39 protein-coding genes and 1 tRNA gene (1 of these 40 running past the window's edge) are annotated in these 57,671 nt (G+C 63.2%); 21 read left to right on the top strand and 19 right to left on the bottom strand.

All coding sequences use genetic code 11. The features are described 5' to 3' along the window. From LKD37_RS06635 to LKD37_RS06615, 5 genes are all read left to right on the top strand, one after another. Nucleotides 1-2,208 carry the 3' portion of a PD-(D/E)XK nuclease family protein gene (locus LKD37_RS06635; RefSeq protein ID WP_302928489.1) on the top strand. 1,113 nt of this gene lie to the left of the window's left edge, so the window shows 2,208 of its 3,321 coding nt (coding positions 1,114-3,321); its start codon lies off the left edge, out of view; its stop codon occupies nt 2,206-2,208. Then, entirely contained in the window at nt 2,199-5,732 is a 3,534-nt protein-coding gene (gene addA, locus LKD37_RS06630; protein WP_302928488.1) for a helicase-exonuclease AddAB subunit AddA, read from the top strand. Before LKD37_RS06635 ends, addA begins: the two co-directional genes overlap by 10 nt. Before the next feature lie 301 nt (nt 5,733-6,033). Further along, nucleotides 6,034-7,389: a uracil-xanthine permease family protein gene (locus LKD37_RS06625; RefSeq protein WP_302928487.1), complete on the top strand. Its 1,356-nt coding sequence runs from the start codon at nt 6,034-6,036 to the stop codon at nt 7,387-7,389. 162 nt (nt 7,390-7,551) lie between these two features. Further along, nucleotides 7,552-8,562, top strand: a complete 1,011-nt coding sequence (gene spoIVB / locus LKD37_RS06620) for a SpoIVB peptidase (RefSeq protein ID WP_302928486.1) — start codon at nt 7,552-7,554, stop codon at nt 8,560-8,562. A gap of 422 nt (nt 8,563-8,984) precedes the next feature. Then, nucleotides 8,985-12,350: a M14 family metallopeptidase gene (locus LKD37_RS06615; RefSeq protein ID WP_302928485.1), complete on the top strand. Its 3,366-nt coding sequence runs from the start codon at nt 8,985-8,987 to the stop codon at nt 12,348-12,350. A gap of 138 nt (nt 12,351-12,488) precedes the next feature. Here LKD37_RS06615 and LKD37_RS06610 read toward each other — a convergent pair whose 3' ends face one another. The 3 genes from LKD37_RS06610 to LKD37_RS06600 form a co-directional block, all read right to left on the bottom strand. Then, nucleotides 12,489-13,262, bottom strand: coding sequence for a type III pantothenate kinase (locus LKD37_RS06610; RefSeq protein WP_302928484.1), 774 nt, complete (start codon nt 13,260-13,262; stop codon nt 12,489-12,491). Between the two features lie 81 nt (nt 13,263-13,343). Then, nucleotides 13,344-13,958 carry a thiamine diphosphokinase gene (locus LKD37_RS06605; RefSeq protein WP_302928483.1) on the bottom strand — a complete coding sequence of 205 codons (615 nt, stop codon included), beginning with the start codon at nt 13,956-13,958 and terminating at the stop codon, nt 13,344-13,346. Between the two features lie 9 nt (nt 13,959-13,967). Beyond that, nucleotides 13,968-14,459 carry a pyridoxamine 5'-phosphate oxidase family protein gene (locus tag LKD37_RS06600; RefSeq protein WP_302928482.1) on the bottom strand — a complete coding sequence of 164 codons (492 nt, stop codon included), beginning with the start codon at nt 14,457-14,459 and terminating at the stop codon, nt 13,968-13,970. A 76-nt stretch (nt 14,460-14,535) separates the two neighbouring features. On the opposite strand from LKD37_RS06600, the gene LKD37_RS06595 reads away from it, so the two are divergent. Continuing rightward, entirely contained in the window at nt 14,536-15,198 is a 663-nt protein-coding gene (locus LKD37_RS06595) for a superoxide dismutase (RefSeq protein WP_302928481.1), read from the top strand. 289 nt (nt 15,199-15,487) lie between these two features. On the opposite strand, the gene LKD37_RS06590 is transcribed toward LKD37_RS06595, so the two are convergent. The 3 genes from LKD37_RS06590 to LKD37_RS06580 all read right to left on the bottom strand — a co-directional run bounded on the left by LKD37_RS06590 (nt 15,488) and on the right by LKD37_RS06580 (nt 18,500). Beyond that, a complete protein-coding gene (locus LKD37_RS06590) occupies nt 15,488-16,384 on the bottom strand; it encodes a DegV family protein (RefSeq protein WP_302928480.1) in 897 nt (298 codons plus the stop codon). A gap of 146 nt (nt 16,385-16,530) precedes the next feature. Continuing rightward, nucleotides 16,531-17,928, bottom strand: coding sequence for a PepSY domain-containing protein (locus LKD37_RS06585; RefSeq protein WP_302928479.1), 1,398 nt, complete (start codon nt 17,926-17,928; stop codon nt 16,531-16,533). Continuing rightward, nucleotides 17,925-18,500: an RNA polymerase sigma factor gene (locus tag LKD37_RS06580; RefSeq protein WP_302928478.1), complete on the bottom strand. Its 576-nt coding sequence runs from the start codon at nt 18,498-18,500 to the stop codon at nt 17,925-17,927. Before LKD37_RS06580 ends, LKD37_RS06585 begins: the two co-directional genes overlap by 4 nt. Before the next feature lie 228 nt (nt 18,501-18,728). Here LKD37_RS06580 and polA point away from each other — a divergent pair, with 228 nt between their 5' ends. The 3 genes from polA to LKD37_RS06565 are packed head-to-tail and all read left to right on the top strand — an operon-like array spanning nt 18,729 to nt 23,554. After that, nucleotides 18,729-21,371 carry a DNA polymerase I gene (polA, locus tag LKD37_RS06575; RefSeq protein ID WP_302928477.1) on the top strand — a complete coding sequence of 881 codons (2,643 nt, stop codon included), beginning with the start codon at nt 18,729-18,731 and terminating at the stop codon, nt 21,369-21,371. Between the two features lie 34 nt (nt 21,372-21,405). After that, on the top strand, nt 21,406-21,810 hold the full coding sequence (locus LKD37_RS06570; RefSeq protein ID WP_302928476.1) for a Mini-ribonuclease 3: 405 nt from the start codon (nt 21,406-21,408) through the stop codon (nt 21,808-21,810). Between the two features lies 1 nt (nt 21,811). Next, nucleotides 21,812-23,554: an Rqc2 family fibronectin-binding protein gene (locus tag LKD37_RS06565; protein WP_302928475.1), complete on the top strand. Its 1,743-nt coding sequence runs from the start codon at nt 21,812-21,814 to the stop codon at nt 23,552-23,554. 81 nt (nt 23,555-23,635) lie between these two features. Here LKD37_RS06565 and LKD37_RS06560 read toward each other — a convergent pair whose 3' ends face one another. From LKD37_RS06560 to LKD37_RS06550, 3 genes are all read right to left on the bottom strand, one after another. After that, the gene (locus LKD37_RS06560; RefSeq protein WP_302928474.1) at nt 23,636-30,706 is read right to left on the bottom strand and encodes a GBS Bsp-like repeat-containing protein; all 7,071 of its coding nucleotides are present in this window, start codon (nt 30,704-30,706) and stop codon (nt 23,636-23,638) included. 71 nt (nt 30,707-30,777) lie between these two features. Next, nucleotides 30,778-34,008 (bottom strand): GBS Bsp-like repeat-containing protein, encoded by a 3,231-nt coding sequence (locus tag LKD37_RS06555; RefSeq protein WP_302928473.1) that lies wholly within the window; start codon nt 34,006-34,008, stop codon nt 30,778-30,780. A 226-nt stretch (nt 34,009-34,234) separates the two neighbouring features. Next, entirely contained in the window at nt 34,235-34,657 is a 423-nt protein-coding gene (locus LKD37_RS06550) for a hypothetical protein (RefSeq protein WP_302928472.1), read from the bottom strand. A 212-nt stretch (nt 34,658-34,869) separates the two neighbouring features. Here LKD37_RS06550 and LKD37_RS06545 point away from each other — a divergent pair, with 212 nt between their 5' ends. Both LKD37_RS06545 and trkA read left to right on the top strand, forming a co-directional pair. After that, nucleotides 34,870-35,742 carry a YihY/virulence factor BrkB family protein gene (locus LKD37_RS06545; RefSeq protein ID WP_302928471.1) on the top strand — a complete coding sequence of 291 codons (873 nt, stop codon included), beginning with the start codon at nt 34,870-34,872 and terminating at the stop codon, nt 35,740-35,742. Then, nucleotides 35,739-37,097, top strand: coding sequence for a Trk system potassium transporter TrkA (trkA, locus tag LKD37_RS06540; RefSeq protein ID WP_302928470.1), 1,359 nt, complete (start codon nt 35,739-35,741; stop codon nt 37,095-37,097). The genes LKD37_RS06545 and trkA overlap by 4 nt, the downstream gene beginning before the upstream one ends. 72 nt (nt 37,098-37,169) lie before the next feature. On the opposite strand, the gene LKD37_RS06535 is transcribed toward trkA, so the two are convergent. Continuing rightward, nucleotides 37,170-37,346, bottom strand: coding sequence for a hypothetical protein (locus LKD37_RS06535; protein WP_302928469.1), 177 nt, complete (start codon nt 37,344-37,346; stop codon nt 37,170-37,172). A gap of 141 nt (nt 37,347-37,487) precedes the next feature. Here LKD37_RS06535 and LKD37_RS06530 point away from each other — a divergent pair, with 141 nt between their 5' ends. Together LKD37_RS06530 and LKD37_RS06525 are read left to right on the top strand one after the other, a co-directional pair. After that, nucleotides 37,488-39,251: an FtsW/RodA/SpoVE family cell cycle protein gene (locus tag LKD37_RS06530; RefSeq protein ID WP_302928468.1), complete on the top strand. Its 1,764-nt coding sequence runs from the start codon at nt 37,488-37,490 to the stop codon at nt 39,249-39,251. Next, nucleotides 39,248-40,594 (top strand): penicillin-binding transpeptidase domain-containing protein, encoded by a 1,347-nt coding sequence (locus LKD37_RS06525; protein ID WP_302928467.1) that lies wholly within the window; start codon nt 39,248-39,250, stop codon nt 40,592-40,594. The genes LKD37_RS06530 and LKD37_RS06525 overlap by 4 nt, the downstream gene beginning before the upstream one ends. A gap of 36 nt (nt 40,595-40,630) precedes the next feature. On the opposite strand, the gene LKD37_RS06520 is transcribed toward LKD37_RS06525, so the two are convergent. Continuing rightward, entirely contained in the window at nt 40,631-41,161 is a 531-nt protein-coding gene (locus tag LKD37_RS06520; RefSeq protein ID WP_302928466.1) for a DUF4364 family protein, read from the bottom strand. 151 nt (nt 41,162-41,312) lie between these two features. Here LKD37_RS06520 and LKD37_RS06515 point away from each other — a divergent pair, with 151 nt between their 5' ends. Further along, nucleotides 41,313-42,149: a hypothetical protein gene (locus LKD37_RS06515; protein ID WP_302928465.1), complete on the top strand. Its 837-nt coding sequence runs from the start codon at nt 41,313-41,315 to the stop codon at nt 42,147-42,149. A 42-nt stretch (nt 42,150-42,191) separates the two neighbouring features. Here the strand turns inward: LKD37_RS06515 and LKD37_RS06510 are convergent, their stop codons facing one another. Genes LKD37_RS06510 through hprK form a run of 8 tightly spaced genes read right to left on the bottom strand, consistent with a single transcriptional unit; the run spans nt 42,192 to nt 51,785 of the window. Then, nucleotides 42,192-45,668: a DNA polymerase III subunit alpha gene (locus LKD37_RS06510; protein ID WP_302928464.1), complete on the bottom strand. Its 3,477-nt coding sequence runs from the start codon at nt 45,666-45,668 to the stop codon at nt 42,192-42,194. Nucleotide 45,669: 1 nt separating this feature from the next. After that, nucleotides 45,670-46,101, bottom strand: coding sequence for a C-GCAxxG-C-C family protein (locus LKD37_RS06505; RefSeq protein ID WP_302928463.1), 432 nt, complete (start codon nt 46,099-46,101; stop codon nt 45,670-45,672). Further along, nucleotides 46,088-46,987 carry a DNA-binding protein WhiA gene (whiA, locus tag LKD37_RS06500; protein ID WP_302928462.1) on the bottom strand — a complete coding sequence of 300 codons (900 nt, stop codon included), beginning with the start codon at nt 46,985-46,987 and terminating at the stop codon, nt 46,088-46,090. Before whiA ends, LKD37_RS06505 begins: the two co-directional genes overlap by 14 nt. A 14-nt stretch (nt 46,988-47,001) precedes the next feature. Continuing rightward, the gene (locus tag LKD37_RS06495; protein WP_302928461.1) at nt 47,002-48,048 is read right to left on the bottom strand and encodes a gluconeogenesis factor YvcK family protein; all 1,047 of its coding nucleotides are present in this window, start codon (nt 48,046-48,048) and stop codon (nt 47,002-47,004) included. Between the two features lie 12 nt (nt 48,049-48,060). Beyond that, nucleotides 48,061-48,918 carry an RNase adapter RapZ gene (gene rapZ, locus LKD37_RS06490; RefSeq protein WP_302928460.1) on the bottom strand — a complete coding sequence of 286 codons (858 nt, stop codon included), beginning with the start codon at nt 48,916-48,918 and terminating at the stop codon, nt 48,061-48,063. 22 nt (nt 48,919-48,940) lie between these two features. Next, complete coding sequence (gene murB, locus LKD37_RS06485) at nt 48,941-49,855, bottom strand: UDP-N-acetylmuramate dehydrogenase (protein WP_302928459.1); 915 nt, start codon at nt 49,853-49,855, stop codon at nt 48,941-48,943. Between the two features lie 11 nt (nt 49,856-49,866). Further along, the gene (locus LKD37_RS06480; RefSeq protein ID WP_302928458.1) at nt 49,867-50,829 is read right to left on the bottom strand and encodes an ROK family protein; all 963 of its coding nucleotides are present in this window, start codon (nt 50,827-50,829) and stop codon (nt 49,867-49,869) included. Continuing rightward, complete coding sequence (gene hprK / locus LKD37_RS06475; protein ID WP_302928456.1) at nt 50,826-51,785, bottom strand: HPr(Ser) kinase/phosphatase; 960 nt, start codon at nt 51,783-51,785, stop codon at nt 50,826-50,828. The genes LKD37_RS06480 and hprK overlap by 4 nt, the downstream gene beginning before the upstream one ends. A gap of 241 nt (nt 51,786-52,026) precedes the next feature. Between hprK and LKD37_RS06470 the strand changes: the two genes are divergently transcribed. The 7 genes from LKD37_RS06470 to LKD37_RS06440 all read left to right on the top strand — a co-directional run bounded on the left by LKD37_RS06470 (nt 52,027) and on the right by LKD37_RS06440 (nt 57,615). After that, nucleotides 52,027-52,102, top strand: a tRNA-Pro gene (locus LKD37_RS06470). 270 nt (nt 52,103-52,372) lie between these two features. Beyond that, a complete protein-coding gene (locus LKD37_RS06465) occupies nt 52,373-53,035 on the top strand; it encodes a hypothetical protein (protein WP_302928454.1) in 663 nt (220 codons plus the stop codon). 117 nt (nt 53,036-53,152) lie between these two features. Then, nucleotides 53,153-53,800: a hypothetical protein gene (locus LKD37_RS06460; protein ID WP_302928453.1), complete on the top strand. Its 648-nt coding sequence runs from the start codon at nt 53,153-53,155 to the stop codon at nt 53,798-53,800. Then, nucleotides 53,797-54,993 (top strand): antirestriction protein ArdA, encoded by a 1,197-nt coding sequence (locus tag LKD37_RS06455; RefSeq protein ID WP_302928452.1) that lies wholly within the window; start codon nt 53,797-53,799, stop codon nt 54,991-54,993. Before LKD37_RS06460 ends, LKD37_RS06455 begins: the two co-directional genes overlap by 4 nt. A 182-nt stretch (nt 54,994-55,175) precedes the next feature. Further along, nucleotides 55,176-55,688: a hypothetical protein gene (locus tag LKD37_RS06450; protein ID WP_069432203.1), complete on the top strand. Its 513-nt coding sequence runs from the start codon at nt 55,176-55,178 to the stop codon at nt 55,686-55,688. Then, the gene (locus tag LKD37_RS06445; RefSeq protein ID WP_302928451.1) at nt 55,685-56,698 is read left to right on the top strand and encodes an LPD28 domain-containing protein; all 1,014 of its coding nucleotides are present in this window, start codon (nt 55,685-55,687) and stop codon (nt 56,696-56,698) included. Before LKD37_RS06450 ends, LKD37_RS06445 begins: the two co-directional genes overlap by 4 nt. Beyond that, on the top strand, nt 56,698-57,615 hold the full coding sequence (locus LKD37_RS06440) for a DUF4314 domain-containing protein (protein WP_302928450.1): 918 nt from the start codon (nt 56,698-56,700) through the stop codon (nt 57,613-57,615). Before LKD37_RS06445 ends, LKD37_RS06440 begins: the two co-directional genes overlap by 1 nt. Nucleotides 57,616-57,671: the final 56 nt, after the last annotated feature.

Genomic DNA, 57,671 nt, shown 5'->3' with positions numbered 1-57,671 from the left:
GGCTTCGACCGGGAGGACGTGTTCCGCTGCCTGAAAACCGGCCTGGGCGGCATCACCCCGGACGAGTGCGACATTCTGGAAAACTACGTCATCCTGTGGGACATCCGGGGCAGCGCCATGTGGCTGCGGGAGGGGGACTGGACCGCCAGCCCCGACGGATACGGCCGGGAGCCGACGGAGCGCAGCGCCGCCCGGCTGGAGCGGGTGAACGGCATCCGGCGGCGGGTGCGTCTGCTGCTGGAGCCTCTGTATCGGGGGATGCGCACCGCCGGGGCGGCCCGGCAGAAGGCGGAGTGCCTGTATGTTTTTTTGCAGGAGGCCGGGGTGCCGCAGACCCTGGAGGACACGGCGAAAAAGCTCCTGGAGGAGGACCGGCCCCAGCTGGCGGAGGAATATGTCCAGCTGTGGGCGATCTTCTGCGGGGTGCTGGACCAGTTTGCGGAAATCCTGGGGGATACGGAGCTGTCCGGCGAGGAGTTCGCCCGGCTCCTGCGGCTGGTGCTGACCCAGTACAGCGTGGGTACCATCCCGGCCACCCTGGACCAGGTGAAGGTCAGCGAGATCACCCGCAACGACCGGCACCGGGTGAAGTGCCTGTTCCTGCTGGGAGCCAACGACCATGTGCTGCCCATGCCCCCCAGCGGCCACGGCCTGCTGGATCCGGAGGACCGGGCCGCCCTGCAGCAGCGGGAAATTTTGCTGTCGGACGCCAGCTTCGACCCGCTGGACAACGAATTGCAGAATATTTACGCCTGCCTGGCCCAGCCCACGGACCGGCTCACCGTCAGCTGGCCGGTGGGGGACGTCAACGGCAGCCAGCTGCGCCCCTCCTTTGTGGTGCAGCGGATGGAAAAGCTGTTTCCCCGGCTGCGGGTGACCCGGGAGGACGGCAGCTACCGGCGCAGGCTCCCCGCCACGGCCCTGGAGCTGGCGGGAGAGGACCCCGCCCTGCGGCAGTATTTCCGCGGGCGGGGAGGCTATGACCGGGTGCTGGACGCCATGGACCGGGGCCGGTCCCTGGGCCGGGGACGGCTGTCCGGCCCGGCGGTGGAGGCCCTGTATGGCCGCTCCCTGCATATGTCCGCCTCCCGGATGGACCAGGTAAAGCGGTGCCATTTCGGGTATTTCATGCAGTACGGCCTGCGGGCAAAGGACCGCCGCCCGGCGGGGTTCGAGGCCCCGGAGATCGGCACGTTTATCCACTATCTGCTGGAAAACGTGGCCCGGGAGGTCAAGATCCGGGGCGGCTGGGCCGCGGTGCAGCAGCCGGAGCTGCGGCAGCTGGTCCGGGAATATACGGACCGCTACGCCCGGGAGGAGATCGACGGGTATCAGGAGAAAAGCGCCCGGTTCCGGTATCTCTTTTCCCGGCTGCGGACGGCGGCCTATGCCATTGTGGAGGACATGGCCGGGGAGCTGGCCCAGTCGGACTTTTCCCCGGTGGCCTTTGAGCTGGGCTTCGGCGGAAAGGACGGGCAGCTCCCTGCCGTGACCATCACCGAGGGGGATCAGCGCCTGTCCGTCAGCGGCAAGGTGGATCGGGTAGACGGCTGGCTCCACGACGGCAGGCTGTATCTGCGGGTGGTGGACTACAAAACCGGGAAAAAGTCCTTCGACCTGTCGGACCTGCGGTACGGTCTGGGGATCCAGATGCTGCTGTACCTGTTCACCCTGGAGCAGGAGGGCCGCAGCTATTTCGGCTATCCCATCGTCCCGGCGGGGGTGCTGTACCACCCGGCCCGGGAGGTGATCCTGAAAGCGGACCGGGGCATCCAGCCGGAGAAGCTGCAGCTGGCCCTGCAGAGCGCCCTGCGCCGCAGCGGCATGGTGCTCTCCGACCCCCAGGTGCTGCGGGCCATGGAGCACAGCGCTCTGGAATCGCCCCACTACCTGCCTATCAAGGTGAAAAAGGACGGCACCATCGCCGACGGCGTCGCCTCGGCGGAGCAGCTGGGCAAGCTGGGCCGCTATGTGGACCGCCTGCTGCACCAGATCGCCCGGGAGATCGGCTCCGGCAGCATCGACGCCGACCCGGTGGCCCACGGCCCCCAGGACCGGGCCTGCCAGCACTGCGACTTTGCCGCCGCCTGCGGGTTCCAGGAGGGCCGGGGCGGCGATCGGGTGCGGTACATCAGAAGCGTAGACCCGGGAGAATTCTGGAAATTTGTGGAGGAAGAAAGCCGAGAGGAGGGATCGCCATGCCGCTGACGCCGCAGCAGGAAACGGCCGTATATAACCGGGGCGGAAGCCTGCTGGTGTCCGCCGCCGCAGGCTCCGGCAAAACCAAGGTCCTGGTGGAGCGCCTGTTTTCCTATATGGAGCAGGAGGGCTGCCAGGTGGACGACTTCCTGATCATCACCTATACCAAGGCCGCCGCGGCGGAACTGCGGGGCAAGATCGCCCAGGAGCTGACCCGCCGGGTGGCGGAGCGCCCCGGGGACGGCCACCTGCGGCGGCAGATGCTGCGGGTGTATCAGGCGGACATCAAAACGGTGGACGCCTTCTGCGCCGGGCTTCTGCGGGAGAACGTCCACCTGCTGCCGCCGGTGGAGGAGCACAGCCTGACCCCGGATTTCCGGGTGCTGGACGAGCAGGAGGCCGCCCTGCTGCGCCAGCGGGTGCTGGGCCGGGTGCTGGAGGATTTTTACGCCGGCATCGAGGAGGACGAAAACGCCCGCCTGCTGGCGGAGACCCTGGGAGCTGGACGGGACGACCGGGCCCTGGAGGCCCTGGTGCTGGACCTGCACCAGAAGACCCAGAGCCACCCCCACCCCCTGCGGTGGCTGGAGGAGCTGAAGCGGGACTGGGCCAGAACGCCGGAGCACCTGCCGGACACCGGCTGCGGCCGGTATCTCATGGAGGACGCCCTGCGGAAGGCGGACTTCTGGTCCCGGCGGCTGACCCAGGCCGTGGAGGACATGGAGGACTACCCCGCCGTGTACAAAGCCTACGGCGACCGGTTCCTGGAGGCAGCCCAGGCCCTGGAACACCTGCGGGACAAGGCGGAACAGAGCTGGGACAGCCTGGGACAGGCGGTCCCCGTATTCCGCCGGATGGGAGCCGTCCGGGGCGATGAAAACGCCGCCTGCCGGGACCGGTCCAAGGCGGTGCTGGAGCAGTGCAAAAAGGCATTGAAGGACATCCAGGCCACCTTTTCTGTGCCGGAGGAGGAGCTGCTGGAGGACCTGCGCCAGATGGCCCCGGCCATGCTGGCCCTGCTGAGCCTGACGGCCCGGTTCACCCTGCGCTATCAGGCGGAGAAGGTCCGGCGGAACGTGATGGACTTTTCCGACCAGGAGCACTACGCCATCGACCTGCTGACCGACGGCCAGGGCCAGCCAACGGACCTGGCCCGGCAGGTGGCCTCCCGCTACCGGGAGGTGATGGTGGACGAATATCAGGACAGCAACCAGGTGCAGAACTGCATTTTCCGGGCGCTGTCCGACCGGGAGCGGCGGTTGTTCGCCGTGGGCGACGTGAAGCAGAGCATCTATCGCTTCCGGCTGGCGGACCCCACCATCTTTCTGGAAAAATACCTGTCCTATGTCCCGGCATCGGAAGCGGAGGAGGGCCAGCCCCGGAAGGTGCTGCTGAGCCGGAATTTCCGCTCCCGCCGGGAGGTGCTGGACGGCACCAACTTCGTGTTCCGGTCTGTTATGTCCCGGGAAATGGGGGAGATGGACTACGGCGACGACGAGCAGCTGTACTTCGGCGCGGAGGCGGCGTACCCGCCCCGGCCGGGCATGGAGCCGGAGCTGCACTTCATCAGCGTGGAAAACACCCAGGAGGAGAGCTTCGACCGGACGGAGATGGAGGCCCGGTTCACGGCCCGCCGCATCCGGCAGCTGCTGGACGAGAAATTCCAGGTGCAGGGGGAGGACGGCCGGCCCCGGCCGGTGGAGCCGGAGGACATCGTCATTCTCATGCGCTCCCCCCGGGCCAGGCTGGCGGCCTATACGGCGGCCCTGCGCCGGGAGAATATCCCCTGCACCAGCGGGGAAAGCGAGGCCTTCTTCAGCACCCCGGAGGCGGCGGTGATGGTGTCGTTTTTGCAGATCATCGACAATCCCCGGCAGGATGTGCCGCTGATCGCCGTGCTGCGGTCGCCGCTGTTCGGCTTTTCGGCGGATCGCCTGGCCCTGATCCGGGCGCTGCAGCCGGAGGGGGATTATTACGACGCCCTGTGCCTGGACGACGGCGCGGACACGGCGGACTTCCGGCGGCTGCTGGAGGAGCTGCGGCTGGCGGCCCGGGACATGACGGCGGACCGCCTGCTGTGGAAGCTCTATACGGAGTGCCACGCCCTGGCGGTGTTCGGGGCCATGGAGGGCGGAGCCGCCCGGAAGGAGAACCTCATTGCCCTGTATACCTACGCCGGTCAGCAGGCGGCGGCGGGCCGGGGCGGCCTGTTCGACTTCGTGACCCAGCTCCACGACCTGCTGGAGGAGGGGCGGCAGCCCCCCATCACCACCCGGACCGCCGGCAGCGGGGTGCAGATCATGAGCGTGCACCGGTCCAAGGGACTGGAGTTCCCGGTGGTGATCCTGACGGACCTGCACAAGACCTTCAACGCCGACGACTTCCGCCGTCCGGTGCTGGTGCACCCCCGGCTGGGCCTGGGCACCGAGCGGGTGGACCGGGAAAAGCGCATCCGGTACGACACCGTCACCAAAACAGCCGTGGCGGCGGCCCTGACCCGGGAGAGTAAGTCCGAGGAAATGCGGATCCTGTATGTGGCCCTGACCCGGGCCAAGGAGAAGCTCATCTGTGTGCAGTGCATGGCCCACGGCCGCAAGCGGCTGGCGGACCTTTCGGTGCTGGCGGATATGCCCACGCCGCCGGAGGCGGTGGCCGGGGCCAAATGCCCCGGAGACTGGCTGCTGCTGCCGCTGCTGTGCGCCCCGGAGGGGGAGCCTCTGCGCCGATGGGCAGAGGCGGAGCCCCAGACCCGGGTGGGCCTGGGCGGCGGCTGGCAGGTGCAGGTGTGGGAAAATCCCACGGCCGCGGCGGCCCGGGAGCGGGAGGACACGCCGCAGGAGGCCCCGCCGGAGAGCGCCGTGGAGGTCCAGGAGCTGGACTATCCCCATCAGGCGGCCTGCCGCATCCCCACCAAGGTCACGGCCACCCAGCTGAAGGGCCGGGAGCTGGACGAGGAGATCGCCCAGGGCACGGTCCGGCGGGTGCGGCAGGTGCAGGTGGACACCCCCCGGTTCCTGCTGGGGGAGCGGCCCCTGTCCGCCGCCCAGCGGGGCACAGCCATGCACCTGCTGATGCAGTACCTGGACCTGAACGGCCCGGACCCGGAGGAGCAGGCGGCGTCCCTGACGGCGCGGCATCTGCTGACCCCGGAGCAGGCGGCGTCCCTGGACCTGGAGCAGGTGCGGCGGTTCCTGGCCTCGCCTCTGGCCCAGCGCATCCGCCGGGCGGAGCAGGTGTACCGGGAGTACCGCTTTTCCCTGCTGCTGCCGGCGGCGCTGTATGACCCGGCGGCGGAGCCGGAGGACGAGCTGATGCTCCAGGGCGTGGTGGACTGCGCTTTCCGGACGGAGGAGGGCCTGGTCATCGTGGACTTCAAAACCGACCGCATCCGGCCGGAGGAGGCCCCCGCCCGGGCGGAGCTGTACCGCCCCCAGCTGACGGCGTACAGCCAGGCCCTGAGCCGGGTGCTGGAAACGCCGGTGGCGGAAATGGTGCTGTACTTCTTCGCCCCCGGCTGCGAGGTCAGACTGTAAAATATACGGCCCTGGCCATCCCGATGGATGGCCAGGGCCTTTATACCGCATCATCGGTAACGATACCGGTAACGTTTCAAAGTGCAATTTCCGCCGAAGCGACGCTTTGGCGGAAAGGCTTCGGCAAATAATTGTAAATTTTTTAGCATTTTTACTTGTAAAGAATCCGTAAATATGGTATTTTATACACAAGCGCCAAACGTAAGGCCGCTATAGATAGCTTTTCGGACCCTTTTCATATCTATAGGCGGCCGCCGCACCTGCGGTTTTGGCAAATTTACAAAAGGGAGAAAGAAAGGCCATGGAAAAAGATCGTCAGGAACCCCGCATTGAGAATGTCTATCAACTGGAAGGGCGCGTGCCGGTGGCAAAGGCAATCCCCTTCGGCCTCCAGCACGTGCTGGCCATGTTTGTGGCCAACATCGCGCCGCTGATCATCATCGCCTCGGTGGCGGTGTACAACGGCCAGCCCTTCAGCGTTATCGAAACCGCCCGGCTGCTGCAGAACTGCATGCTCATCGCCGGTATCGGCACCATGCTCCAGCTTTATCCCGTGTGGAAGATCGGCTCCGGCCTGCCCGTTGTCATGGGCCTGAGCTTTACGTTCCTGGCCGCCTGCATGACCGCCGCCTCCCAGGATTACGGCGTTATGGTGGGGGCCATCATTGTGGGCGGTGTCTTTGAAGGCATTCTGGGCCTGACGGCCAAGTATTGGCGCAAAATCATCTCTCCCATCCTGTCCGCGTGCGTGGTGGTATCCATCGGCCTGAGCATCCTCAACGTGGGCGTATCCTCCTTCGGCTCCTCCGCCAAGTATCCCCTGGGCTCCTGGCAGAACCTGCTGGTGGCGGCCATCACCCTGGCGGCGGCGCTGATTTTCCATACCACCCTCAAGGGCGTGGCCAAGCAGCTGTATGTCCTGCTGGGCATGATCGTGGGCTATGTGGTGGCCGTGTGCTTCGGCATGGTGGACTTTGCCGGCATGAACCAGACCATCCGGGAGCTGGGCGTGGTGGCCGTACCCCAGCTGTTCGCCTACACTCCCAAGTTCCAGATGGGCACCATCCTGTCCTTCTGCCTGGTGTTCATCGTCTCCGCCGTGGAAACCATCGGCGACACCACCGCCACCTGCACCGGCGGCCTGGGCCGGGATATCACGGATAAGGAGATCTCCGGCTCCCTGTGCGTGGACGGCTTCGCCTCCGCCCTTTCCGGCGGCGTGTTCGGCTGCTCCCCCATCACCTCCTTCAGCCAGAACGTGGGCCTGATCTCCATGACCCACGTGGTGAACCGCTTCACCATCATGTTCGGCGCCCTGGCCATGATCCTGGGCGGCCTGTTCCCGCCCATCGGCGCTTTCTTCACCACCCTGCCGGACTGCGTGCTGGGCGGCTGCACCGTGATCATGTTCGGCTCCATCATGATGTCCGGCATCCGGATGATGCAGGATGCGGGCCTGGACCAGCGCAACGTGCTGATCGCGGCCACGTCCCTATGCCTGGGCGTGGGCGTGACCCAGGTGGAGGGCTTCTTCGACAACCTGCCCCCGGTGTTCGGCGAAATTTTCGCCGGAAACATGGTGGCCGGTGTGTTCGTGGTGGGCCTGATCCTGGAGCTGTGCCTGCCCAAGGACCCCAAGCGCTACGAGACCCGGTAAAAATTGGAAATTTCTTCCGCCTTTGCGCCGCAGACAGCCGTCTGCGGCGCTTTTTTCGCGTCCGGCGGAAAAGCATCCTTTATTTAGCGGACATGAAACGCCGTCCGGCGGCGCAAAGTAACTCTGTCGCCGGCGACAAAATTCAAAAACAGGGGTGATCGCATGTATGAAACGCAAAAAAAGCGACGCATACGCAGGCCGGCCGCATGGCTGCTGGCCGTGCTGCTCACCGGGGTCCTGTGCTGCCAGGCGGTATGGGCCGATCAGCGCACCTTGATCCCTGTGGGGAAGGCGGTGGGCATCAAGCTCTTTGCCGACGGCGTGCTGGTGGTGTCCACCTCGGAAACGGCCCCCTGCCCGGCCCGGGACTGCGGCATCCGGGAGGGGGACCTGATCGTCAGCTGCAACGGCGAAAAGGTCACCTCCACGGAGGACCTGCAGACCCTGCTGCAGGCCACCGGAGGCCAGCCCGCCGCCATCGGCCTGCGGCGTGAGGGCAAGACCCTGAACGTCACCGCCGCGCCGGTGCAGGGGGAGGACGGCTCCTGGCGGCTGGGCGCCTGGACCCGGGACAGCATGGCCGGCGTGGGGACCCTGACCTTCTATGACCCGGACACCGGGGCCTACGGCGCTCTGGGCCACGGCATCACCGACACGGACACGGCCCAGCTGATGCCGCTGTCCAGCGGCTCCATTATGGAGACCTCCGTGAAGGCCGTGAAAAAGGGCGAAAAGGGTGAGCCGGGCCAGCTGAAGGGGGACTTCACGGCCCAGCACGACGTGGGCACCGTGTCCGCCAACACCACCGGCGGCATTTTCGGCACCGTGGCGGAGGGGGACTTCGTCTCCGGCACGGCCCTGCCGGTGGCCCAGCGCAGCCAGGTGACCACCGGCCCCGCCACCATCCTCTCCACCGTCTCCGGGGATGATACCCGGGCCTATCAGGTGGAGATCGTGCGGCTGTGCCCCATGAACCGGGACGGCCGGGACCTGCTGCTGAAGGTCACGGACCCCCAGCTGCTGGAGACCACCGGCGGCATCGTCCAGGGGATGAGCGGCAGCCCCATCATCCAGAACGGGCGCTTTGTGGGGGCTGTGACCCATGTGCTGGTGAACGACCCCTCCCAGGGCTACGGCATCCTGCTGGAGCATATGCTGGAGGCGGTGGGATAACAGAACCGGCCAATTTGATGGCGGTAAAACGCGTATTGCGATTATAGAAAAGAACATGCGTGCCGGGATATCCGAAGAAATGCCTGCATTTCCTCCGGGTATCCCGGTTTTTCGGGGGAAAAACCATATTTTCTTATACAAATTTTGAGTGATGTCCAAATAGCTGCGGCGGCCTGTGGAACGCATGGTCGACTGTCTGAAAGTTCACAATATGAATAACAGAATGTATGAGAGGAAAACATAACAGCACATTGCACAAAAATACACAAAGTTTTTTCTGCTTCGCCGCATATGCCTGTACAGATTGACGAAGCTGTACAGCCGTTTTAATCTAAAATCAACGATCCGACAGACGGCCCGGCGGCCCCGTCGGACGACCCAAGGACCACCATGGAAAAGAAAGAGAAGAAAAGGAGAAAACTATGCAGCACAAAAGATCCCGTCTTTCGACGAAGATCCTGGCGTTTGTCCTGATCCTCGCTCTCGTATTCCCTGCATCTGCGTTCGCAAGCGTCGCAGACGTGGCGAAGGACACTCGTGCCCCCGGTAAGTCCCTGGCAAATACCTATCCCGCATACACCGACATCGACTGGCAGATCTCCCTGGCGGAGGACACCACCGCCACCGTCACCCTGCCCACCAACCTGACGGAGAATGAGCTGGCCGCCGCCATGGACGCGGGCCTGTCCCTGTCTCTGGACCGCGACACCCAGCGCGGCTATCTGAACCCCGAGAAGTTCCCCAACCCCTATCAGGGCGGCCCTCTGGACAGCTGGAAGACCCAGAGAGACACCCAGATGTTCCAGGTGGATGACTACGGCTTTGCGTTCGACGACGACGGCAAGGTCTCTCTGGTCCTGTACCTGAACATCTCCTGCTACTTTGCCAACCGCTCCGGCAGCGTGAACTACAGCGCCCCCCACAGCAACGGCGGCGCATACCTGGGCCTGTGCGGCTATTACACCCTGCGTGTGACCGCCGACGGTAAGGACATCGTCTCCTGCCACGCCAAGGTCGTTCCTTACGACAGCTTCCGCACCGTGTACGAGCTGTATGACGATCTGGAAGCCCTGGCCGCCACGGATACCGACCTGTATGTGTCCAAGGAGTCCATGGGCCAGACCACCACCGACGGCTATGATATGCCCTACCTGATCGTTGCCGACTCCAAGGAGTCCGTTGACAAGTGGCTGGCATACACCGACCTGGTGGAATCCGACCCCGACCTGGCGCTGACCAAGCTGGCCAACGGCGACTTCGATGACCTGCGGGTGCCTATGTTCGCCTCCAACGTCCACTCCAACGAGAATGCCGCCGTCAACGGCATCCTGGAGTTCGCCCACCTGCTGCTGGAGAACGAGACCATCAACGTCAACACCCTGGAGGGCTTCACCGACGCCGGTAAGGAGCTTCTGGCCCAGGAGATGGCCAAGCAGAACGTGGCCGTTCCCGAGCAGATCAAGGATTTCGCCTCCTACATCGGCTTCATCCGCGGTGAAAACGGCTACAAGGCCAACGGCAGCCTGTACTCCGGTCAGCTGGACCTGGCCGCCTATTATAACGTGCAGGAGAACCGGGTCAACGTCAAGGAGCTGCTGGGCGACGTGTTTATGGTCATCGTCCCCGAGCAGAACATCGAGGGCTATGAGCACATGACCCGCACCACCGGTCAGGGCTATGACCCCAACCGCGACGAGGCCAACCAGACCCTGTTTGAGGATGCCAACGCCATGGCCCTGGTGAATAAGTTCAACCCCATGGTGTTCACCGAGATCCACGGCCGCGTGGAGGCCATGCTCATCGAGCCCTGCACGCCTCCCCACGAGCCCAACTATGAGTACGACCTGATCGCCAAGCAGTTCATCCAGCTGGGCGAGGCCGTGGGTATGGGCGCCATCGCCAACAACCCCGAGCACAACAGCTTCGAGATGCCCTACCGCGATTACCTGCGTGTGGACAACGATTCTCCCTCCGGCGTGGCCTGGACCGAGCCCTGGGATGATATGACCACCGCCTACGGTTCCCAGTTCCCCGTCCTGATCGGCACCGCCGGCATCACCTGGGAGCTGCCTGTGTACAGTGACGTCGCCTCCGAGCTGGTGGTGCCTTACGGCCTGATGACCCAGGCCATGTACATCCAGGCCAACAAGATCACCATGCTGGAGAACCAGGCCAAGCTGTTCTCCCGCGGCGTGAACAACACCAATTCCAACGAGCTGGTGGCTCCCTGGTACGTGGACCAATATGACCGGCCCGGCACCCAGACTGAGCTGATGCGCCCCGTGTACGATGGCGAGGGCCAGAACGGCAACTTCTATCCCGAGTGCTATATCATCCTCATGGACAGCGCCAACCAGAAGAATCTGTATGACGCCGCCGCCGAGATGAAGTACCTGACCCGCAACGATGTGAAGGTCAACGTGGCCAGCAAGGAATTCACCTATGACGGCGTGACCTATCTCGCCGGTACCATGGTGGTGTCCATGTATCAGGCCAAGCGCTCCCTGGCCAACAGCCAGCTGTTCGACGGCACCTTCATCAACGTCTGGCAGGGCCTGTACTCCGAGAGCTTCGCCCAGCGCAGCAACGCCCGGGGCTATGACCGCGTCATCGTGGCGGAGCCCGCTGCCTACAAGACCATCATGGCCGCCTGCCCCGAGACCATCAACTATACCCAGGCCCTGACCTATCTGGCCGCCTTCGCCACCCAGTTTGAGGGCGTGGAGAATGCCGACGTCATCATCGACAACGTGTCCAACGACTCCACCGCTGCCATCAACGCGCTGCTGCGGGCCGGCAAGACCGTGGCCATGATCACCGAAGGCAGTGAGAAGGGCAACTTCATCTGCTCCTATGAGGACTTCATGACCGTGGCCAAGGACTATGTCCTCACCGCCACCGGCGTGTACGGCACCGGCATCAAGGCCGCCGTCATCCTCAATCCCCAGGTGTATCTGCCCGGCAAGCCCGCCGACAACACCTCCGGCTACGTGGAGACCACCCTGCGCTCCGGCTCCTATAACTACCGCTTCGACTGGCTGGCTCTGACCGCCATGGGCTTCACCATGACCGATGACCTGACCAAGGCCAACGTCATCGTGGGCTCCCGCGCCCTCAGCGACGATGCCCTGGCCGCCGTGAAGGCCGGTACGCCTTACATGGGCTACAGCAACGATGCCATCACCGGCAGATCTGCCTTCATGCAGGAGCTGGGCGTGGAGATCTCCTCCTGCGACAAGGGTACCGACTTCCTGGGCCGGGTGGTATATTCCAACAACACCCTGGTCAACGCCACCTATATCAACGAGGGTGACGACGTGATGTACGAGTACGGCACCAACTGGTTCACCAAGATCCCCAAGGGCGCTACCGTTCTGGTGCAGAACGCCGGCAAGGATCCCCTGCAGGGCTGCATCTGCCTGACCGATGACGAGCTGACCGCTCAGTTCAACCAGTACAACAACGGCGTGGTGGGCTTCGAGTATCAGAACGGCGACCTGGACATCGCTCTGTTCGCCAACGTCCTGAACCACAAGATCCACCAGACCGACGAGTACACCTTCATCAGCAACTTCATCTTCTCCCGCAGCCTCACTGAGACGGCCTACGAGGGCGTTGCCCAGCCCGAGAATCCCGATCCCGTGAACCCCGGCAAGCCCGAGGAGCCCGGCAAGCCCGACGCCCCCAAGACCGGCGACTCCTCCAACATCATCGTCTGGGTGCTGGCCGCTTCCTTCAGCTGCGTGATGATCCCCGCCGCTGTGACCCTGAAGCGCAAGGCCCGCTGACCCACCTATAAGGAAGGGGCCGCAGCCCTGCCCAACCGGCTGTGACAGCCTTCCTCATACGCCAACTGCATAAGCAAAGGCCCCGGACGAAAGTCCGGGGCCTTTGCCGTGACTGTCAAAAAAGCAAAGCTCTTTTTATCAGTGATTCTTCTGATAGATGTCCCACAGGCCCTCCATCAGCAGATACTTGTCATAGAGCACCTTGTTGCGGCAGTAGCGCACGATCACCGGGGCGTTGCTGCCGGTGGCCACGATGGTGGGGGTCTCCCCCTGGGGCAGGACCTCCCGGATGCGGTCGATGACGCCGTCCAGCATCCCGGCGGTGCCGTAGACAATGCCGGAGCGCATGCAGTCCTCGGTGTTTTTGCCGATGAGGCTCTTGGGGTGCTGCAGGGAGATGTCCGGCAGCTGGGCGGTGTGGTCCGACAGGGCGTCCAGGCTCAGCCGCACCCCGGGGAACATCAGGCCGCCCTCATAGCTGCGCCTGCTGGAGATATAGGAGATGGTGGTGGCGGTGCCCATGTCGATCATGATGATGGGGGTGGGGTACTTGTCCAGAGCGGCTACGGCGCCTGCCACCAGGTCGGCACCCAACTGGTTGTGGATCTCCATGCGGATGTTAAGCCCGGTTTTGACCCCAGGGCCCACGATCATGGGGGGCTTTCCCAGCAGGCGGGTCAGGGCCTTGGCCATCATGAAGTTGATGGGCGGCACCACGCTGGAGAAAATGGCGCCGCTGACGTCACGCAGGTCGTATTGATACAGGGAGAAGATGTTCATCAGGTCGATGCTAATCTGATCTGCCGTTTTCCGGCTGTCGGTGTCGATGGAGGACAGAAATTTCAGGTCCCGTTTCTGGTCGAACAGCCCCACGGAGATGTTGGAATTGCCGATATCAATGGCCAAAAGCATGGCAGAAGCCCCCTTTCCATTCCTGTCTATTCTACCACGCACAGTGCGCTTTGGCAACCGGGAACGCAAAAAACGCCCGGGTCAGTCCTCCACGACGCCTATGAGCAGGCTGCCGTCCCGCACCGACACGGTGATGGGGCGGCCCACAAAGTGGTTGCTGACGCCCAGAGGGAACTCCGCCGTCAGCACCGCGTGGTGCAGGGGATACTGGCCTCCCTGGATGCTGACGTCCCTGGCGTCGGCCCCCAGGCAGAACACGGACAGAATGCCCCGGTCCCGGGCGGGGAAGGTGACGGTGCCGCCGCATACGGCGGTGTACCGCTCCCCCTGGCCATACAGCCAGCCCTGAGCCCCCCGCCGGGCCAGGTACAGCAGGGCCTGGAAATTGGCGATGGTGTGGTCCGTCCGGCGGCCGCCCATGCCGCCGTAGATGTGAAACTCCGTTTCCCCGCGCTCCAGCCCGGTTTTCACCGCCAGCATGGTGTCGGTGTCGTCCTTCTCCACCGGCACCCGGAGAATGTTGGGGAAGTCGGGCTGGGTGCTGAGGGAGTCGAAATCCCCCAGCAGCAGGTCCGGCGTGATACCGGTCTTGCGGCAGGCCAGCCAGCCGCCGTCGGCGGCGATGATGAAGTCGTCGGCCCGGGGACAGCGGTCCAGGCCGTAAAAGCTGCCTGCACCGAAAATATAGCATGCCATAGTGTTTCCTCAGTCGTGATGATGGTGGGGCGCTTCGGCGGCGGTGTTTTCCTTGCCGGTAAGCTCCCGGGGGGTGATCCGGATCACCTTTGTGGCGGGTCCGTATTTTTCCACGGACTCCGTGAAGCGGCCCATGCCCTTGGGGTCAAAGGCGGAGCACAGCAGAAGCAGGGCCCGGGTCCACTCGCCCTGGTCCGTCACCACCTCCGCCCGGCCCCGCAGAACGGCGCTGGCATAGGCCATGGTGAAGGCGTTGGGCACCGCCGTGGCGTGGGACACCGCCGACAGGCACACCTCTGCACCGTCCTTCAGAAGCTCCCACTTTTCTCCGGCTCCGGCGCAGTGGAAATAGACCACGTGGTACTCCTCGTCCACGGCCTGGTTCACCGGCACGGCGTAGGGGCGGCCCTGGCCGTCCGTCAGGGACAGGGTGGCGTAGGGGGCCTTTTTCAGCACCTCCCAGGCAAAGCTCCGGTCCCGTTCTCTGTCTTTTCTTCGCATGTTTCTTCCTCCTTTGCCGCCGGGCGGCTGTTTACAGTTTGCACCAAAAGGCATGGTTTGTCAACGGCGGCATACCATGGAAGCAGGAATTTTTTTCGGAAAGGAACTGCCTGCCATGACTTATCCCTATATCCTGCCGCCGCTGCCCTATGCCCCGGCGGCTCTGGAGCCAAACCTGGGGCGCTCGTCGGTGCGGCTGCACCACGACGCGTTCTTTGCCGCCTATGTGGACCGGCTCAACGGGGCGTTGGTGCCCTGGACCCAATATCAGGACTGGCCGCTGGAGCGGCTGCTGCTGCACTGGTGCCAACTGCCCCGGACCCTGGGCCAGGCGGTGCGCCGCTATGGCGGAGGCGTGTATAACCACGGGCTGTATTTTTCGTCCCTGGCCCCGGCCCGGACCACCAAGCCCTCCGGGGAGCTGCTGGCGGAGGTGGAGCACAGCTTCGGCTCCATGGAGGGGCTGCACCGCAGCCTGAAGAACGCCGCCATGAGCGTGTTCGGCAGCGGATGGGTGTGGCTGGTGTGCTGCTCCGGGGGGCTGCAGGTCACCTGCACCGCCAACCAGGACACGCCGCTGCCCCTGTGGCCCCTGTTCAACGTGGACCTGTGGGAGCACGCATTTATCCCGGACTATGAAAACCGGCGGGAGGACTATGTGGAGGCGGCGCTGGCCATCATCGACTGGGACGCGGCCTCCCGCCGGTTCCGGCAGCGGACGGCAGGGAAGGGGGAGTGAAGCGCAAAACGGGCGGGGCCGAAGCCCCGCCCGTTTGAGACTGTTCAAAAAGGGCGTTGCCCTTTTTGAACAAAAGGCTTGCAGTCTGCCGCGCGCATAATTTGTCCGCCACGGGCGAACAAATTCCACACTTGCAGACTGAGAAGTATTTTTTGCCAGGTACACGCCCCGGCAAAAAATGGATCACATTTGATTTGCCGCCTGCGGACGGCAAACTCTGCGAGGCCTTTTTGACAAGCTGAGATGCAGGCACCCGTTTCACGGATGCCTGCATCGGGAGCATGATGTATCAGTCCATCGCCGGGCGCTCGTCGCCCATGAAGAACACCGCCACGGTGCCGGGGCCACTGTGGGACCCGATGATGGTGCCGATGTCGCACAGGCGGATCTTGCCCCGGAGCCTGGGGAACCGCTCCTCCAGAGCGTCGATGAGCATCTGCGCGTCCTCCGGGCACTGGGAGTGGCACACGAAGCAGCGCTGGTCATAGTCCCGGCCGCCCTGGGCGTGCTCCTCCATGGCGTTTACCGTGGCCTCCACGGCCTTCTTCTTGCCCCGGACTTTGCCGTAGGCCTTGATGGCCCCCTTGTCGTCCAGCCGCATAATGGGGCAGATGTTCATGATGGTGGCCACCATGGCCGCCGCGCCGGACACCCGGCCCGTGCGCCGGAACTGGGTCATATCGGAAGAGAAGAACTGGTGGTGCACCTTGTTGCGGTTCCGCAGCACCCACTGGGCCGTCTCCTCCAGGGTGGCCCCGGCGTCCCGCATATCCGCCGCCGTATCCACCAGCAGACCGTAGCCGGAGGAGGAGCACAGGGAGTCGATGACCACGATCTTCTTGTCGGGATACTTCTCCTGCAGCAGCTTTCCGGCGGCCTGGGCGTTGTGCACCGAGCCGGACTGGCCGGAGGTGAAGGCGATGTGCAGCAGGTCGCCCTTTTGCAGCTGCTCCTCAAAGAAATCCAGATAATCGGCCACGTTGATCTGGGACGTCTGGGGAAGCTGGCCCGCCTTCAGGAACCCGTAAAACCGGGGCAGAGCCGCCGGATCCCGGCCCATATCGTCCACATACTCCTGGTTACCCACCACATAGTGGTAAAACAGCACCGGGATGTCCCGCTGGGCCATGTACGCATAGGGCAGGTCCACCGTGGAGCAGCAGCTCAGTACAAATTTCCGTTCCATATCCTTTCTCCCTTTCGATTGAATAGAACTTACTGCACATATTATACCAAAATTGGATGAAAAGTCAAACCTTCCGCCCTATACATCCGGGATGCATTGTCCAGACGGAAAAAACGGGGGCCGCGGCCCCCGTTTTTTTACTGCGCTCAGTCGTCCCGCTCCGTCTCGTGGTCCAGCACGGCTCCGGTGGCGGCGTCGATGACGTAGTCATACTCCATGCCGCCGGACTTGAACTCCACCTCATACACGGCCCGGCCGTTTTCGTTGTCCCATTCCACCTGAAGCTGCTGCACCTGGCCTTCGGACAGGCCCGCGTGCTTCAGGGCCGCGGCCTTGGCGGCCTGGGCGCCGATATCGGTGCCGCCGGTGCCGCCGCGAAGGTTCTCCTTCTCATAGTCCAGCACGCGGCCGGTGGCGGCGTCCACGGTGACCTCATAGGCGGCGCTGTCGGTGTGGAACTCCAGCTCATACTCCAGTCGCCCGTCGTCATAGTCCCGCTCCGCCTTGGTAAAGACGGCGGTGGACAGACCCGCGTGCTTCAAAGCAGCGCTCTTGGCGGCCTCCATGCCAATGTCACCGGAGGGGTTCACGGGAGTGGAGGGCTGCACATTGGCCTGGCCGGTGAGCACCTGGCCGGTATACGCCTCCACCTTATACTCCAGCTCGCCCTTGCCGGGCACCTGGAACTCCACCTCATAGTGGGCGGGTGTCTCGTCCAGCTCCGGGTCCACGTCCGCGTCGGTGATGTCCGCCGTGGTCAGGCCCGCATACTGGGCCGCCGCCTCCAGAGCCGCCTGCATGCCGATGGGCATCCCCGGCGCACCGGCCTCGATCAGGTCCCGCAGCTCCTCCACAGACAGCTGGGCCAGCCCCTCGAAGGTCAGGCTGCCGTTCAGGGCCATGGCCTGGCGGATCAGGGCCGCCTTGCCGGTGGAGATGTTGTTGGCCTTGGCCTGCTTTTCCAGCTCCTTGTCCTGCTGCACCGTCTGGCTCAGCACGGCGGCCTGGGAGTTGCCCAAAGCGCCGCCCGCGACATTGGTCAGCTCCTGCTGCAGCCGCTGGGCCCGGGCCTGATCCTTATCCTCCACGGAGATGAGGATGGCGGAGGACAGACTGTCCAGATATCCGCACCGCACCAGGCTGCCCACGATGGCGTTCACCGCCACGTCCGCCTTGACGCCCTTCAGGTCCCTGCCGCCGTCCATATCCTCCAGCACGGCCTGGGCCTCCTGGTTCAGGGCCTGGCAGGACACCACCTTTTCCCGGCTGTTCACCCGCAGCTCGATGCTGGGATTCACGTCCAGGGACACCACCGAGGTCACGGCGTGGGCCTGCTGCACCAGCAGACCGCCGCCGCCCAGCAGCAGCACCGCCAGGCAGGCCGCCACCGCCTGCATCCATTTCTTCATTCGGTTATTCTTCTTTTTCATAGGGACTACCGTTCCTTTCCGCTCTGTACAGCGGGAGAGCACGCCGTCCACGTCGTCCGGCGCGGTCTTGTCCAGCGCGGCGGAAAGCCTGCGTTCCATCTGATCGTTGGTCATCGGGCGTCATCTCCTTCCATGTAAGCTCGCATCTTTTTCAATGCTCTGTGATATTTTGACAGGACGGTTGCCAGGGGCAGGCCCAGCGCCTGACCGATTTCCCGGTGCTTCAGGCCCGCCGTGTGCAGCAGGACGATCCGCCGCTCCTCCTCTCCCAGCACCGCCAGGGCGTCCTGCAGAAGCAGCCGCTCCTGGCTGTCCAGCCCCGGGCAGTTGTCGGGGATGGCGTGCCACTCCTGGTCCTCCATGGTCACCTGACGGCTCTCCCGCCGCAGGTGCATCAGGCACAGATTCCGGCACACTGCCAGGATCCACCCAACAGGCGAGCCTGTGGGCCGGTACTGTCCCGCCGTGTCCCAGATGTGAACGAACACATCCTGGGTCAGGTCCTGGGCGTCGTGGGCGTTGCGGAGATAGGACAGGGCCAGACCGTACACCGCCGTTCGGGTGCGGCGATATAGTTCGGCCAGATCATCTTGGCTTCCTGCGGCCACTCCCGAAAGCAGCCGCCGAAGCTCCTGGACCTCCTCCGCAGGGAGGGATGAAGTTGTGTTGTCAATCCTGTGCAGCATCTCTTTTGTCTCCTGTCATCTGGATAATGCACGGCAAGGCGGTTTTATTGCGTCCCCCGAAAAAATTTCCCCAAAATTTTTCTTTTATTTTATCATGCCGCCTCACGGATTTCCAGCTTATCAAAAAATTCTTTTTTGACAAGCCGCGTGCGTCTCTTTCTGCTCCTTGTACAAAAGAATAAAAAGAGGTATAATAAAACGGATCAAACGAATTAGGAGGTCCCTTCCATGAAGCTCATGGTCCTGGACGGCAACAGTATATTGAACCGCGCCTATTACGGCATCCGCCCCCTGTCCACCCGGGATGGGCTGTATACCCATGCGGTATACGGCTTCATCACCACCCTCCAGCGCCTGCTGGACGAGGAAAACCCGGAGGCCCTGTGCGTCACCTTCGACCGCCGGGAGCCCACCTTCCGCCACCGGGCGGACGCGGAATACAAGGCCCAGCGCAAGCCCATGCCCCCGGAGCTGGCCATGCAGCTGCCGGTGATGAAGCAGGTGCTTTCGGCCATGTCCGTGCCCTGCTATGAGCTGGCGGGGTACGAGGCCGACGACCTCATCGGCACCATCAGCCGCAAATGCCAGGCGGCGGGGTGGGACTGCGTCATCGTCACCGGCGACAAGGACAGCCTCCAGCTGATCACCGACCGCACCAAGGTGAAGCTGGTGTCCACCCGTATGGGCCAGACCACCACCAAGGATATGACCCCGGAGACCTTCCGGGAGCAGTACGGCTTCGACCCCATCCACATGATCGACCTGAAGGCCCTGATGGGCGACACTTCGGACAACATTCCCGGCGTGCCGGGGGTAGGGGAGAAGACTGCCATGGCCTTGGTGCAGGAATACGGCACCATTGACGAGATCTATCGCCTGCTGCCGGACCTGCACGCCAAGCCCGCCGCCATCCGCAAGCTGGCGGAGGGGGAGGAGTCCGCCCGCCACAGCTATTGGCTGGCCACCATCGTCACCGACGCCCCCCTGGACTTTGACCCGGCGGAAAATCTCCGCCGGCCCTTCCGCCCGGAGCTGTACGACCTGTTCCTGCGGCTGGAATTTCAGAAGCTCATCGACAAATACCACCTGCGCCCCCACCAGGAGACGGCGGAGAAGCCGGAGGTTACCGCCACGGTGGTCCCCGTGGAAACGGAGGAGCAGGCCCGGACTCTGCTGGAGGAGTGGCGCAGGGCCGATCACGTGGCCCTGTACGCCGCAGCAGACCTGATGGCCATCTCTGTCCATTGGGATACCGGCGAGAGCACGGCACAGATGGCGGAGCTGTGGTCCGGGGGCTATCAGGGGAACTGGAACGCCCTGCTGGGGGCGCTGCTTGCCGCCGATATCCCCAAGGTGTCCCACAACGTCAAGGACCTGATGCGCGCCCTGCTGGACGCGGGTCTTCCGGCGGAGGGCTTCGTGTTCGACACCGCCCTGGCGGCGTATCTGCTGGATGCCACGGCGGGGGGCTATGACCTGCCCCGGCTGTTTGTGTCGTATTTCAACCAGGAGCTGGAAAAGCCCGCCCATCTGGAGCCGGACGCCTTCTCCCCTCTGGGAGACCGGGCTGCCGCCTGGGCGTCGCTGCACAGCTATGGCGCAGCGATAGAGGCCCTGTATGGTGTGCTTTTGCCCCGGCTCCGGGAGCAGGGCATGGAAAAGCTGTACTTCGATGTGGAGCTTCCTCTGTGCCGGGTGCTGGCGGATATGGAGCGCAGCGGCTTTTTGGTGGACGGCGGGGCCCTGGCCCGGTTTGGCCGGGAGCTGTCCGACACCATCGACCGGCTGGAGCAGCGGATTTACGCCGCCGCCGGGCAGCAGTTCAACATCAATTCCCCCAAGCAGCTGGGAAAGGTCCTGTTTGAGGACCTGGGCCTGCCCCACGGGAAAAAGACCAAAACCGGCTGGTCCACCAACGCCGACGTGCTGGAGAAGCTGAAGGACCACCCCCTGGTGGCGGACGTGCTGACCTACCGGCAGTATGCCAAGCTGAAAAGCACCTATGCCGACGGCCTGCTGAAGGTCATCGACCCGGATGGCCGCATCCGCACCAGCTTCCAGATGACGGTAACGGCCACCGGCCGCCTGTCCTCCACGGAGCCGAATCTTCAGAATATCCCCACCCGCACGGAGCTGGGCAGCAAAATGCGGGAGATGTTTGTGGCGGCCCCGGGCCATGTGCTGGTGGACGCTGACTATTCCCAGATCGAGCTGCGGCTGCTGGCCCACATCTCCGGCGACACCGCTATGCAGCAGGCCTTCCTGTCCGGCGCGGACTTCCACACCGTCACCGCCGCCCGGGTGTTCCATGTGCCCCAGGACCAGGTGACCCACCAGATGCGCTCCCGGGCCAAGGCCGTGAACTTCGGCATTGTCTATGGCATTTCCGCCTTCTCCCTGTCCCAGGATATTGGCGTCACGGTGCAGGAGGCCAAGGAGTATATGGACCGGTATTTTGCCACCTATACCGGGGTGAAGCAGTATATGACGGACGTGGTGGACAAGGCCCGGGAGCAGGGCTATGTGGAGACCCTGTGGCACCGCCGCCGGGCTTTGCCGGAGCTGAAAAGCTCCAACTTCAATATGCGGTCCTTCGGCGAGCGGGTGGCCCTGAATATGCCCATCCAGGGCACGGCGGCGGACATCATCAAGCTGGCCATGGTCCGGGTCCACAGCCGCCTGGCCCGGGAGGGCCTGGCCGCCCGGCTGATTATGCAGGTCCACGATGAGCTGATCGTGGAGTGTCCGGAGGAGGAGGCCCCCCGGGTGGAGGCCCTTTTGCAGCAGGAGATGCAGGGCGTGGCGGAGCTGTCCGTCCCCCTGCTGGCGGAGGCCCACACCGGCCGCAACTGGCTGGCCGCCAAGGGCTGATATTGCGTAACGAAACCATTAAGGAGCAAATACCATGACTGATTATTTTGCCGTGCAGCTGCCGCCGGAGCAGATCCGCAGCATCAGCTCCATCGGCCTGGCCCATATAGGCGACGCGGTGTATGAGCTGCTGGTGCGCACCTGGCTGTGCGCTGGGGGCAAGGCCACGGGAAAGGGCCTGCACCGGGCCGCGGTGGCCCTGGTGTGCGCCCCCCGGCAGGCGGAGCTGGCGGAGAAAATTCTCCCCCTGCTGACCCAGGAGGAGCAGGACGTGTTCCGCCGGGGCCGCAACGCCAACGTCCATTCCATCCCGGCCCATGCCAGCCGGGCCCAGTATCAGCAGGCCACGGCCCTGGAGGCTCTGCTGGGCTATCTGTATCTCCAGGGGCGGCGGGACCGGGCCAACGAGCTGTTCTGCCGGATGATGGAGGGGGAGTAATATGCCGCTGGACGCCATTTGCCTGAGTGCCGTGGTCCGGGAGACCGCCGCCCAGGCGGAAAACACCCGCATAGAGAAGATTCAGCAGCCCGCCCGGGACCAGGTGGTGCTGCTGCTGCGGGGCGGGCGGCGGCTGCTGCTGTGCGCCGGAGCCACCCAGCCCCGGCTGCACCTGACGGAGCAGCTGCGGGACAATCCCTCCCAGCCGCCCATGTTCTGTATGCTGCTGCGCAAGCACCTGGCAGGAGGGCGCATTTTGTCCGTTGTCCAGGAGCCCCTGGAGCGGGTGGTGACCCTGACCATCCAGGCCGCCGACGAGCTGGGGGAGCAGCGCCAGTGGCGTCTGATCCTGGAGGCCATGCCCCGGCACGCCAATCTCATCCTGGTGGACCACCAGGGCCGGATCACCGACTGCCTGCGGCGGGTGGACTTCGAGATGTCCCAGCAGCGGCAGGTGCTGCCAGGCCTGTTCTATCATCTGCCGCCCCGGCAGGAAAAGCGCTCGCCGCTGGAGATCACACGGGAGGAATTTCTGGAACTGCTGTCCGCCCTGCCGGAGGATACGCCTCTGGACGGGTGGCTGCTGGACACCTTCACGGCCCTGCCGCCGCTGATGGCCCGGGAGCTGGTCTGCGCCGCATACGGTGAGACAGACGCCCGTTTGTCCCGGGACAGGGGCGAAAAATTGTGGGACAGCCTTGGGACATGGCGGGACAGAATTGCCGGCGGCGGCTTTGTGCCCACCCTGCTGCGCCGGGCCGGCCGGCCGGCGGATTTTACCTATTGTCCCATCACCCAATACGGCCCGGCCATGGAGCAGGAGACCTTCGATTCCTTCGGCCGGCTGCTGGATGAATTTTATGAGGGCCGGGACCAGGCGGACCGGGTCCGGCAGAAGGGCCAGGACCTGATGAAGTCCGCCACGGCAGCCCGGGACCGGGTGCGCCGGAAGCTGGCGGCCCAGGAGAAGGAGCTGGCCGCCACCCGGGACCGGGAGCGGCTGCGCATCTGCGGCGAGCTGATCACCGCCAACCTCTACCGCATGGAGCGGGGCATGAACCGCCTGACGGCAGAAAATTACTATGAGGACGGTTGCCCACCAATGGACATCCCGCTGGATGTGCGGCTGGGGCCCCAGGAAAACGCCGCCCGGTATTTCAAGCAGTATGCCAAGGCCAAGACCGCCGAAAAAATTCTGACGGAGCAGCTGGAAAAGGGCCGGGAGGAGCTGACGTACCTGGAGAGCGTGGTGCAGGAGCTGTCCCAGGCGGAGGCGGAGCAGGATTTCAACGACATCCGCGCTGAGTTGGAGAGCGGCGGTTATCTGAAAAACCGGGGCAAAAAGCAGCCGGGCTTTCAGCGGGCCTCCAAACCCAGGCAGTTTGTGTCCTCCGCCGGACTGCGGATCCTGGTGGGACGCAGCAACCGGCAGAACGACCGGCTCACCGCCAAGGAGGCCGACCGGAGGGATATCTGGCTCCACACCCAGAAGATCCACGGCTCCCATGTGATTCTGTGCACCGGGGGCCAGGAGCCGGACGAGACCAGCCTGTATGAGGCGGCGTGCCTGGCGGCGTACTATTCCCAGGGCCGGGAGGCTGGGAAGGTGCCGGTGGATTACACCCCGGTGCGGTATGTGAAAAAGCCCGCCGGGGCCAGGCCGGGCATGGTGGTGTACACCACCTATCAGACCATGCTGGCCGTTCCGGACGGCCAGCTGGTGAAGAAGCTGGCAGGAAAATAAAATGTGAGATAAAGCTCAGCCCCCGCAGGCATTTGCCTGCGGGGGCTGGTTTTGCCTATGGGGTTAAGGGGGGAACCGTCCTTACCGGTTGGGCAGGGACTTCACGGTGACGGTGGTGTGGGCCACCAGCTTGTTCCCGGAATAGATGTGGATGAAGTAGGTGCCGGTGGTGTTGTGGCGGGTCAGGTCAGCCGCAGCCACCCAGGCGCCGCCGATGTTCTCGCCCTTGTACCAGACCAGATCATCCTGGCCGCCGGCGCTGCTCCACACGGCGAAGCGGATGCTGCTGTAGCCGGTGGCGCTGTAGAGCCGCAGCTTCATCCAGGCGAAGTCGTCGGTGACGATGGCCTGGGCGCTCTGCTGAGGCGGCATACCGTAGACATTGGCGGTGGTGTGGGCCACCAGCTTGCCGTCGGCATAGACGTGGATGAAGTAGCCGCCCAGGGTCTTGTGGTTCAGCAGCTTCACACCGGCGGACCAGGTGCTGCCGGTGAGGCGGCCATCGTACCAGACCAGGTCGTCCTGACCGTTGGCGCTGCTCCACACGGCGAAGCGGACCTTGCCATACTTGGCGGTGGTGGTCAGGGCCAGCTCCATGGCGGCGTTATCGGCGGAGACGGCAGCCGTCAGGCCGGGCTTGACGCCGGGGGCGGGAGCGGGCAGGCTCTTGACCTGGGCAGTGGTGTGAGCCACCAGCTTGTTGCCGCTGTAGACATGGATGAAGTAGGTGCCGGTGGTGTTGTGGCGGGCCAGATCCACGTCATAGGTCCAGCTGCCGCTGCCGCCGTTCTTGGCGGTGTACCAAACCAGGTCGTCCTGGCCGCCGGCGCTGCTCCACACGGCGAAGCGGACGCCGCTGTAGCTGTGGGCGGTATCCAGCCGGATGGACATGGTGCGGCAGTTGTCGGACACCTGGGCCGTGACGGTGTCGGGAGCCGGGAGCTTCGCCACCTGGGCGGTGGTGTGGGCCACCAGCTTGCTGCCGCTGTAGACATGGATGAAGTAGGTGCCGGTGCTGTTGTGGTTCACCAGGGGCACGTCATAGGTCCAGCTGCCGCTGCCGCCGTTCTTGGCGGTGTACCAGACCAGGTCGTCCTGGCCGCCGGCGCTGCTCCACACGGCGAAGCGGATGCCGCTGTAGCTGCGGGCGGTATCCAGCCGGATGGACATGGTGCGGCAGTTGTCGGACACCTGGGCCGTGACGGTGTCGGGAGCCGGGAGCTTCGCCACCTGGGCGGTGGTGTTGCCGATGAGCCGGTTCTGGCCGGAGTCGGAGGAGTAGGCGTGAATGAAGTAGGTGCCGGTGCTGTTGTGGTTCACCAGAGGCACGGTGCAGGTCCATTGGCCGGAGGAATTCTTCTTGGCGGTGTACCAGGTCAGGTCATCCTGGCCGTTTACGCTGCTCCACACGGCGAAGCGGACGTTGGAGTGGGCGTGGCCGTTGCCGGCGTCCATGGTCACCGTCATGGTGCGGCATTCGCTGTCCACCACGGCGGAGACGGTGTGGCGCTTGGCGGGGGTGCTGGAGGTGTGGGACGCGCCGCAGTAGCGGCAGACGTACTTCACCTGACCGGCGCTGACGCAGGTGCTGGAATCGCTGGCCACGGTGTCGGTGTGGCCCACCACGTGGGTGTTCTGGAAGGTCAGACCGTCCAGCAGCTGGCCGTGGATGCCGTGGTTATACACATGGACCAGATACCGGCCCACCACGTTGTACTTGCACATGGGGACCCGGATGGTGTAGGTGCCGTCGCCGTTGGCGGTGGCATTGTACCAGACCAGGTCGTCCTGGCCGTCCTGCTGGCTCCAGGCGGCGGCCATGATATTGCTGTAGTTCCTGCCCTGACCGGCGGGAGGCGTGATGGTGACCACGATCTCCTTCTCATCGGCGGACATACGGCCCCGCAGCAGCTGATACAGGCGGCCATCGCTGCCGAACTCGTACCAGGTCTTGCCGATCAGGCGGCGGCCGGTGTACATGACGCCGAAGTCATCGCCCAGGTCGGAGGTCTCGAAGTAATAGGTGGCGTCGCCGATGTCCTTCCAGCCGGAGGCGATGCGGCCATTCTCGAAGTACAGGGTCTTGCCGTCGTCCCGCTTGACGAAGCCCGTGGGGCCGCTGACCACCACGCCGTCGTCAAAGACGAACTGCTTGCCGTACAGGGTGACCCGGCCATCGTAGGCGATGCCGCTCTTGTCGAAGCAATACACCTCGGGGTCGATGATGAACCAGCCGGTGTGCCAGGCGTTGTGATAGCTGTACATCCGCAGGCCGGTGGCCTCGTCCCGGGCCCAGCCGGTGTAGCCGGAGTCCTTCAGCTCCACGGTCTGGCCGCAGAAGGAGCAGACCAGCTTGCCGTCACGGACGTATACGGTGTCGCCGGAGAAGTCGTGGCCCTTGTCGCGGCACACGGAGGCGGGCACCCGCATGGTGTAGGTATCCAGCAGGGACTGGGCGCCCTCGGCGCTGACGGAGTAGGTGCGGACGGTCATGGCGTCGGCGGTGGCCTCCACGGCCAGGTACAGGGAGTCATACTCCTGGGACACCTGGGCAAAGTGGAAGTCGGGGTTGTTGACGGCCTTGTACTCGGTGCTGCGGGACTTTTCGCCCAGGTCGCCGCAGATGTAGTACAGCACGCCCTTGCCGTAGGTGGCGGGCAGGCGGCCGTTCTGGGCGGCCTCGGACACGGGCTGGCCGTTCTTGAGGACCATGGTGCGGGCATAGCTGTGGTCATGGCCGGAGAACACCACATTGATGCCGGCGGCCTCAGCGGCGGCGGGGATATAGCGGTTGAAGGCCTCGCTGCTGCCGTTGGGATTGGTGTAGTACGCGGGCTGGTGGACCGCCAGCACCTTCCAGGTGCAGTCGGACTTGGCGGCGTCCTGGATCAGCCACTGGCAGGCATCCTCCAGGTTGGCGGCAAAGTTGATGACCGCCACATACACATCGCCGTACTCCACGGAGTAATACAGCCGGTCGGGCAGGGTCCACAGGCTGGCGGCGTTGCCGCCGGACAGGTCGCCGTAGTACTCATGGTTGCCCATGACCTGCACCACGGGGAGGTCGGCGTAGTTCCGGGAGAACACGTCCAGGATCTCGCTCCACTGGCCCAGGTTGCCGCCGTTGTCCACAAAGTCGCCGGTCTGGATGCCGAAGTTCATGGACTGGCCGTTGATATTGGCGGCAATGGCGTTCATCAGCCGGATCTCATCCTGATCGCTTTCGACATTGCCGGAGAGCTGGGTATCGCCGATGACGAAGAAGCGGGTGGTGTCCGCGCCGGGCTGGCTGGTGGTGAAGGTCATGTTTTCAGACCACTTGCTGCCGTCACCCACCCGATAGACGTAGGTGGTGCCGGGCTTCAGGCCGGTCAGGGACACGGTACTGACATAGACGGCGTCGCCGGAGGTGGTGAACTCCCGGAGGGTCACCTGACCCTGGGCACTGGAGGGGAAGCTGCCCTTGAAGCTGCTCTGCTGGCAGTACTGCACGGTGGCCTTGGCCTGGGCCGTCAGGGGATTGGTGACCCAGGTGATGTTCTGGCAGCTCTGGGCATTGGGGGTGGCGTTGAGCTGCACGAAGCTGGGCATACCATCGGTGCTGCCGCCGGCCCGGCGGGTGACGATGACCGTCTCAAAGGAGCGGTGATTGTCCTTCCGGGCGGTGACGCCGGTGCGGGAGCCGACGGAGAGCTTGTTGAAGTAGTCGGTGCTGACCTGGCCGGAGGCGTTGGTGGTGCCGATGCGGGTGTCGCCCACATACAGGTCCACACCGGAGGCGGCCTTGCCGTTGATGTCCTTCACATACAGCCGGGCCGCTGCCGCGCCCTCCACCATGATGTCGGAGGTGACGGTGTAGTAGCCCTGCATGGGCAGGCGCAGGCTGCCGGTGGAGGTGGTGTAGGTGACGCCGTCACAGGTGTAGGTCACGGTGACGGAGATGGGCAGGCTGTCCAGCGCCGTGGCCCCGGCGGGCATGGGCATGGTGAAGGTGAACAGGTCCTTCCCGGCAGAGCCCGTGCGGGTCATATTCACGGTGACGGTCTTTTCGGTGGTGGTGCGGCGGGCGGCAGAGCTGGAGCCCTGGAAGCCGGAGCCGTAGGCCAGGGAGGCGCAGGTGTTGAAGGCACCCTTGCCGCCGTTTTCGTCGGTGTCGAACAGGTCCACGTTGCCGTACACGATCTGGGCGGTGACGGAGTCGATCTTACCGGCGTTGGGGGAGGTGACGGACACCACGTAGTTCTCGCCCACCAGGGCATAGGACGGGGTGTCCAGGGTCACGGTGGGGATATTGGCGGTGCCCTTCACGGTGAAGGAGCGGGTGACGCTGGCCCGGTTGCCGAAGCCGTCCATGATCTCCACCTTAATGCTGTGGCGGCCATTGGGCAGTGTCACGGTGCCGGTAACGGCCTGGTCGGTGTTGGCGAAGTTCTTGATGTCCTGGCCATCGATGGTGATGACGGTGTTCTCGGCGGACACGCCGGTGCGGTTCTCACCCTGGGGATCATAATACCCGGTAAAGAATTGCAGCTCATTATCCGTCAGGACGGTGGAACCGTCCTCGGCCAGCTCCGTCAGGTCGGAATAGCCGGTGAGGGAGGAGCTGCCGCCCCGGACGGAGGTGATGACGGGGTTCTCCAGGTCATCGGCGGTGGTACCATACACCGCGCGGATGTTGTCCACATACAGGCTGCCGGCGGCCCGGGAGCCGCAGGTGATCTTGTTGCCGTCCACGTCGCCGGTGCCGCCCTCGATGATGATGGTCCACAGCAGCACCTGACCGGCAGTAATCTTCAGGGGATGATTCTCCACATCCTGGGCCTTGTCATACACGCTGCTGAGGTCTGCCTCCACATACTTCCAGCCGGTCCAGTTGATGCCGGTATACTGGGTGGTGGTGTCCACGGTCTGGCCGGCGGCGTTGACGGTGGTGGTCTTCAGGTGCAGCAGGCTGGTGGTGACATACTTTTCCCCGTTCCAGTAGGACACGCTGGTGGACAGCCAGTAGTTGGGCGTGCCCTCGGGGGCGTAGACCCACATACCCAGGGCGGTGGGCTTGCCCTCGATGACCACGTCCTCGCCGCTGTAGCGGAGATACTCGTTGGTGTTGTTGGTACCGGAGATCTTGGTATAGTCGTAATGATACTCCAGGGACTTCTGGCCGAAGCGCACGGGGCCTTCATCGGAGCCTACCCGGCGGGCGTACATATCCCACGCGCCCTCCTGGGCGGTGGCGATGGCGCCCACATAGTATTCATAGCCCATGGAGCGGAACAGGGTGGCGGGGTCCTGGGCGCAGTCCCAGCTGTAGGGTGCGCCGGCGGAGTTGCAGTCCCATTCCGCGTTGCTGCTGATAAAGTCGGGGCATGCCAGGCCGAAATCGGTAATGGGCCCGTAAGGGATGTCCAGACCGTTGGGATCCTTGCTGACCTGACCGGCCACGCCGAAGCCCGCGTCGCTGACGCCGGGCAGATTATGGGCGCTGTGACCGGAAAAGCTATTCAGGTTGCCCCACACGGCGTTGGCACCCACGTTCATGCCGGACTTGGAGCTTTCATCCTCGAAATCCAGGAGGATGGTGGGCATTTTGCCGATTTCCACGGTGACGGTGTCGGTGAGCTTCTGGCCGTTGGCCTTGGTGTAGGTGACGGTGATCTCCGCCTTGCGGGTCTGGCTGGCCTTGGCCGCCGTGTGGAGCCGGTTGTCCACGATGGTGCCGATGCCGTCGGCGGAGACACCCTCGGTCAGGGAGCGGATGCTCCAGGTGAAGTCACCGTCGTGATAGTGGATATCCCGCAGGCTGCTCTTGACGGTCAGGCCCAGGTCGCTGGTCTTTTCATAGTCCAGGGACAGGCTCTTGCCGGCGAAATACACCTGGTCGGGCTCGGCGATGGTGACGGAGGCGGAGCCAACGTCCTGCCCCTGATAGGTCAGGCGGACCCGGACCTCGCCCACATAGCCCTTGGCGGCGGTGAACACGCCGGTGGAGGCGTCGATCCGCCCGGCGGCGGGGGTGTCCAGCACCCAGGTCAGGCCGCTTTCCGGCAGGTCGGCCGCGCCGCCTGCGGAGTCAGCGCCCAGGGCCGTGAAAGCCACCTGGCTGCCGGGGGTATAAAGCTCATTCTGGGGGCTGACGGAGGCGTGGTCGAAGTCGCCGTCAAAGCGGGCGGTGGACACCACCAGCAGGGCATCGGACACGGTGCGCTCCAGGCCGTCGCTGGGGCTGTTGCGCACCAGCAGCTCGTCGGTGCCCTCATAGCGGGCGGCCACGGTGGCGGAGCCGCCGCCGTCCAGATAGATGGCGGTGACGCAGCCGGCGTCCTTCAGGAAGCTGGCCACCTCATACATGCTCATGCCGATGGACATGGGCTCCTGGCGGCCGTCGGCCTCGAAGAACACCACGGAGCCGTCGGCACGGATGCCCACGCTGTTGCGGGGCATGCGGTCGCCCTGGTCCAGGCCGGGGACGATCTGGCCGTTTTCCACCAGCATATAGGGGCCGGAAACGGCCTCCACCACGTCGGAGGTGTCGCTGCCGGCGGGGCGAATCACGGCGGAGCCGTCCTTCAGAATGGCGAAGAAGGGCTCGGCGCCGGTTTTCACCAGGTTGCCCTCCATAATGAGGTAGCCGGTGGGTGCGCCGGTCTGCATATTGTAGTAGTCGGCATTGGTGGCCAGGACCACGCGGCCCTCGGTATCCGAGGCCCGTCCGTAGGCAGCGGCCTGGGCGGTGGTCTGGGACATCTCCCATTTCAGTTTTCCGCCGTCCACCATGGCCTTGCGCTGGGCGGCGGTGCTGCCGTCATAGTAATATCCGGTGTAGCTGGCCTTCAGGGTCACGTCCTTGGACAGGTCGATCTCCGAAAGGTAGCCCACCACCTGGCTGCCGTTGACGTTGCGCATGACCACCTTTTCCAGGGTCACGCCGCTGGCCACGGCATTCTTGGTGCGGGTAATGGGGGTGAGCCCCGCGGCGTTGCCGGCCAGGGTATCCGCCTGGGGCAGCTGGGCATCGGGTTCGGCGGTGTCGGGCTGGGTCTGCTGGACGACAGCGTCCGGCTCCGGCTCCTGGAGCCCGGCGGCCCAGGCCTGGGGCATGACCAGGCTGGCAGCCATCAGCAGCGCCAGAAGCAGTGATAGTGCTCTTTTCATCTTTTTCCTCCGTTACAGTTTGATTTCCAACACTTGATCGGGGTGCTCTCTCCGGGGTGCGGTCCCTCCTTTCAGCTTACATAGGCGGTGGTGTGGGCCACCAGGTTCTGTCTGGTATTGCCGTAGACATGGATGAAGTAAGTGCCCTTGTCCCGGTGCTGGGACAGGTTCACGGTATAGGACCAGTCGCCGTTGGACTGCCTGACCGCCTGGTACCACTGCAGGTCGTCCTGGCCGTTGGCTGCGCCCCAGGTGGGGAACCAGACCTTCGTCAGATCGCTGCGGCCCGTCAGGGTCACGGTCATGTAGCGGCCGCCGTCGTGGAGGCGGGTCCATACCTGGGGGGACACCACCTGGGACACGGAGGCGGTGGTGTGGGCCACCAGGTTCTTCTTGTTGTTGCCGTAGGCGTGGAGGAAGAAGCCTCCCGCGCTCTTATGGTTGGCCAGAGGCACCCGGCAGGTCCAGGAGCCGTCCGGCTGCTTGGTGGCCTCGTACCAGCGCAGATCGTCCTGGCCGTTCACGGCGCTCCAGGTGGGGAACCAGACCTTCGTCAGGTCGCTGCGGCCCGCCAGGGTCACGTCCAGATACCGGCCATCGGCGGACAGCACCGCCTGCATGCCGGAGCGGACCGGCTGGGGGGGCTGTTCGGGCTGGGAAGGCTGGGAAGCCTGAGGTACGGTAACGGTGGTGTGGGCCACCAGATTCTTCTTGGTATTGCCGTAAGCGTGGATGAAGTAGACGCCGGTGCCGGAGTGGTCCGACAGGGCGATGCGGCAGGTCCAGGAGCCGTCGGTCTGCCTGGCGGCCTCATGCCAGCGCAGGTCGTCCTGGCCGTTGACCTGGCTCCAGGTGGGGAACCAGACCTGGGTCAGGTCGCCGCGGCCCGTCAGGGTCACGTCCAGATAGCGCCCGTCGGCGGACAGGGCGGCCTTCATCTCCGGCCCGGGGATCTTCTCCACATAGGCGGTGGTGTGGGCCACCAGGTTCTTCTTGGTGTTGCCGTAGGCGTGGATGAAATAGGTGCCGGTGCCGGAGTGGTCCGACAGGGCGATGCGGCAGGTCCAGGAGCCATCGGCCTGCCTGGAGGCCTCGTGCCAGCACAGGTCGTCCTGGCCGTTGACCTGGCTCCAGGTGGGGAACCAGACCTGGGTCAGGTCGCCGCGGCCCGTCAGGGTCACGTCCAGATACCGCCCATCGGCGGACAGGGCGGCCTTCATCTCCGGCCCGGGGATCTTCTCCACATAGGCGGTGGTGTGGGCCACCAGGTTCTTCTTGTTGTTGCCGTAGGCGTGGATGAAATAGGTGCCGGTGGTGTTGTGGCGGGACAGGGCCACGGAATAGGTCCAGGAGCCGTCGGCCTGCTTCTTGGCCTCGTACCACTGGAGGTCATCCTGGCCGTTCTTCTCGCTCCAGGTGGGGAACCAAACCTGGGTCAGGTCGCTGCCGCCGGTGAGGGTCAGGTTCAGATACCGTCCGTCGGCGGACAGGGCCGCCTTCAGGGCGGGCTTTTCCGGCTGCACCAGGTTGTCCACCACCACGGTGCCGTGGTCCAGCAGACCCTGGGGCAGGCCGTTCTGATTGTAGACATGGACCATATAGGTGCCGGTTTCCTGGTGGTTGATCAGGGGCACCTCGGCCACCCAGCGGCCATTCTGCTGCTTGGCCTGATACCAGTGCAGGTCGTTCTGGCCGTCCTGCTGGCCCCAGACGGCGAAGCGCAGGGAAGTCTGGCTGGGAGCGGAGTAGGTCAGGTACATCACCGTGCGGCTGGCGTTGAAGTAGTACCCCAGCTGCTGGGGACGCACGGTGGGGGTAAAGGCATTGGCCCGGCCGGTGAGCCAGGTGCGCACCCGGCTGATGGCCTCGTCATAGGTGGGGGCGAAGGGGGTTCCGCCGGGCTTGGGATTGGCGGCGCCCAGAGTGCTCCAGCGCAGGTAATTCAGGTCGGCGGAGACGCCGATCTCGTCCCGCAGGCCGTCCACCTGACCGGCCATGCCGGTAAGCAACGGCTTATACCGGGTGTACAGCTCCTGCACCCGCTGATAAAACGCCGGGATGTTCAGCATCTTCTTCATCAGCACAGAGGTGCTGCTGGCGTTGTAGTCGGTTACCTTTTCGTTCTTGTTGCCCATGCAGGTGTCAAAGTCCCACAGGGGGCCCACATGCAGCACATCGGACGCGCCGTCCTGATACCAGAAGAAGCTGGTGAAGAAGGACTCGCCGTTGAGAACGTACTCGTTCATCAGATAGTAGCGGGCCAGGGAGTCCACGTCGATCATTTCATTGAGCTGGCTCAGAGACAGATTCTCCCAGCCCTGGGAGGTCAGCGCCGTGGTCAGGCGGGTCATGGCCGTCTGGAAATTGGTCATGGCCTGCTGAATGTGTTCGTCGTCCTCCTCCACGATCTCCTTCAGGGCGAAGTAACTGTTCAGCCGGCCCTCGAAGAAATAGTGATCCTCGTCCGTGGCGAAGCCGTTGTCCAGCTCGAACATGGCCCCGGCGGGGTCCTGCAAATTCAGGCGGCCCTTGCCGATCTCGGCCTTTTCGCCCAGCAGGTACACGCCCAGGTACTGGCCGTCTATCCACAGGTCCACATATTGATATTCCGTCACGAAGGGGAAGTCCATCTGCTCCGCCGCGTCATACACCAGCCGGGTGCGGATCATGCTGTCGTCGGAGGCGTTGGCCAGCAGAATCCACTTCTTGGCGGCGGGCATACCCAGCACGGAGGTCTTTTTGCTGAACTTGATCTGGTAGGGCTTTTTGGCGTATTCCCGCCAGGTGGAGTTGCCCCGGCCCTTGATCTCCACGGTGCCGGTGAGGACATCGTCCCCGTCCGTCAGCACCAGGTCGTTGCCGGGATACTTCACGTCCTTGTCCTGGTGGATCTGGTCCAGGGTGGTACCGTTGAGGGTCAGCCGCAGGCTGGGCAGACTGCTCTGCCGCAGGCACACCGTCTCGGTTCTGCCGCCCTCCAGGGTCAGGGTCACCCGGTCACGGTCGGCGAAGGCCCCGGTCAGGGTGCCGCCCTCCCGGTCCAGGGCGCCGGCGGAGGCCGCCGTTACCCTGCCGCTGAAGGACAGAACCGTGTCCGCCGGGCTTTCGTCCTGGGGCAGGAACAGGTACCACACCCCGTCCTTTTCGGATTGGTACCCCTGGTTGGTCCACTGCCGGGCGTCCACGGTCCAGCAGCGGAAATCGTTGTCTCCGGCGAAGGCCGTGGCTGTCAGCAGCACCGTCAGCAGGAGGGCCGCCAGCAGCGCCCACAGCCAGGCGCCGGATTTTTGGATTGCTTTCATGCATCTTTCTCCCATCTGAAAGGATAGAGCGGCTGCGGGCAATTTTACACGATAAAGCGCCGCTGTTCCGCTAATTACACTCTATTATAACAGGTACACTGCGAAATATCAACCGCTTTTTGCTGCGTGCCCGCCAAAAATCAGGTAAATTTTTGGATGAAACGTATAAAATAAGAGCTCCCGGCGCGGCCGGAAGCTCTCATTTTATGCAATTATGGGGATACACTCAGTCCTCGCGGCTGGCCAGCACGTTCATGGAAACGGGCTCGTCGTTGGCAACGGGGGCAGACAGATTGACGCTGGAATAGCCGCCCCGCAGGTCGGAGCCATCCTCAAACGTCTTGGTGCAGCGGTCATACTCCACCTGTATCACGGAGGCGATGGTGTGGCGGCCATAGTCGTCCAGCTTGGCGTACTGGTCCAGGATCCGCTGGGTGTCCTCCGTCAGGTGGATGTTCTCCTCGCCCAGGGCGCAGATGCCCAGTGTGCGGCAAATCTGGACCACCGTGTCAAACGAAGAACCGCCGATGCCGTTGTGCAGTGCGCTGTTGATGGTGGACAGAGGAATGCCAACTGCAAAAGCAAACTGCCGGACGCTCTTGTACTGGCGGGAAATTTCGTCCCGTACGATGTTGGTAAGTTTGTCCATAATTCGACCCTCTTTACTGTAGATTCCAGAAGCAGCTTTGCTTCCGGATAAACTAATTATAACAAGCCGTACGAGAAATCGCAATAGGGAAACGTGAAAAATAATAATTTTTTTACAATCTGCCGCTATAAATAAATCCGTATGGGGGCAATTTCCTCTTTTCATTTGGGCACCTGTGTGATACACTGTACAGGATAGGGGGGAGGGCTCCTGTGAAGAAAAAGTGGTCGCCCCGGACGGCTGCGGGGCAAATCACGGTGCAGCTGGTGCGCCGGTATTATCTGCATGACGTGGGCCGGGACAGCGCGGCCCTGACCTATTATCTGCTGTTTGCGCTGTTTCCGCTGCTGGTGTTCATCAGCACCCTGCTGGGCATCCTGAAGCTGGACGTGGACAGCGTGACCCAGGTGCTGTCCCAGATCGTTCCGGCGGACGTGATGTCGGTGCTGGAGTCGTATCTTGAATATGTGTCCGCCAACGCCAGCCGCCAGCTGCTGTGGTTCAGCCTGATTTTCTCCGTCTGGTTCCCCATGCGGGCCACCAGCTGTCTGCTGCACTCCCTGCGCAAGGCCTTCGGCCTGGGTCCGCCCCGAAAAATGCTGGTCAATCAGCTGGGGATCCTGCTGTTCACCGTGTGGCTGATCCTGACCATCGGACTGACGCTGCTGCTGGTTACGGTGGGCCGCCGGGCGCTGGAGTTTCTCTCCGGCCTCATCGAGCTGCCGGCGGGGTTCATCGACCTGTGGAGCTATCTGCGGTTTATCGTTCTGGGCGTGGTGATGTTCCTGATGCTGACGGTGCTGTATATGCTGGCACGGGGACAGCGGCGGCCTTTGAAGGAAGTGGCCCCCGGGGTGGGCATCTCCCTGGCGGCGTGGATGGTCCTGTCCCTGGCCTTTTCGTATTATGTGGAGAATTTTGCCAATTATTCCGTGCTGTACGGCTCCATTGCCACGGTTGTGGTGGTGCTGCTGTGGCTCTATATGAGCGGCACGGTGCTGATTATGGGCGCGGAATACAGCGCCGTGATACTGCGCCGCAGGCGCAGCCGGCTGCCGGAGAGCAGCGGAGAGGAGCAAGCATGAAGATCATCATTGTGGGCAACGGCAAGGTGGGCTATGCCATTGCCCGGCAGCTGGCGGTGGAGTATCACGACATCACCATCGTGGACGACGACGCCGCGGCCCTGCACCGGGCCGACAGCACCCTGGACGTGATGTGCGTGGAGGGCAACGGCGCCAGCATCAGCGTGCTGGACGCGGCGGGGGTCCGCGGCGCGGACCTGGTCATCGCCGTCACCAATCTGGACGAGACGAACCTGGTGTGCTGCCTGATCGCCAAAAAGCTGGGGGCACAGCACACCATCGCCCGGGTCCGGAACCCGGAGTATCGCAGGGACGCCGGAATGCTGAAGCGGGAGATCGGCCTGGATATGCTCATCAATCCCGACCTGGGGGCGGCCCAGGAGATCGCCCGGATCCTGAGCTTCCCGGCGGCCTTCTCGGTGGAGCCCTTCGCCGGAGGGCGCATCGACATGATCGGCTTCCGGGTGACGGAGGAGGACTCCCTGGCGGGGGTTTCCCTGAACGATTTCCATCGCAACCGCCTGGCGGAGGTGCTGATCTGCGCCGCCCACCGGGGGGACGACATCATCATCCCCGACGGCTCCTTTGTGCCCCGCAGCGGGGACAAGCTGTACATGGTGGGCACCAAGGCGGAGCTGCAGAAGATGCTGCGGGGCATCGGACGCACCCTGCAGAAGGTGAAGAACGTGTCCATCCTGGGCGGCAGCCGCATCACCATGTACCTGACCTGGGAGCTGGCCCGCAGCAATACCAAGGTCCGGATCGTGGAGATGAAGCACGACAAGTGCCTGCGCCTGTCCGCCGAGCTGCCCGGGGCCATGATCATCGAGGGCGACGGCACCGATGCCGACCTGATCGAAAGCGAGAACATTTTCGAGACCGACGCCTTTGTGGCGCTGACGGACCGGGACGAGGAGAACCTGCTGATGGCGCTGACGGCCCAGCGGGCCGGGGTGCCCAAGGTGCTGACCAAGATGACCCGTCCCAACTACATGGACCTGGTGCAGGAGACGAAGCTGGGCAGCATCATCAGCCCCAAGGACCTGACCTCCAACCAGATCACCCGCTATGTCCGGGCCCTGGCTAACTCCCAGGGCAGCACCGTGGAGAGCCTTTACAAAATGCTGGACGGCTCCGTGGAGGCGTTGGAATTTACCGCCACGGCCTCCAGCCGGTCGGTGCTGGACAAGCCCCTGAAGGATCTGACCCTGAAAAAGGGCGTGCTGCTGGCGGCCATTGCCCGGGAAAACAAGATCATCATCCCCGGCGGTCTCACCACCATCCAGGAGGGGGATCATGTGGTGGTGGTCACCAAGTCCCAGGTGTTCGATGACCTGACAGACATCCTGCTGTAAGTAAATAAAACGAGCAAGCAAAAACCTCCGGCCTGGCCGGAGGTTTTTGCTTGCCGGATAGCCGAAGCATGGTCAGGGCCGCGTCTGTCTGGCGCGCCGGAGTGCCGCCAGACGGTCCCATGCCCCCATGCCCGGGCGGTAGACCAGCTCGCCGATGGCCACGCCGAGGACCGCCGCCGTTATCAGGGGAATCGCCAGCATGGCGATGTTGGACCGGGCCAATCGTTTTTGGATGGTCATGAGAACCACTCCTCCCTTATAGTCAGGCTGATTATACCACAGAATGCGGCGGCTGTGGTTAAATAATCCTTAAACAAGGTTGCTTTTCCGGACAAAAATGGTATGATAGACATGACGCGAAAGACAACGGACCGAAGTGGAGCGTAAACTATGACGGCATTTCTGCAACAATATATTTCCCCGGCGCTGCCGGTGATCCTGTGGCTGTTCCGGGGTGTGACCGCCGGGCTGGCGGTGTGGCTGCTGGTGCGGTGCTGCAAGTCCCTGTTCCGGGGCCGGGACCGGGAGAGCTGGGGCTTTGTGACCCTGTCTAACGGCGCGCGGTACGAGATGTATCACTGGGAGAACGTCATCGGCCGGGCCCGGCGGGCGGATATCCGGGTGAATTTTCCCTCCGTGTCCCGGACACACGCCATTTTGCAGCGGGACGACGGCGGGACATGGCGGGTCGACCCCATCAACCGCAGCAGCGGGGTGCTGCTGAACGGAAAGCGGACGCTGGTGCCTGCCAGTCTGAACCCCGGGGACTCCATCGCCCTGGGCGGGGTGGAGCTGTTCTTCTTCCCGTCGGAGCAGCCCCAGCACACCGGGCAGCCTAAAAAGCGGCCCAGCCCCGTGGGCAGTCTGTGGCTGCTGACGTTTATCCAGCTGCTGCTGTGGGGGCAGTTTGCCCCGGGCTTCGGGGCGGAGAACATCTATCCCGTCAGCGCGGGCTTTTTCGGCCTGTGCGGCCTGGGATGGGCGCTGTACGGCGTCAGCCGGAGGCTGCACCGGCGGCAGTTTGACCTGGAGACCCTGGCGCTGCTGCTGGCCACGGTGGGCTTTGCCATCACCGCCGCCTGGGACCCGGGCGCTCTGTACAAGCAGCTGGCGGCGGTGGCCCTGGGCATGGGCATCTACTGCGTGCTGGTGTGGCTGCTGGGGCGGCTGCAGCTGGCGGTGAAGCTGCGGTGGCCGGCGGCGGGACTGGCGGCGGCGCTGCTGGCCTTCAATGTGGTGATGGGCGAGCGGATCTTCGGAGCCAAGAACTGGATATCCGTGGGGCCCATCTCCTTCCAGCCGTCGGAGCTGGTGAAGCTGGCCTTTGTGCTGGCGGGGGCCGCCACCCTGGACCGGCTCTTTGCCAAGCGGAACCTGATCTTCACGGTGCTGTTCTCCGCCTATTGCGTGGGGTGCCTGGCGCTGATGAGCGATTTCGGCACGGCGCTGGTATTCTTTGTGGCATTCCTGTGCATCGCCTTTCTGCGGACCGGCGACCTGGCCTCCATCGTGATGATGACGGCGGCGGCGGGCTTCGCCGGGGGGCTGGTGCTGCACTTCAAGCCGTATGTGGCCCAGCGGTTCACCGTCTGGCGGCACGCCTGGGAATTTACCCAGACCACCAGCTATCAGCAGAGCCGCACCATGTCCGCTGCTGCGTCCGGCGGCCTGTTCGGCACGGGACCGGAGGATGCGTGGCTGAAATACGTGGGGGCGGCCAACACGGACCTGGTGTTCGGCGTGGTGAGCGAGGAGTTCGGGCTGCTGCTGGCCCTGGTGTGCGTGGGGGCGGTGATGGCCCTGGCGGTGTTTGCCCTGCGGTCCGGCGACAGTGCCCGGTCCGGCTTCTATGCCATCGCCGCCTGCGCCGCAGCGTCCATGCTGATCTTCCAGACCACCCTGAACGTGCTGGGTGCGGTGGACATCCTGCCCCTGACCGGCGTTACGTTTCCCTTTGTGTCCATGGGCGGGTCCAGCATGCTGTCCTGCTGGGGGCTGCTGGCCTATCTGAAGGCCGCCGATGTGCGGCTGCCGCCGGAGGAAAAGTCACCGGAGGACAAGCCGGAGAAGCCCGCCCCGAAGCGGGAGGGGTTCTTTGAGGATATGCCGGAGATCCCGGTGGACGAGATATTCGGGAAGGAGGGGCGGTCTTGAAACAGGTAAAGCTGCGGTCCATGCTGCTGGCGGCGCTGGTGGCGGTGCTGGCGGCGGGAGTGGTGCTGTTCTGCGTGCGCTATGTGGTGCGGGGCGGGCAATGGGCCGCCTTCCCGGCCAACGACCACGCCTATCGGGAGGGACGGCTGGCCCTGGGCCAGGTGCTGGACCGGAACGGCCTGGTGCTGTATGACGGGGCCTCCGGCAGCTGGGCGGAGGACGGCACCATTCGCCGGGCGACGCTCCACGTGGTGGGGGACCGGGACGACAACATCTCCACCTCCGCCAAGGCGGCCCTGCGGCGGCGCCTGGTGGGCTTTGACCCGCTGACGGGTACCTCCGCCGGAGGACACAAGGTATATCTGACCATTGACGCAGAGCTGAACGCTGCGGCCCTGGAGGCCCTGAACGGCCGGAAGGGGGCCGTGGCGGTGTACAACTACCGCACCGGCGACGTGCTGTGCATGGTGTCCAGCCCCACCTTTGATCCGGCGGACCCGCCGGAGATCCGGGACGGGGACAGCCGGTATGACGGCGTGTATCTGAACCGGGTGCTGTCGTCCACGTTTGCCCCGGGCTCCGTGTTCAAGCTGGTGACCACTGCTGCGGCTTTGGAGAATCTGGACGGCGCTCTGGACCGGCACTTCACCTGCACCGGGCGTCTGGAGCTGGAGGGCGGCGTTATCACCTGTCCCTATGCCCACGGGGAGATGGACCTGTATGACGCCCTGGCCCGGTCCTGCAACTGCGCCTATGCGCAGCTGGCGGTGGAGCTGGGGGGCGGCACCCTGGCCCAATACGCGGAAAAGGCCGGGCTGACCCAGGGCTTTTCCGTCAGCGGCATCAGCGCGGCGGCGGGGCAGTTCACCGCAGGGCAGGGGGCGGACCTGGGCTGGTCCGGCGTGGGCCAGTATGACGACCTGGTGAACCCCTGCGCGTTCCTGAGGCTTTTGGGCTCCCTGGCCGGGGGTAAAACGGCGGGGCCCCGGCTGGTGTATCAGGAGACCACCATGCATGGCATTCCCCTGCCGGGGGACGGCGCGCCGTCGCTGAAGGCCCCCTTTGACGCGGACACCTGCCGGGTGCTGCGGGATATGATGCGCAACAATGTGCAGCAGACCTATGGCCAGAGCATGTTCGGCTCCCTGGCGGTGTGCGCCAAGTCCGGCACCGCCGAGGCGGCTCCCGGACAGTCCCCCCATGCGTGGTTTGCCGGGTTCGTGGCGGATGAGGATCTGCCCCTGGCCTTTGTGGTGCTGGTGGAAAACGGCGGCGGCGGCGCGGATGCCGCCGGGCCCATTGCCGCCCGGCTGCTGGCACAGGCGGCGGAAACAGCGGAATAAGAAAACGAGGAGAGCGCCGCTCTCCTCGTTTTGTTCTTATTGTTCCGCAGGGGGATACAGGGCCGACAGCAGCCGGGTGTAGATGCCCTCCGGGTCCTTCCGGAACCGGTCCGCCAGGTCCCGGGCCATGGCCTCGGTGGCGGCGGTGAGCTCCAGGTGCAGGATGCTGTCCACATCGTCCTGCAGGCGCAGCTCCACCACATAGGAGCCGTTTTCCCGGGGGATGACCCGGCTTTGCACCTGGTTTTTCCGCAGCAGGCGGCGGTTGTATTCCGCCACGTTCTTATCCGTCCGCAGGCGCACGGAGTAGGGGAGGCTGGACTCGCAGATCTCGCTGTTTTTCAGCCCCTTGGGGGTGATGGCGTAGCAGCCCTCCTCCGTCAGGCGCAGGTGCTCCGTCTGCACCAGATCGTTGAGGCACTCGGCATAGGCAAAGTAGTCGATGCCGTCGTCGCACATGGTCAGCTCCTGCATCCCCTCCGGCGGCAGAGGCTCCGACACCCGGGCGGCGATATACAGGATCAGAAACTTGATCTCCAGCTTGTCGTGAATGAATCCGGCGGCCATATGCACCCCATCCTCTCGTCTTGTTTCCTTTATTATACCGGAAATCCCCGGATTTGTACAGGCTTTTTTCCGCACCACCGCCGCCCGGCGGCCATACACTGGAGTGAAGGGCGCAGCCAGCCCCTTCATTACTTAATGGGAGGTTTATTTCATGCCTGAAAACGGAATGCCGGGCCCGGTCTGCGATCTGAGCAGCGTTCGCGAGTCCGTTTGTATCCATACACGGAAGATCTTCGACTCCTGCCGGGATAAGGACTGCGTGGAGGACCTGCGGTTCTATCCCACGGCGTCGGCCATGGAGCTGCTGTCCGGGTGCCAGATGGTCCGGGGCGGCACGGCGGAGCTGCTGTATGTGTACACCGACGTGGAGCCGGTGACCTTCAACCGGGGCTTCTACTCCATCGATATGCGGTTTTTCTATCGGGTGACGTTGCAGGTGGGCACCGGGACGCCCCGGTGCGCCGGGGCCGAGGGCCTGTGCGTGTTCGACAAGCGCTGCATCCTGTTCGGCAGCGAGGGCAGCGCCAAGATCTTCTCCTCCGACACCGTCATCGACGAGCTGGATATCCCCGGCCGGATGCGCACCAATCTGCCCACCGCCGTGGTGGAGGCCGTGGACCCCATCGTGCTGGACACCCGGGTGGACGACGGCTGCAAGCCCCGGTGCTGCGAGTGCGGCCTGACGGAGATCCCGGCCTTCATCGCCCGCAGCTTCGGCGAGGAGCTGGTGTTTGACGATGGCGGCCGCCGCCGGTTCTATGTGACCCTGGGGCAGTTCACCCTGGTGCGGCTGGAGCGGGACACCCAGCTGCTGATCCCGGTGTATGACTACTGCATCCCCCAGGCGGAGTGCAGCTGCGGCGATCAGGAGGACCCCTGCGGCCTGTTCCGCAACGTGGCCTTCCCCATCGGGGAGTTCTTCCCGCCCAGCACCCTGGAGATGCCCAAGGACTACGCCGCCACCCGCAGCTACTGCGCCTGCCACTGACCGAGAATAGCAAAGCCCCCGCCATCCGGCGGGGGCTTTTGCCTATTTTTTCTTGACCACCACGTTTTCCTCTCCCAGCCATTCCCGGCACTCCTGCAGCAGGGCCGGGTGATTCAGGCAGTGGGTGCCCAGGAGCTTTCCGGTGTCCGCCAGGCGGATCTTCACCGGGGTGGAGCCCTCAAACATGGTCATCACCAGCTTGATGTGCCGGAAGGCGGGGCTGTCGGCGCTGGGGAAGCGGAGATAGATGGTGCTCTCCCGCTGGGCCGGGCGGCGGGAGGGCTGCTCCATAGGGGGCAGGCCGCTTTCCAGGGGATACAGGGAGTCGCACATGATCTGGGGGGGCTTCTCGTCCCGGACGGACAGACGGCCCTTTACCAGCACCGGGGTGTTCACCTGCATATAGCTGCCGCACTGGTCAATGACCCGGCTGAAGCACAGCAGCTCCATGGAGGCCAGCTCATCCTCGATGGTCACATAGGCCATAAGGGTGTTGTTTTTGGTGGTGCGGGTGCGGCTGGCGGTGATGACCCCTGCCACGGTGACGTTCTGGCCGTCGGCAAAGCGCTTGGGGCCGTCCTGGCCCTCGAAATCGGACATGATGGCGTGGATGGGCACGGCCCCGGCCCGCTTGGCCAGAGGACGGTAGTCCTCCATAGGGTGGCCGGACAGGTACAGCCCCGTGGTGTCCTTCTCCATGCTCATCCGCTCCACGGCGGTGAACTCCGGGATATCCGGCAGGGGGACGCTGGACACAGAGGACCCGGAGGAGGCGGACATACCGAACAGGTCCATCTGCCCCTCCACATTTTTTCGGCGGGAGGAGGCGATGCCGTCCAGCACCCGCTCATATACGGCCACCAGCTGGGAGCGCTTGGCTCCCAGGCTGTCGAAGGCCCCGCAGCGGATGAGGTTCTCCACCGCCCGCTTGTTCATGTCCGTGCAGTCGAACATCCGCTGGCAGAAATCCTGGAAGGAGGTGAAATCACCGTCCTGCTGCCGCTGGCGCACCACCGCCTGGATGAAGCCCCGGCCGATGTTCTTCACCGCCACCAGGCCGAAGCGGATGCCCCCCTCCTCCACGGTGAACCGGTCATAGGAGCGGTTCACATCCGGCGGAAGCAGGGCGATGCCGCAGTCCTTGCACTCGGCGATATACTCGGCCACCTTGTCGGAGTTGTCCAGCACCGAGGTCAGCAGGGCGGCCATATACTCCCGGGTGAAGTGGCACTTGAAATAAGCCGTCTGATAGGCCACCACCGCATAGCTGACGGCGTGGGCCTTGTTGAAGGCGTAGTTGGCGAAGTCGTAAATTTCGTCGAAAATGGCCTGGGCCGTGGCCTCGGGGATGCCGCTGGCCACGCAGCCACGGATGTTCCGGGCGGGGTCGCCGTGGAGGAAGGCCTCCCGCTCCCGCTCCACGTCCTTGGCCTTTTTTTTGGACATGGCCCGGCGGACCATATCCGCCTGGCCCAGGGAGTAACCGGCCAGCTCCTGGAAGATCTTGATGACCTGCTCCTGATACACGATGCAGCCGTAGGTGCCGGAGAGGATCGGCTCCAGCTTGGGGTGCTTATAGGTCACCAGGGAGGGATCGTGCTTGCAGGCCACGAACCGGGGGATGGAATCCATGGGGCCGGGGCGGTACAGGGCGATGATGGCGGTGATGTCCTCGATGTTCTGGGGCTTCAGTCCCAGGCACACGCCGGTCATGCCGGAGGACTCCATCTGGAACACGCCGCCGGTTTTGCCCTGGGTCAGCATATCGAAGGTGGCCTTGTCGTCCATGGGAATGTCCGCCAGGCGGAAATCCGGGTGGTCCTTCTGGACCATTTTCACCGCGTCGTCCAGCACCGTCAGGTTCCGCAGGCCCAGAAAGTCCATTTTCAGCAGACCCAGCTCCTCCAGGGTCACCATGGTATACTGGCACACGATGGACTCGTCGTTCCGGGCCAGGGGAACGTATTCGTACACCGGCCGCTTGGTGATGACCACGCCGGCGGCGTGGGTGGAGGCGTGCCGGGGCATTCCCTCCAGGGCCCGGGCGGTGTCGATGAGCTTGTGGACCCGGGGGTCCTGCTGGTACAGGTCCGACAGCTGCTTGGACAGCTTCAGGGCATCGTTCAGGGTAATGTGGGGGCCGGTGGGCACCAGCTTGGCCACGGTGTCCGTCTCGGCATACGTCATGTTCAGCACCCGGCCCACATCCCGGATAGCGGCCCGGGCCGCCATGGTGCCGAAGGTGACGATCTGGGCCACATGGTCATCGCCATACTTGCGCCGGACATAGTCTACCACCTCGCCCCGGCGGGTGTCGCCGAAATCCATGTCGATATCCGGCATGGACACCCGCTCCGGGTTCAGGAACCGCTCGAAATAGAGGCTGTACTGCATGGGGTCGATGTCCGTGATACGCAGGCAGTAGGACACCATGCTGCCGGCGGCGGAGCCGCGGCCCGGGCCCACAGGGATCCCCGCGCCCTTGGCATAGTTCACGAAGTCCTGGACGATGAGGAAATAGTCCGTGAAGCCCATTTTCCCGATCATGTCCAGCTCATAGTCCAGCTGCCTGTGATAGGCGGGGTTCTCGCCGTAGCGCGCCCGGAAGCCACGCTGGCACAGCTCCCGCAGATAGGTGGGGGAGTCGTACCCCTCCGGCAGCTGGAACTCCGGCAGGTGATACTTGCCGAAGGTGAAGTCAAACTGGCACCGGTCGGCAATGCGCTGGGTGTTCTCCACGGCGTCGGGATAACCGGCGAACAGCTCCTCCATCTCCTCCGTGGAGCGGATGTAGAAATTCCGGGGCTCATAGCGCATGCGGTTTTCATCGTCAACAGTCTTGCCGGTCTGGATGCACAGCAGCACGTCGTGGCTCTCGGCGTCCTCCTTCCGGAGATAGTGGGCGTCATTGGTGCAGACCAGGGGAATGCCCGTCTCCTGGTGCAGGCGCAGCAGGCCCCGGTTCACCGTGGTCTGCTGGGGAATGCCGTGGTCCTGAAGCTCCAGATAGAAATTGCCACTGCCCAGAATGTCCTGCATGGTCAGGGCATATTCCTTGGCCCCCTCATAGTCGCCGCCGACCAGGCGGCGGGGAATTTCACCGGCCAGGCACGCCGACAGGCCGATGAGGCCCTCGGAATGCCGGCGCAGCAGGTCCAAATCAATGCGGGGCTTGATATAGAACCCGTCCACAAAGGCCTGGCTCACCAGGTACGACAGGTTCCGGTAACCGGTCTCGTTCTGACACAGCAGCACCAGGTGCCGGGACTCCGCGTCCAGCTCATAGGTTTTGTCCAGCCGGGTCCTCCGGGCCACATACACCTCGCACCCGATGACCGGGTGGATGCCCTGGGCCTTGCAGGCCCGGTAAAAGTCGATGGCGCCGTACATAACGCCGTGGTCCGTGATGGCCACCGCCGTCTGGCCCAGCTCCTTCACCAGCTTCGGCAGGTCCCGGATGCGGCAGGCGCCGTCCAGCAGACTGTATTCCGTGTGGACGTGCAGATGGGCAAAGGCCATATCACGCCTCCTCCAGCATATCGGTGAGGAGCTCCGCCGCCGTGACGATCAGGCGGCCGCAGTGGTCGCCGCCTGCCAGCTCCAGGGCCAGCTCCGACGGCTCCAGATCCTGGGCCCGCAGCAGCTCCCGGCAGTCCATCCGGTGGAACCGCTCCAGAAAACGCCGCTGGTACTCCTTCACCACGGCGGTGACGGCAGGGCGGTCGGTGGGGTCGGGGCACGCGGTCCCCAGCAGCATCACCGGTGCGGACACCGCGCCGCAGATGCTTCCGCAGCGGACGCCGCCGCCCATACCGGCTCCCAGGGCCATGGCCTGCTCCAAGGTCAGGCCCGCCCGGTCCCGAAAGGCGGCCAGCAGGCACTGGCTGCAGTTCAGGCCCTGCCGCCGGTAGTCCACAGCGGCCTGGCATCGTTGGGTTTTATTCATGGACATCGTTGGCCTCCTCCATTAGCTTGCGCATCCGGTGATTCATGCAGGACTTGCTCACCGGCGGGTCGCTGCGCTCTGCCAGCTGCTGCAGGGACATCTCCGGGTTATCCAGCCGCAGCCGGGCCGCCTGGCGCAGCTTCTCCGGCATTTGGGCCAGCCGCCCGCTGCTCTCCAGCCGCCGAATCCCGGCGATCTGCTCCAGGGCGGCGTCCACGGTTTTGTTGACGTTGGCCATGTCGCAGTTCATGGCCCGGTTGGCGCCGTTGCGGATCTCCTTGTCCACCTTGGCGGTCATGATGTCCATGGCCGCCGCCGGGGCGCCGATGGTGGTCAGCAGGTCCTCGATATGCTCGGACTGCTTGAAATAGATGACGCTGCTGCCGCTGCGGCGGACGCTGTGGGGCAGAAAGCCCATCTCCGTCAGCAGGGCCGAAACCTCCCGGCTGGCCTGGGTGTGGGAGGTGGCCAGCTCCAGGTGATAGCGCTTTTCCGGGTCCGTGACGCTGCCCCCGGCCAGAAAGGCCCCCCGCACAAAGGCGGTGCGGCAGCAGTCGTCCTCCAGCAGGCCGAAATTCACGTGCAGCACCAGGCTGGGGTCATAGCCCAGCAGGTCCACGATCCGGGCCAGCTTGTGGCGCTGGGTGATGCGGAAGATCAGCTTGTCCCGGGTGCCGTCCGGCAGACTGTCGAATTTCAGGGAAAAGGCCCGCTGGAACAGCCGGGGCAGCCGGGCGGCAAACTCGGGATTCTCCGTGATGATGCGCACCTCGGCGGCGGTGAAGGTGTTGCAGAACTGCAGCACCCCATAGGCCTCCGCCCGGGCGCAGCACTGCCGGGACACCGGCTGGCGGCACAGCTCGCTTTTGACTTTATATGCAAAGGACTGCATGGATGGTTCTCCTCTTACGTTTCTACGCGGTTGCAGGTGGTGCGGTGGGAGTCCCGGCAGACCAGGCGGATATTCCGCTGGTTGTGCAGCTGCACCAGCTCCCAGGCCAGATGGCCGGGATTGTGGCGTACCAGGCCGTTTTCCACCGTGGCCACCGGGCGGCTGATGATCTCCACCCCCAGGGCCTCCACGGCCTCCCGATCGCAGAAGATGGGCTCCGCCCCCTCCAGGGCGTAGCGCTGCACCACCGCCGGGGGAATGGGGGAGGAATTGGTCAGGCACAGGTCGAACAGGCCCGGGCAGGAGTGCTTGAACAGGGCGCGGATGTGGTCCGACACCGTGTAGCCCTCGGTTTCGCCGTCCTGGGTCATGACATTGCAGACGTAGACCTTCAGTGCCCGGGAGCGGCGGATGGCGTCCACAATACCGTCCACCAGCAGGTTGGGGATGATGCTGGTATACAGGCTTCCGGGGGCCAGAACGATGACCTCCGCCTGCTCCAGGGCCTCGATGGCCGCCGGAAGGGCGCGGGGATGCTCCGGGATCAGCCGCACCCGGCGGATGCGGCAGTCCTGCTCCTTCTTGCAGCGGAAGATATGGCTCTCGCCCACCACGCTGGCCCCGTTTTCAAAGGTGGCCTCCAGCTGCACGTCCGCCGTGGTCACCGGCAGCACCCGGCCGGTGATGGCCAGCACCTGGCTCATACTCTCCACGGCCCGGTCAAAGCTGGGCATGATGCCGTTCAGGGCCGCCAGAAATAGGTTGCCGAAGCTCTGCCCGGCCAGGGTCCCCTCCGGGAAGCGATAGTGCATCAGCTGGGCCATCAGAGGCTCGGCGTTGGCCAGCGCCTCCAGACAGCTGCGGATATCCCCCGGCGGGGGCATTCCCAGGTCCTGCCGCAGGCGGCCGGAGCCGCCGCCGTCATCCGCCACCGTGACGATGGCGGTGAGATTTTTCGTATACAGCTTCAGCCCCCGCAGCAGCGTGGACAGCCCTGTGCCGCCGCCGACGGCGGCGATGCGGGGGCCGTGCTCCGGGGCCACAGAATAGCAGCCGCCCATACGCGCACCTCCTTACCGGGAGATATCCCGGTGGTTTTCCGTCACCTGATAGCCCATCCGGGTGATATACTCCGCCAGCTCATGGGCCACGGCCACGGAGCGGTGGTGGCCGCCGGTGCAGCCGATGCCGATGACCAGAACGGTTTTGCCCTCCTCGCTGTACAGCGGCAGCAGGAAGGTGATCATTTTCTCCAGCTGGGCCATGAACTCGTGGGTCTGGCGGAAGGAGAACACGAAGTCCCGGACCTCCTGGTCCAGGCCGGTTTTGTTTTTCAGCTCCGCCACATAGTAGGGGTTGGGCATGAACCGCACGTCGAACACCAGGTCCGACTCGATGGGGATGCCGTGCTTGAAGCCGAAGGACAGGACGCTGACGTTGAGCCCGCCCCGGTCCGACGGGGTGCCGAACAGGTTCAGCATCTCACTGCGGAGCTTGGCCGTGGACAGGGAGGAGGTGTCCAGCACGAAATCCGCGTGATCCCGCACCGGCTGCATCAGCGCCCGTTCCCGCCGTACAGCCTCCTCCACGCTGAGGCCCTTGGCCTGCAGGGGGTGCATACGCCGGGTCTCCTTATAGCGGTTGATGATGGTGGGGGTGTCCGCCTCCAGAAACAGCATCCGGCAGTTGACGCCGCTGGCCTTCAGCTGCTCCAGGGTGTCGATGAGCATATCCGTGGGCTCGCCGGAGCGCACGTCATACACCAGGGCCACTCGGTCATACCGCCCGCTGGAGGCGGCGCAGAACCCGGCGAACTTCATCATCATCTCCGCCGGAAGATTGTCCACGGTATAGTAGCCGATGTCCTCCAGAAACGAGGCGGCCTTGCTTTTGCCGCCGCCGGACAGACCGGATATGATCAGAATTTCCATTGTATTTCCTCTTTTCCCGGGGTTATTCGCCGACGAAACGGACCTCCGGCTCCAGCCGGACGCCGTGGGCCTTGTAAACGGCCTCCTGCACCCGGCGGATCAGCTCCCGCACGTCGGCGCAGGTGGCGCTGCCGGTGTTGATGACGAAGCCCGCGTGCTTTTCCGACACCTGGGCTCCGCCCACCGTCAGGCCCTTCAGGCCCGTCTGGTCGATGAGGGTCCCGGCATAATAGCCCTCCGGCCGCTTGAAGGTGCTGCCGGCGCTGGGCCATTCCAGGGGCTGGGAGGCCCTGCGCCGGGCCATCAGGTCATCCATCCGCTGCCGGATGGCGGCGGGATCGTCCGGGGTCAGGCGCACCACGGCCCCCAGCACCACGGCTCCGTCCTCCAGAAACCGGCTGTGCCGGTAGGCAAATTCTGCCTGGTCCCCGGTGAAGCGGCGGATGCCGTCGGGGTACAGGGCGGTGACCTCCGTCACCACCTGGCGCATCTCGCCGCCGTAGGCCCCGGCGTTCATGCAAACCGCGCCGCCCAGGCTTCCGGGGATGCCGTGGGCAAATTCCAGCCCGGCCAGGCCCGCCTGCTGGGCGTATACCGCCAGGCGGCTGAGCAGGACGCCGACGTCGGCCTCCAAGGTCACGTCGTCCAGGCGGCGGATGCTCGTCATGCGTTCCGCCGTTTTGATGACCAGGGTGTCCAGCCCCCGGTCCGACACCAGCAGATTGGTGCCCCGGCCCAGCAGAAACGGCCGGATGCCGCACTCCTCCGCCAGGCCCAGCAGGATCACCAGCTGCTCCCGGCTTTCCGGAAAGGCCATGCGCCGGGCGGGGCCGCCGATGCGGAAGGAGGTGTGGCGGCTCATGGGCACGTCCCGCTCCACCGTCATGTCCGGCAGGTAATCCCGGATCTTTTCGTCCAAACGTTCATACCACTGCATAGTGATCTCCCTCAAATCCGTTTTTTCTTCCCCAGCAGGGCCGCGCCGATGATCCCCGCCTGATTGCCCAGCTGGGCCTTGACGATGCGGGTCTTTTTCCCGGCGCTGCAGGGGATGGTCTCCCGCTCCACCAGCTGCTGCAGGGGGTGGAGCAGCTGCTCATCGGACTCGTTGCTGACGCCGCCGCCGATGGCCAGGGTATCCGGCTGGAAAATATTCACCACGTTGGCGATGCCCGCCGCCAGATAGCCCACATACATGTCGCAGACCTGCTGGCCCACCGGGTCCCCCAGCCGGGCGGCCATAAACGCCGACTGGCCGGACACATGGCCGTCATGCTCCCGGATGACCCGGGCCAGGATGCTGTCGGGGTTGCCCAGCTGGGCCTGGGCGGTGAAGCGCTTCAGGGCGCTGGCGGAGGCGTATTGCTCCCAGCAGCCCCGGCGGCCGCAGGGGCAGGGGAGACCCTGATAGTCGATGCAGGTGTGGCCCACCTCACCGGCCATGCCGTTGCCGCCGTGGAAAATTTTTCCGTTGTGGATAATCCCGGCGCCGATGCCGGTGCCCAGGGTGATGGTGACAAAGCGCTTGCTGCCCTGGCCCGCTCCGGCGTGAAATTCCGCCAGGGCGGCGCAGTTGGCGTCGTTTTCCACATACAGGTGCAGCCCCAGCCGCCGCTTGAACAGCTTGCGCAGGGGAATGTTCCGCAGGGGCAGGTTGCAGGTGTATACGATGGACCCGGTGCGGATGTCCACCACTCCCGGGACGCCCGCCCCCACGGAGGCGATCTCCTCCATGGGCACGCCGCCCTCCTGGGCCAGTTCCCGGGTCAGGGCCACCAGGGTGTCCGTCAGGGCGTCGGGGTCCGATACCTCGCGGATCTTCATGGTTTTCACGGCCAGCAGAAGGCCGTCCTCGTCCACAAGACCGGCCTTCAGGTTGGTGCCGCCGATGTCGATGCCGATATAGTTCATTGCTTCTCCTTGGCCTGCCGGGCCAGCTCATCCATTTTCTTGTCAAACTGGGTCATGAAGTCCCGGGCGGAGTTGTAGCCGTACCGCATCTGGCGGTTCTTCATGGCGGCGATCTCCACGATACCGGCCAGGTTCCGCCCCGGCCGCACGGGGATGGTCACATAGGGCAGCTGCACCCCCAGAATGGTGTAGGTGTCGCCCTCCAGGCCCAGCCGGTCATAGAACTTACCGTCCTGCCAGGGCTCCAGATGGATCACGATCTCGATGTCGGAGTCAAACTGCACCGCGCCCATACCGAACAGCTGCTGCACGTCGATGATGCCGATACCCCGGATCTCAATGTAGTGGCGGATGATCTCCGGGGCCGAGCCGTACAGGGAGTCGGAAATGCGGCGAATTTCCACCGCGTCGTCGGCCACCAGCCGGTGGCCGCGCTTGAGCAGCTCGATGGCGGTTTCGCTTTTGCCGATGCCGGAGTCGCCGATCATCAGCACGCCTTGGCCATAGATGTTCATCAGCACGCCGTGGCGGGTGATCTGGGGGGCCAGGGCCCGGTTCAGATAGTCGATGATGTGGCTGGTCAGCTCCACGGTGGTCTTTTCCGTCCGCAGCAGGGTGCGCCCGTGCTTGCGGGCAATCTCCATCAGCTCGGGAAAAATCTCCATATTCCGGGCAATGATCAGGGCCGGGATCTCGCAGCGCAGCAGATCCTCGAATACCTTTCTCCGCTGCTCCAGGGGCATGGCCTTCAGGAAGGTAAACTCCGCCTTGCCCAGAATCTGCAGGCGTTTTGGCTCGAAGTAGTCATAAAAGCCCACCAGCTGCAGGGCCGGGCGGTTCACATCGGGGATGGTGATCATCCGGGTGTCATAGTCCAGGCCCTTGTAGACCACCTCCAGATCAAAATCCTTCACCAGTTGGCTGAGGCTGGCCGGGTCGCGTCTTACTTTTTCCATATATGGGTCCTCCATCCGGTGCGTTGTCCCGCACCTGCACATACCTATAATTATATGTCATTATACCGTATATGTGCCTTTTTCGCAAGTCCTATGGGGAGGGTCGAATTTTTTTCGGGTTTTTGTCAAATAATGCATACCCACACCGGAAAACAGTGTACCCGCACTGCAAAAATGTGTACCCGCACTGCAAAATGCATCTTGACATTCGGACCGAAAAAACGTATAATAGACGGGATGACGGGGTGTAGCGCAGTTGGTAGCGCGCTTGGTTCGGGACCAAGAGGCCCGGGGTTCAAATCCCCGCACTCCGACCAAAAAGGGAGGCTAAAAAAGATATTGGGTGTAAAAGCCCAGTGTTTTCAAGGCTTCCGAGGCCCGTAGATGAGTAAATCTACGGGCCTCATTTTATCGATATTTGACCTTGCGCTATTCACTCTGATAAGAGTCAAACCCGCGGGTATCAGATGATATAGAGAACGGAAAAGAGCGGCGGTGTTTCCTGCGGGGAATATTTGCCGCTTTTTCTTTTCTGCCGGAATCTCAAAAGAGGTTCCGGCTTTTTCATTTTCAGGGGAGGAATGAGTTTGGAAAATAAATATTTTGCAGAGTTAGCCCGCCGCCTGCGGGCAGCTGGAATCACCGCAGGCCATCCGGAGAAGAACCGGCTGACAGTGCTGCTGAACAACCAGCCGGTTCTCTCTGTTTCGGCGGGGAGTGATGTGTTCCTCCTCCCTGCCGGAAGCAATCAGCCGGAAGCCGGTGAACTATACCATAAAGTTGCCCAGACTGCAGATGAAGTGTATGCCTATGTTGAAGCGGTCCAGACCGCCCCCCTCCTTCATGCCAGCGGTCTGAGTGAGAAATTCCATCTGCTGGCGGATTTTGGCGGCGCAGTGCTGGCTGGGCGTGAATTGGAAAACGGCTGGGGTTATCAATTTGTCACATGGATCTGGGATCATGACAGGACCAGGGTGAGTCATGGACATTATTATGAGGAGGATTTCCAAGGAGCCAAACAGGACTTCGCCGTCCGCTCCGGGCTGATCTCCAAAGCCCAGCTTTTTTCACCGGAGGAGTTAACCCAGCTCTATCGGGCCACAGATTATCTGCTGGATGAGGGACCTGAGCCGGAGGATGGCCAGCTCAAGGCCCTGCAGACTTCAAGAACAAAGATCGAATACACCGTCCCGGATCTGGCAGAGCGTTTGGAGCAAAGCCAGGGACAGGAACCACAAATGAATCTGTAAGAGTACCGGAAGAACGGGGCCTGCATCTGCTGATAGGCAGATAAGCAGGCCCCATTTTTTATGCGGAAAGGAACAGCAATGACAAAATATTTTTCACAAGACACTCCGTTGGCCGGTTTGGAACGGATGATGATGAGTGTTCCCGGCTTTCAGAAACGGGGCGGCGGGATGATGGTCCTGTGCAGATTCCATTACAAAAAAGAGGATGTGGACTGCACCTACTGCCGGAGCTATATGCGGCACACCTGTCAGGAATCTGTTTGCCCATACATTCCGGAGCGGTTGGAAGCAGGGACTATTGGCTATCAGGAGCTTGCGGAGAGATGCCTCCGCATGGCAGGCCACCAGAAGTTATGGAAGCGGGCCAGCTCTCTTTCCAAAGGGAATACGCTTCCTCTTGCGCTGGAACCGGCCCATCGGCACAGGCTGTCTGAGTGGCCGGAGGCCGGCACAGCCTCTATCTGCCCCCAGAAGCTGGCGGCGGTTTATCTGCTCTCCTCCCGCATCGGGCTCTGGCGGAGAGTGCTTCCCCATATATCTCACGGCAGGATCGACTTCTCCTCCGTTTCCCTGCGGGGGATCGACCCGAGGGACTATCCGGTGTACAGAGCAGCCAAGGGCCTCTACTGCGGGAAGCTGCTCATTACCTCCGCAGAATTGGCGGACGAGGAACAGGTTAGCAGCGAAGCCTTCGGTGATATTCTCAACGCTATGCTGATCGCCCGGTATGGAAAAACGATCATAGCTGCGGAGGTGAAAAAATGAGATATGTGCTCCAAGTGGTACTGAGCAACGCCCAGCATCCGGAATATGGACAGGCCACGATCCCCTTCCCCATTCCCAATCAGAACTATGACAGCACGATAGAGCTGTTGGGACCCCTGGAGATCGGCGATACACTCCGGCAGGATTGTCAGGTGGATGAGTTGGACAGCTTCTATACCGTCCTGAACACTCTGATCGGCACACAGGTCACCCTTGATGAGCTGGACTATCTGGCCAAGCGGCTGGACAGCTTCGATGACGGAGAGGCCGCCCAGTTCCAGGGGATGGCCCACAAGCTGGGGCTCTCGGAAATAAAGGATCTCATCAATCTGACCTTCTGCTGTCAGAAGATCACTGTGATCACCGATTTTTCCGACCTTGAAAAAATCGGGCGTGAACATTACATGAATTTGAATGGGGGCTGTGCCAGAACAGAAGATCTGGAGGCGCTGGATGGAACCGAAACCGCCTATTTGCTCATCGACAGCGAAGCCGGGACAGTCACCCCCTACGGCGTGGTCTACGACAACGGCATGAAATTGGAGCCGCTCTACAATGGGCGGCAGTTTCCGGAATATCTTTATGACAACAGCGGCATGGGATTGAAAATTGTACCGGCAGAAAACCAAGCCCCGGAGCTGCTTTGGCTCCCCGCGTCAGAGCAGCAGATTCGCCGCACCCTGCTGCGGACAGGCTGGCAGGATCCTGACCATGCGGACTACACGATAGATGTATTCCTGCTTCAGAAAGAGGTCGGCGAGATACTGGATGAAAAGCGGGACAGCCTGGATTCACTCAATGCCATGTGCGGAGCCATTGCAAAACTGGATCAAAAAGGCAGGGCCAAGCTGGAAGCTGTAATCATATTCGCAGAACCTGAGAATGCCGGTGAGATCTGTCGTTTGGCTGAAAATCTGGATCAGTTCGACTTTATTCCCGGCGTCCACACTCCAAAAGAATATGGGAAATACATGATCCAAGAGTCCGGCCGGTTTGGATATGATGACCATCTGGATGCCTTCTACGATTATGAGGGCTATGGGCAGCACCGCATCCAACAGGAAAATGGCCGTTTCAGCGCCTATGGTTATGTGTCCTATTTCGGAGTAATGGCTCTGGAGGAATTGATGTCGGAAGACCCGGCCGAAGCATATCAAGCGCAACAGGGCCTTCAGTGGGGGAGAATAGAATGAGGCATCTGAAATTGAGGACCATCTGTCGTGGTGGTGTTCATAAAGAAATCGGATTGAATGGTGCAGCGGTAATCAGCTGTATTTTCAAGGCCAAAAAATTCAGATAGCTATTGCTGTCAGAGTGTGGTAGTGTTCGTGTCGAATACCGAATGACTGGGGATAAGGAGGTGCAGATATTGAGAATGACTTTAGATGAACTGATCAACGCTATGGAACCGCAAGCCCGGAAGGATAAAGCCCTAATCTCCAAATGCGTTGACGGCCTGACAGAATATGCCGCAGAGCTGCGGCAGAAAGCAGGAGATGCAGGCAAGGAACAGATTTCCGCCCTCCGCCGCTTGGTAGACGAACTGGCAGGCTACTGGGGCTTAGATGCCAAAACAGTAGACCATGTGACGGCCTTTGACCGGAAGATACAGGAAGTGGATCAGGCAGTTCACCAATGGACTCCTACACAGGAGCATAGGGACGCTGTGATACAGGGGTTATACCTCTACGCGATTGATATGATTTCCAGTCTGGGGTCCGATGGCGCCAGAGAATCGGTGACAGAATGTGAAAGGCTGATGCGGGAAATTGCTGGATTCTGGGGCTATGAGTCTCCTGCGCTGGATGATTTATACGCCCAGATAAGAGCCTCCCTCAAAGATCAGGAAGCATGGGAAAATACGGTGGAAATAGGAGGGATACAATGACCATCAATGTCTGGAGCGATTCCATGCAGCACATCGAACTGCTTGGGAAGCCCGCTTTGTTTTCAGATTCAAGGGTGGATCGATCTACCGTGCCAGATGGCTGGTATGTCTACGATCTGCGTGGCAGTGACTATGACCCCGATTTGATCAGTACGCTGGAGGCGCGGGTTATCGTCAACTATGCTGGTTCCATCCTTACGCCGGAACCAGTCATCTTCCCCGATGGTCAGGATTACCTTGATGTTAAGGGACAAACCGATTTTCTTGATGAGGAAATCACCCTTATAGATTTTTGCCGCCAGCATGAAATGCCAATCCCCTCCCGTTATCAGATCAGGCCCGCTTCTTTCGATGAAGCGGGCCTTTTCTATGCCATGAAGCCGGAGGAGGACCAGCGGCTTGGCTGCATCGGTCATGTCCGAATGGACTTTGGTCACCGGGGGAAGGAGTTCTGGCATACATGGTGGCCCCGAGGCCCCGAGGAGCTGAATTCTCCGGAATTCAAGGCGGAATTGCAGCAGGTCGTGGATGAACTGCATACCGGCGTCCTGAAGGACCTGTCCAGCATGAGCAAATACTGCTGGAGCCACGGCGGTGAGGTTGGCAACTGGCCATCGAACTACGGCTACATCGTAGAGACGGAGAATTACCGCTACTGTCTGCGCTGCAACCCTGTCCCCGGCGACTATCAGGCATACCTGACGGCCTTTGATCTCCGAGTCCAGCGGCAGAATCTGGCGGAGCAGGCGGCGGTGATAGGCCGGGTGACATTTGCCAGCGGCGAACAGCAGGAATATACGGATGCGGAGACTTTCCTCCAATGCATCCGAGATGAGCTTCCGAATCACCCTGTTACCGGCTTCCGCTACGAAACCCTGACCGATGATCCCGCAATCCGCAAGCAGGTGGACGATATCCTGTACGACCTCTACGGCGAGGAGAATCCCCGCCCGCTGGAGGATTATGAAAATACGCCCCAAGAGGGCATGACGATGGGAGGAATGACCTGATGAACAATGTGCCGAGAGAATGGCTGGCTTTTCTGCGGAACCAGTACCCCGCTGGGAGCCGAATCAAGCTCAGAGAGATGAAAGATCCGTATCACCCAGTGCCGTCCGGCACCATGGGCACGCTGGAAAGTATCGACGACATCGGACAATTCCATGTGAAGTGGGACAATGGCAGTTGTCTGGCCCTAATCATCGGAGAGGACAGTTTTTCCGTCCTGCCGCCTGAGCCCACCACTATGAAGTTGTATATGCCCCTTACAGCCGATCTCTATGAGCGGAACGAATGGGGCGACATCGAGGACACCGGCACAGAATTGGAGGGTAACGGCCTCCGTAATTACGAGGGCCAGATACTCAAGGCCCTCGTTGGAAACCGTATGCCGGAGGAAAACGAAAACGGCATCATGCACTGGTATGATGTGGATGATGAGGTCAACAGGAAGGTGCGTTCTGCTGTGTTCACCGTAGAGGAGCGCAATGGACAGCTCTGGGGTGTGGCAGAATGCCGCGTGGTCGGAGAACTTTCCGCCCACGAACTGGATACCCTCAAGGAGTACATCTCAGGTCAGGCATCGGACGGCTGGGGCGAAGGCTTTGAACAGCGTGAGATTTCTGTGGATGGCGGAGAGCTCTATGTTCATCTGTGGAACAGCGATGACTGGAGCATCCAGACAGAGAAAGAACTGTTTGCGCCCAGAATTGCAAAGGGACTGCCGGAACTGTGCTTCTCTACCTTGCTCACCACCGGCCAGCTGATCTGCATCAAGCGCGGCGAAACCGGGTACTACCCCTCTGATTGGGATACCGGAGATAAAGAGAAAAATGTAGAACTGGCTGACCAGCTGAATGAGGAGATGGGTGTCACCATGTGGCAGCGTAAGGCCATGGAGGTGGGCAGTATGCACGGCTTATCTTAGAACTGGGATAAGCCGTGTAATCCCGTGAGTTTTGTTATCCGAGGAGTTTTCATATC

It is taken from the genome of Brotocaccenecus cirricatena (assembly GCF_020687045.1).
GTDB lineage: Bacteria > Bacillota > Clostridia > Oscillospirales > Oscillospiraceae > Vescimonas > Vescimonas cirricatena.
This window is presented reverse-complemented; position numbering and strand designations above follow the sequence as displayed.

Excerpts from the sequence above, each read along its gene's own strand:
- trkA (WP_302928470.1), top strand. The coding sequence starts at position 35,739 with ATGAAGATCATCATTGTGGGCAACGGCAAGGTGGGCTATGCCATTGCC.
- LKD37_RS06450 (WP_069432203.1), top strand. The coding sequence starts at position 55,176 with ATGACTTTAGATGAACTGATCAACGCTATGGAACCGCAAGCCCGGAAG.
- LKD37_RS06505 (WP_302928463.1), bottom strand. The coding sequence starts at position 46,101 with ATGTCCATGAATAAAACCCAACGATGCCAGGCCGCTGTGGACTACCGG.
- LKD37_RS06480 (WP_302928458.1), bottom strand. The coding sequence starts at position 50,829 with ATGAACTATATCGGCATCGACATCGGCGGCACCAACCTGAAGGCCGGT.
- LKD37_RS06455 (WP_302928452.1), top strand. The coding sequence starts at position 53,797 with ATGAGATATGTGCTCCAAGTGGTACTGAGCAACGCCCAGCATCCGGAA.
- LKD37_RS06445 (WP_302928451.1), top strand. The coding sequence starts at position 55,685 with ATGACCATCAATGTCTGGAGCGATTCCATGCAGCACATCGAACTGCTT.
- polA (WP_302928477.1), top strand. The coding sequence starts at position 18,729 with ATGAAGCTCATGGTCCTGGACGGCAACAGTATATTGAACCGCGCCTAT.
- addA (WP_302928488.1), top strand. The coding sequence starts at position 2,199 with ATGCCGCTGACGCCGCAGCAGGAAACGGCCGTATATAACCGGGGCGGA.
- LKD37_RS06580 (WP_302928478.1), bottom strand. The coding sequence starts at position 18,500 with ATGCTGCACAGGATTGACAACACAACTTCATCCCTCCCTGCGGAGGAG.
- whiA (WP_302928462.1), bottom strand. The coding sequence starts at position 46,987 with ATGCAGTCCTTTGCATATAAAGTCAAAAGCGAGCTGTGCCGCCAGCCG.
- LKD37_RS06530 (WP_302928468.1), top strand. The coding sequence starts at position 37,488 with ATGACGGCATTTCTGCAACAATATATTTCCCCGGCGCTGCCGGTGATC.
- LKD37_RS06520 (WP_302928466.1), bottom strand. The coding sequence starts at position 41,161 with ATGGCCGCCGGATTCATTCACGACAAGCTGGAGATCAAGTTTCTGATC.
- LKD37_RS06615 (WP_302928485.1), top strand. The coding sequence starts at position 8,985 with ATGCAGCACAAAAGATCCCGTCTTTCGACGAAGATCCTGGCGTTTGTC.
- LKD37_RS06550 (WP_302928472.1), bottom strand. The coding sequence starts at position 34,657 with ATGGACAAACTTACCAACATCGTACGGGACGAAATTTCCCGCCAGTAC.
- LKD37_RS06495 (WP_302928461.1), bottom strand. The coding sequence starts at position 48,048 with ATGGGCGGCTGCTATTCTGTGGCCCCGGAGCACGGCCCCCGCATCGCC.
- LKD37_RS06610 (WP_302928484.1), bottom strand. The coding sequence starts at position 13,262 with ATGCTTTTGGCCATTGATATCGGCAATTCCAACATCTCCGTGGGGCTG.
- spoIVB (WP_302928486.1), top strand. The coding sequence starts at position 7,552 with ATGTATGAAACGCAAAAAAAGCGACGCATACGCAGGCCGGCCGCATGG.
- hprK (WP_302928456.1), bottom strand. The coding sequence starts at position 51,785 with ATGGAAAAAGTAAGACGCGACCCGGCCAGCCTCAGCCAACTGGTGAAG.
- LKD37_RS06585 (WP_302928479.1), bottom strand. The coding sequence starts at position 17,928 with ATGACCAACGATCAGATGGAACGCAGGCTTTCCGCCGCGCTGGACAAG.
- murB (WP_302928459.1), bottom strand. The coding sequence starts at position 49,855 with ATGCAGTGGTATGAACGTTTGGACGAAAAGATCCGGGATTACCTGCCG.
- LKD37_RS06625 (WP_302928487.1), top strand. The coding sequence starts at position 6,034 with ATGGAAAAAGATCGTCAGGAACCCCGCATTGAGAATGTCTATCAACTG.
- LKD37_RS06565 (WP_302928475.1), top strand. The coding sequence starts at position 21,812 with ATGCCGCTGGACGCCATTTGCCTGAGTGCCGTGGTCCGGGAGACCGCC.
- LKD37_RS06555 (WP_302928473.1), bottom strand. The coding sequence starts at position 34,008 with ATGAAAGCAATCCAAAAATCCGGCGCCTGGCTGTGGGCGCTGCTGGCG.
- LKD37_RS06600 (WP_302928482.1), bottom strand. The coding sequence starts at position 14,459 with ATGCGAAGAAAAGACAGAGAACGGGACCGGAGCTTTGCCTGGGAGGTG.
- LKD37_RS06595 (WP_302928481.1), top strand. The coding sequence starts at position 14,536 with ATGGAAGCAGGAATTTTTTTCGGAAAGGAACTGCCTGCCATGACTTAT.
- LKD37_RS06440 (WP_302928450.1), top strand. The coding sequence starts at position 56,698 with ATGAACAATGTGCCGAGAGAATGGCTGGCTTTTCTGCGGAACCAGTAC.
- rapZ (WP_302928460.1), bottom strand. The coding sequence starts at position 48,918 with ATGGAAATTCTGATCATATCCGGTCTGTCCGGCGGCGGCAAAAGCAAG.
- LKD37_RS06560 (WP_302928474.1), bottom strand. The coding sequence starts at position 30,706 with ATGAAAAGAGCACTATCACTGCTTCTGGCGCTGCTGATGGCTGCCAGC.
- LKD37_RS06510 (WP_302928464.1), bottom strand. The coding sequence starts at position 45,668 with ATGGCCTTTGCCCATCTGCACGTCCACACGGAATACAGTCTGCTGGAC.
- LKD37_RS06515 (WP_302928465.1), top strand. The coding sequence starts at position 41,313 with ATGCCTGAAAACGGAATGCCGGGCCCGGTCTGCGATCTGAGCAGCGTT.
- LKD37_RS06590 (WP_302928480.1), bottom strand. The coding sequence starts at position 16,384 with ATGGAACGGAAATTTGTACTGAGCTGCTGCTCCACGGTGGACCTGCCC.
- LKD37_RS06570 (WP_302928476.1), top strand. The coding sequence starts at position 21,406 with ATGACTGATTATTTTGCCGTGCAGCTGCCGCCGGAGCAGATCCGCAGC.
- LKD37_RS06605 (WP_302928483.1), bottom strand. The coding sequence starts at position 13,958 with ATGGCATGCTATATTTTCGGTGCAGGCAGCTTTTACGGCCTGGACCGC.